This is a genomic window from Companilactobacillus kimchiensis (assembly GCF_001438805.1).
GTDB lineage: Bacteria > Bacillota > Bacilli > Lactobacillales > Lactobacillaceae > Companilactobacillus > Companilactobacillus kimchiensis.
The window spans coordinates 1-57,671 of record NZ_JQCF01000013.1; the positions used below are offsets into that span (position 1 = coordinate 1).

The following is a 57,671-nucleotide window of genomic DNA, read 5'->3' on the forward strand; positions in this document are numbered from 1 at the left end:
AAAGTGGCTAACTTGATTATAAAATTCGCCACTTTTTTATTTTGCCATAAACCTTATAAAACCTGTTATTCATTATCTATTAGTCATTTATGGATAACAGTTAGAACAACCGTATTATAGATACACTTGTAATGCTTTTGCTCAAAATTGCTAAGGTCATACCCACCGTATAGGTGGACTTGAGTTACACTGGCTTAACAAAACTTAATTTTTTGTTGTAAGAACCTATTAGCACCTAACAAAATCTCACATAACCTCAAAATGTATTTATTATTCACTGTTTAAGCCTTTATGCGATGATCTAAAATGATATATGTTAACTTTCACATATTTACGTGATAGCAAGTGTAGTTACAACTACGGTTGTTAATAAGGGATGTCGGTACTTGCTGTTACTCTTTTTTGAGTAATAGCTAAGAATTAAGACGAGTAATGTGACGTTGTCAAAAGTGGCAGAAAGATGATTTTATCAATGAAACAGTTATAGTCGTATAAATGTAGGGTGTGCCTAAAGTACGCCCTGTTTAGGTAATAAGGTGAGGGGTGTCCATTTTGGTGACCCCTTATTAAGAATTACAACTTTACAAATATGTTGTGTACTCAAAGTACACACCACTCAAGTAAGTAAACAGGAAAATATATCATCCCAAAATTGTTGGAAAATGTTGGAATTAATTTATATGATCCAAGGTATTAAAAAACCACCACATATAAAATGTGATGGCAACCGCCCCAGCCAGTAAAATTATTATTCTAATTGACTACCATTTTGACTACCAAAATGACTACCAAAAAGATGTTATAAGATGATTCTTAAAACTATCAATATAAATAAAAAACCAGTAATACCAAGGCTTTTAAGCCTCAATATAACCGGTTGATTTCTCATTATGGAGGTGAGGGGAATTGAACCCCTGTCCAAGCATAATGCTATGCAAGCATCTACACTCATAGTTGTATCATTTAAAGTTTCGCTATTACGTGCGCCATACAACAAGGCGAGTCATAATAGCTATTCCGGTAATCTCTTTTTAACTATTCAGAATGCGTAGTCAAACGTAGCTCAATTAATTTGAGACCCAATTCTAACCCTTGAGCAAAGCTAGGCTGGATCACGCTTAGACTGTTTTTAGGCAGCTAATGCGTATGAATTATTATTTTTTGCAGTTATAATAAACTGTGTGTTTTAAAGGGACACAAGGCCCTAAGTGCAGCTTGCACGCTACTACACATGTCGAATCCAGAACACCCCCATTAGTGTTCACCTACTTATAATATCGAATTAGCTTTGAATTAGCAAATCATAAGTTTATTTATCTAATTAAAATAATAATGCTTTAAAGATGCTACTTTCTGAAAACCTTGTTAAAATACGGTATGTAAACGGAGGTATGAAAATGACAAATGAAAATGAAAGAAAGCCTTTCTACAAAAGAAATTGGTTTTGGATCACGATTCTTTCTATTTTTATTGTAGTATCAGCTACAACTTACGTTGCAAATTATTCATTTTATCAAGGTAAAGCTGATAAAGCCACGGTTAGCCAAACTAAAAATGTTGCTAAAGAAAAAATTGAAAATAATCCATCATTAGTTGCAAAGTATAATTCAATTAAAACAGGTAAAAATGGATTTAGTAAAAAGACGGTTATCAACTTATTAGGGCAACCTCAATCAATGCAACAGGTTACCACGGACAGTCCGATAACCAACTTAACATGGGATGGAACCGATAATAGTAATCAGATTACTATTCAAATTACGTTTGAGAAAAACAAAGCTACGGCAAAATCAATCCAGGGGTTGGACATAGATAGGAAGAAACTATTAACGTCGAAGGATTTCGATAAATTACAAGATGGTGATAATTATAATCGCGTTGTGAATATTTTAGGTGATCCTGATGATTATTCAGATATTAATGGAGTGAAAACTTTGACGTATGAGTCTGATTTGGCGGAAGCTGATCTTTCACAAAATGCGTTGATCAAGATAGAAATTTCAAATAATAAGATAATTAGTAAGGAACAACAAAATTTGAAATAAAAAAAGGTGCATATGTCAAAACACGTTCTGCTTTGATATGTGCGCCTTTTACTGTGTCACGTGGTGTTTTTGGTGGAGAACTCCAAAACCTTTGATAGCTAGACTAGAGATTCCGACTGACATAACTGCTAGTAAGAATGAAATGATGTCAGCAACAACAAAGTTTCCTAAGCAGACGATTGCATCAATAATGAATAAGCTGATGTATTTGTCGATGCCAAAATTTTTATGAATGATCATAGGTGGTACAGTCGTTCCACCACTAGACATATTCAAGGTGTAAAGAATGGCTAAACCAATTCCAAAAATAATACTTCCTACTATTATAGAAATAAAGCGACTATTCGGAATTAAATTGTAAACTGGAGTGATATATAACAAGAGAGGAAGCATAAAACTTCCGAGAGCTAATTTAAAGGTAGTTTGACGGTCTAAATGTATGTAGGCCAGTACTAACATCACAATATTTATGACAAGAACCGAGATGAAGGTTGGAATTTTCCATCCTGCTTGCAACAGTATTGCAATTCCAGTGGCACCACCGGCGGCAATACTGTGCGGCTCGAAGAACATATTTAAACTAAATGCGATAAGTTCCAAAGCAACTAACATAATTAGTAGTTTTGCGGACAATCTTTTTTTATTCTTCATATTTAAAACTATATCATGAATATATCTTCATGACAAATTAAAAGTCTAAAATACCTTAATATGAATATTTCAGTAAGATTACTAAGATTACATAAAACTCTGAAATTGTAACTTTGCAGACGTTGTCACGTAATATTGACCTGTTAGTATAGCAACATAGCAAATGAGGAACAAACAATTTTAAATATTAAGGATGTAATTAATTTATGAAAAAAGTTTTATCAATCGCTTTAGTAAGTGCAATGGCTTTAACAGGAGTTCTTGCTTCAACACAAACAGCGCAGGCTGCCGTAACTAATGGTAGTAATGTAACAGTTGAAAAAGGTGACTCATACATGAGTATTGCCGAAGCAAATGGAATCAGTATTTCCGCTCTAGAACAAGCTAATGGACGTGAAGTCGGCGGATTTGACTTAATCTATCCAGGTGAAACAATCACACTACCTGGTTCAACCACAACTAATACAAATACAACAACTGACACATCAGCTGATACACAAGCAACAACCACTGATGCAGCTGCTACAACCGACACAACACAAACAACTACTACAACAGATGCAACTACTCAATCAGCAAGTACAACAGGTACTTCACAAGGAACTTTCAAGATTTCTTTCTATGACCCAGCCGTTTTAGGATCAAACATGGGTTACTCCGGTGTTGCCGCTAACCTTTCAGTTTTCCCTAAGGGTACACAATTGAAGATTACTCTATCTGACGGAACAGTGCTTTACAGAACTGTTAATGATACAGGTACATTCGCAAACACTAACTCACAACAATTAGATGTTGCTATGCCAAGTTCATCAATTCCATCATATGGTGTAACTACAGCATCAGTTGAAGTTTTATAAAATAAAGTAACAAACAGACAAATTGCAGAAAAAGGTCTTCTATTAAATTAGGAGGCCTTTTTTATTAGTAAATATTTAATTTTTTAATCTTTGAAATTAAATGAAAATAAATTTTTATATTTTTTGTTTTTAAAAATATATCGTTTTAACGTTATAAAACGCATAACATCAAAGCTGAATAATCATTGAAATAAAAGGATTTTGCTAAATATCATGTTATAAATACTACTTGGCATAAAAATCAAAGATTAGAAAATCTCTTAAAAAATCTTATTTTTATTGATTGACAATTTAAAAATTAGATTGTATTATCTAATCAACGATTAACAAAAGATATTTATTAAACAAATTGATCAGGGGAAGTAATTTAACCTCGTTTGTACAGAAAACCTCTAATTGCTGAGATGAGGGCAACGACTTGAATGAAAATGACCTGTGATTGGTGCGCTGAATCCTTTTGGATAAAGATGCAATGGTTGGTACCCTTTACAGTACACGCATATAGAGTTTTTGTATGTTGTTGAGGGGATAAGTGCAAGTTTATTCCGAATTAGAATGGTAACGCGACTAGTCGCTTCTAACATTGAACAGTAAATGTTCAGGTTAGAAGCGGCTTTTTTGTTTCTATAAATATTATTTTTTAGTTGATTAAGTATTAGATAAGGTGGGAGAAAGTTATGAGTAAATTTAAGAATTTTGGTAAGGTGATTCTATTAGCCTTCACAGCAGTATTCATTTTTGTATTAGCAGGTTGTAGCAGTCAAAGTAAGGATCAAACTGTTAAGGTTGGTATCAATCCTTCTGATGCCCCAATTTGGAAAGTAGTTCAAAAGAACGTTAAGAGTGAAGGAATCGATTTGAAGATTGTCCAATTCAACGACTACAATCAACCAAATACAGCTTTGGTACAAGGTGAAGTTGATATCAATGCTTATCAACATACTGATTTCTTAAATGCTTGGAACAAAGCACATAAGGCTGATCTGGTTTCAATCGGTAAGACAGTTATTCAACCAATGGCCTTATATTCACACAAGATCACTAAGTTAAGCGATTTAAAGAACGGTGCGAAGATTGCTATTCCTAATGATGCTTCTAATGAAGCCCGTGCTTTACAACTACTAGAATACAATGGTCTTCTAAAGCTTGATGACAGTAAAACATTACCATCAACAAGAGATATCAAAGAAAACAAATTAAACTTGAAGTTCACTACACTTGATGCTGCACAGACAGCTCGTTCATTAGACAGTGTTGATGCCGCAGTTGTTAATGGAAACGTTGCTAACGATGCGAAATTGAATCCTAAAAAGGCTGTTGTTACAGAAAAAATCAACAAGAACTCAATTCCTTGGATCAATATTATTGTTGCTCAAAAGAAGAATAAAGATAACAAGAATTACAAAAAAGTTGTTAAAGCTTTCCAAACAAAGGCTGTTGCTAAAGAAATCAAGAAAGTTTACGGCGGTAACGAAATTCCTGCCTGGAATGCTAAGCTATAAGATTTAATCGGGATATTTGAAAATGAGGAGGTTTCTATAATATGTCAAAATTATCAGATCCATTAATTCAGGATTCAATTGCAGATTTAAAGAAATATATCGGACTACCATCTGTTTCGGCAAAGAATCAGTCGATTCCTGAAACAGCCGAGTTTCTCAAAAATCTATTAGAAGATTTTGGTGCTGATGCACAAGTTTGGGACGAATTTGAATATCCAGTTGTGTTTGGAGAAATCAAACCAAAGAAGCCAAGTAATACCACGATTCTGATTTATAACCACTACGATGTCCAACCGGCAGAACCGCTTGACCTTTGGAATTCTGATCCATTCGAATTAAAGATCACTGATGATAAATTCATCGGACGTGGGGTGTCTGATTGTAAGGCCGATTTAATCAGTCGAATCGCCGCTTTAAAGATTTATCGTCAGGAACATGGTGATCTTCCTTGTAATATTAAATTCTTAGTTGAAGGGCAAGAAGAAGTTGCAAGTCGTCACTTAGAAGATTATCTCAAAAAATACCACGATCTTTTGTCTGCCGATTTGGTAATTTGGGAATCAGGTTACAAGAATGAACAGGAACAATTTAATTTCACTGGTGGAAATAAAGGTGTTCTCTGTTTCGAACTTGAAGCAACTTCAGCCAATATTGATCTTCATTCATCATTTGCTGCTGTCGTTGATAGCGCCACATGGAGACTTTCTCAGGCATTGAATGCTTTGAGAACTCCTGAAGGCGACATCAAGATACCTGGTTTTTATGACGATGTTGTAGAACCAACTCAAAAAGAAATTGATCTGGTCAACAAGGCTACCACACCAGATTTGCAAGCTAAATGGGACTTACAAGTACCATTATTGAAGAACAAATCAGTTAACTACAATTTGACCTTCAATCCAACTATTAATATAGAAGGAATTAGCAGCGGCTGGGAAGGGAAAGGTGTTAAAACCGTTACCCCTAAAGCTGCAACTGCCAAGTTGGAATTCCGACTAGTACCTGATCAAGATCCACATGATTTATTTGATAAATTAACAAAGTATTTGAACGACCAAGGATTTAAAGATGTTAAAGTTAAGTATCTACTTGGAGAAAAGGGTTACCGCTGGGATCTAGATAGTCCAATTGTTAATAAATTAATTGGTACCGCTAAGGAATTCTTTGGTGGCGAGGATAAAGTTGAGGCTTTACCTTCAAGTCCTGGTACTGGTCCAATGAAATTAGTCAATGAATATACTCAGGCTGCAATTGTTTCAACTGGAGTTAGTTATTCAAAGGCCGGCAACCATGCACCAAACGAAAATATTAGAATTCAGGACTACTTGGACTTCATCGATTTCTTCGATCAATTCTTGGGTAAATTAAGGGAGTAAATTAAATGGCAGAACAAAATGGGATAATTCAGCTTAAAAATATCGACGTAACCTTTGCTAATGAAGGTAAAACAATTGAAGCTGTTAAAGACGTTTCGATCAATGTTAATAAAGGTGACGTTTTCGGAGTAATTGGTTACTCTGGTGCTGGTAAAAGTACGTTGGTCCGGGTAATCAATTTATTACAAAAACCAACTGCGGGAACAGTTATCGTTAATAATCAAAATATGCTCGAATTAAGTCAAAAGGACTTGCGTCAAGCACGTCGTAATATTGGGATGATTTTCCAACATTTTAATTTAATGAATTCTTTAACCGTCTATGGAAATGTTGATTTTCCTTTACGTGATTCTGGTTTGAGTAAATCAGAACGTAAGGAAAAAATCGATAAATTACTTAACATCGTTGGTTTGTCAGACCGTGCTAAAAACTATCCATCACAATTATCTGGTGGTCAAAAACAACGGGTTGCGATTGCTCGTGCTTTAGCCAATGATCCAGAGATTTTAATTTCTGATGAAGCTACCAGTGCTTTGGATCCCAAAACTACCACTGAAATTTTGGATCTATTGGGTCGTTTGAATGATGAATTAGGAATCACAATTGTTATCATCACTCACGAAATGGATGCCATCAAACAAATCTGTAACCGAGTTTCAGTCATGGAAAATGGTCGTTTGATTGAAGAAGGCAGTTTGTTAGATATCTTTGGTAATCCAAAGGAACAATTAACCAAAGACTTTGTTAATACTTCAACTCATATTGGTTCAGTGCTTGATGAAATCCGTGATAGTGGAATTGTTGATAAGTTATCTGGTCGCTTGATCGAACTTAATTATATCGGTGATTCAACTAACGAACCGATAGTTGTTGAATTATACAAACGATTCCAAGTTGAAGCCAATATTTTATTTAGTAATATTGAAAGACTTCAAAGTACCACTGTTGGTATCATGTTATTTGCCTTAACTGGTGATGATGATAAGGTGGAACAAGCTATTCAATATCTTGATAGTTTAAAAGTTAATGTTAAAGAAATTGATTTAAAGAAAGAAGGCAAATAATTCATGGCAAATTTAGTTAATAAGTTTTTACCCAATGTTGTTGCCAACTGGGAAGGCGATAATGGTTTCGTTACCGCTATCTGGCAAACATTGTATATGACCTTTGTCAGTGCATTATTTGCTGGTGTTATCGGTATTATTCTAGGAATTCTCTTAGTCGTAACAGCTGACGATGGTATTACACCACATAAGAAGTTTTATTACTGCTTAGATAAGTTGGTCAACCTATTCAGATCAATTCCCTTTATCATCTTACTAGCGGTTATCGGACCCTTTACTAAGTTGATTGTTGGACAAACAATCGGACCTACTGGTGCTTTGGTGCCATTGGTTATTGGTACAGCTCCATTCTTCGCCAGACAAGTTCAACTAGCTTTAGTTGAAGTTGATCCTGGAGTGGTTGAAGCCGCTGAAGCAATTGGCCTTTCACCAATGAAGATCATCTTCCGAGTTTATCTTCGTGAAGGACTCCCAGAATTGATTCGTTCTGGAACTTTAACAATTATTAGTTTGATTGGTTTAACTGCCATGGCCGGTGCTGTTGGTGGTGGTGGTCTTGGTAACATGGCCATTTCTGTTGGTTATCAACGTTTTGAAAATGATGTCACTATTGTTTCGATGCTATTCATTCTGGTCTTAGTTTTTATTATTCAAGGACTTGGTGATTACGCAGTTCGTAAACTTGAACACTAAAACAAATTGAACGGAAAAGTAGTCTATTTAACATATTTGTACAGAAAGCCCCTGGTAACTGTGAAGAGGACAAATTAATAGATGAAAAATGATCCGTGATTGGTATTCCTGAAATATTTTAGGGGATAATGGCCGGTACCCATTAACGTACACACATATGAAAGTATGTTATTGAGAAAAGTGAATGTGAATTTGCTTTTAAAATAGAATGGTATCGTGCTAAAAGGCGCTTCTATCTTAGGCAATTAATTGTCTAGTTAGAGGCGCCTTTTTTATATGAGGAGGAAATATAATGAAGAATAGTAAAATTAAAGCAATATTTTTATTAGTAGTTACAACATTTAGTTTATTTTTATTAGCCGGTTGTGGAAACAAGGCTAGTGCTAGCAAGGACACTACCGTTAAAATTGGGATCACTGGTTCTGATGATCGAGTTTTGAACCTGGTTGCCAAGAAAGTTAAAAAGGAAGGCATTAATTTAAAAATTGTTGAATTTTCAGATTATAACCAACCTAATACAGCTTTGGCTCAAGGAGAAATTGATTTAAATGCGTTTCAAACTGTAACCTTCCAAAATGATTGGAACAAAAAGCACAAGACTAATATTGTTTCCATCGGTTCAACTGTGATTGCACCAATGGCCTTATATTCAAAGAAAATCACCAGTGTTAACCAGCTCAAAGATGGTGATAAGATTGCCGTTCCCAATGATGCCACTAATGAAGGACGTGCACTTCAATTACTTGAAAGTGCCGGCGTGATCAAATTGAATTCTGCTAAGATTCCTAACTTAAAGGATATTACTGAAAACAAGCTTAACTTAAAAATTTCAGCTTTAGATGCCGCTCAAACAGCTAAATCACTTGATGACGTTTCAGCTTCAGTTGTTAATAGTGGGGTTGCTAGTGACGCTAAGTTAGATCCTAAAAAAGCGGTTTACCGTGAAAAAATCACTGCTAAGTCAAAACCTTATGTCAATATCATCTCAGCTAACGCTAAGGACAAAGATAAGGCTGCTTACAAGAAAATCGTTAAAGCATATCAATCAAAAGATGTTGCCAAAGAAATCAAAAAGGAATTTGGTGGCTACGAAAGTCCAGCTTGGAATTATAAAGTATTAAATTAATAATCAGGTATTACTTAAGCAACGTTAAATATGAGTGTTTGCTTTTAGAATAATACCACGCTGTCAAAGGCGCTCCTATTTAGGCAAACTAATTGTCTAAATAAGGGGCGCCTTTTCAATTTGAGGAGGAAAATCATGTCAAAGAGTCGAATTAAGAGAATATTTCTAATATTCATTACCACACTTAGTTTGTTTATTTTAGTCGGTTGTGGAAACAATCAGGCTAGCAAGGAAACTACGGTTAAGGTCGGAATCACAGGGTCAAATGATCCGGCTTTGCAAAAAGTTACCAAAATGGTTAAAAAGGAAGGTATCAATATCAAAGTTGTTGAATTTTCTGATTATAGTCAACCAAATACAGCTTTGGCTCAAGGGGAAATTGATATGAATGATTTCCAAACTTATACCTTCCAAAGTGATTGGAACAAGAAACATAAGACTGATATTGTTTCCATTGGACAAACGGTGATTGCACCAATGTCACTCTTCTCTAAAAAAATCACTAATATTAAACAACTTAAAAAAGGTGATAAAGTTGCCATTCCTAATGATGTAACCAATGAAGGTCGGGCTTTGCAATTATTAGAAAGTGCCGGTTTGATTAAATTGAACGATGCTAAAATCCCTAGTTTGAGAGATATTACTGAAAATAAAGTCGGTATTAAGATCTCGTCACTTGATGCGGGACAAACTGCTAAGTCACTCGATGATGTTACAGCTGCCTGTGTTAATAGTGGTGTCGCTAGTGATGCTAAGTTAAATCCTCAGAATGCTATTTTTAGAGAAACTATTACTGCTAAGTCAAAGCCCTACGTTAATATCTTGTCAGTTAATGCGAAAGATAAGAACAACCCTACTTATAGGAAAATTGTTAAAGCCTACCACACCAAAGAAGTTGCCGATGTAATCAAGAAAGAATTCCATGGTTATGAAAAAGCTGCCTGGACTTATAAGATTTTGCAATAACTTTTAAAAATAATTAAAGAGAACTGAGTGAATCAGTTCTTTTTTTGTGTAATTATTTGATTTTTAATTTAGAATTGAATTAGTAATTAAAAGTAGAATTCAGGGATGTATATGAAGAATTTGGGGACAGTCTTAAAAGAGTTACGTAAGGAAAAAGATTTCACACAAAAAGAGCTGGCACAGGGAATTTGTGCGCAGTCAATGTTGTCAGCAATTGAGAATGATGTCTATGTACCGAACGCTAATTTATTGATTAATCTGGCCAATAAATTAACTGTCAATTTGAATGAAATCAGTTTGGCTGCTAATTATAAAATTGGGACTGACAATGATTTTAATCAAACAGTGGACAAGCTGTGTAATGAACATAAATATATTGATTTACTACATTTTTTACAGCAATCGCAAATAACTGCTGATTTAAAAACGGCGACACAATTACAAAATTATTATTATTATTTAGGGGTCGCACAATTACAAACGCATGCGATGGATGATGCTTTACAGTCATTAAGAATGTCCCTAGCAGAAATTAATCATTTGCATTTGGACACGATCTCGCGGTTGGCTTATCTGGCCATTGGATACATTAATGCGTTACAAAATAACCGAACCGCTGCGGTTGATAATATTGATTTGGCTTTTCGAAATTGGAATGATTATTCTTATGAAGAGAATCAAAATATTCTCTATTATTTGGCGGCGTTGATTTATTTTAAATTGAATGATTATCAGAATTCAACAGCTTACTTGGTTGACGGAATTGGATTTATTGCTAAACATGATTCACATTATATGTTGGCTAATTGTTACTTTTTGATGGCTCGTTTAGCTCAAGAGGCCCATCAGGACGATGAACGTTTGGAAGCCCATCGTCGCAAAGATTTGTTTACAGAATTATATGACGAACAAATTTTTGAGGATTTTTAAAATATCAGAATACTGATTATTAATTAAGTTGATTTTTTCGTAAGCTAAGCCTATCAAATGAATGGGAGTGTTTTACTTATGGAAAAGATATTCAGTAATCAAATTTTAATCAAGCAGGAACTAAATCAAATAAAAGATATTTTGTTACAACCGGAAAAATTAAGTCAATGGAATCCAGCAATTTTACGGGTAACTAAATTAGCTGAGGATACTGTTTCAATTCAACGAAATATTAAAGCTGTTAATGAAACAGAAGTTATTAAGATCAGACAGACTGCTGAAAAAGTTATTTATCAAAGTTTTGGTGGAAGGTTGATATATCAATTAGAATTTCATTTACAAACCATTAATGAATCGACATTGGTTGAAGAACAATTTTATTTAACAGAAGCGACAAAGTTACCAATGGGGTTGTTAGCTCCAATTGCCAAAAATGCTTTTAATCAGAATCTGACGGCTTTAAAAAGGATTGCAGAAATTTCTAAGTGACAAAATCGTAAGTTGAATGTAAGCAATTTAGATGTACTAATATTACTAATTAAATTATGATGTACTTAAAGATAAAGAGGGGGAAGTAGCTTATGCATATTCCAATTAAACGTTCCAAGAATGATAAGGTTTTAGCCGGTGTGATCGGTGGATTGGCTGAACATTTCCAGTGGAATCCAACCATTGCTAGGGTTTTGTGGATTTTAGTTAGTTTGACACCATTTCCAGGTATCATAGGTTACTTGGTACTCTGGATGCTAATGGAAAGTCCTGAATATTAATAAAAGTTAGGGGGAAATATTATGCACATTCCTATTAAAAGATCCAAAAGCAATCAAATTTTAGGTGGAGTAATCGCTGGACTTTGCGAACATTATGATTGGAATCCCGCTATTGGTAGAGTTTTGTATGTCGTATTGGCATTAACGCCAATGTTTCCCGGGATTATTGTTTATTTAATACTCTGGATGTTGATGGAAAGTCCTGACGAAAATTAAAAATAATGAAATTCGGATTTAGTTCCAACTTTAGTTTTTACTCAAGTTCAGTTAGAGCGTAAGTCAACGAAGTTGTCATTATGCTGCCGTCTTCCGCTCGGCAATATCGGAGGGCTGGAACGCAGTGGACATCGTTTTGAACCAATTTGAAGTACAAAATTGTTTCAAAATCGAGTCTTTCACTAACCTAGCAAAGTACGCTAGGTAAGAGAAATCTCACTGCTGAGCCCCCGAATTGCTCTCGCTCCAGACTAGATAGTTATCTTTTACTTTTAGTAATCTAAACTATTTTAATATTTCAGATTTGTCTTAATAAAAAGCAAAATGACCATATTAACTGATATAGAACTCAGTTAATATGGTCACTTTTTTGTTTTAAGAATATTATTTGCAATAAGAATTTTAGATTAAATCATTTTTAATTAACAAATTAATCAAAGTGTCATTTAGTCTGGAGTAAGAATTGGGAATAGGCTCAGCTGCAAAATTATCCTTAGTCAGCGGTCTGTGCTGGCTTAGGATAAGACCAATCTTCAAAACAACCGGTCTGTGGTTGGTTCGAAGTTGTGTCTGCAGCGTTCCAGCCTATTCCCAATTCTTGCGGAAGACGGGAAGTTAAGCACACTCTCGTTCTAACCAAACTTAAGTGAGCACTATTCTAAAAATTGAAAGCATCTTTGATGGTATTCAAAACGCCATCGTGATTGTTATCGTCAATGGTAATTTGGTCGGCAGCATCTTTGATAGATTGTTTGGCATTTAACATGGAAACTCCCAAGCCGACTTCTTGGATCATTTCGAGGTCGTTAGTGTTATCACCAAAGGCCATCACATTATCCAAACCGATATTTAATTTTTGACATAATTGTTGTAAGCCAAGGCTTTTATTAATATCAGCATTCATAATATCAATACTACCGAAACCACTGGTTGCAGCGTGAACGAAGTTACCATAATTTTGATTGATCAAATTGGCTGCATCATCTAAATCATCATGTTCGAGTTGAATATTGAGTTTGAAAAATTCGTCATCAACAGTAGTCAGATCGTCAACAATAATTAGATTACCAATGTGATATAAAGGTTGATTAGTAGAACTTTCAGAATAACTGGCTTTTTTACCAGATAGTGAGATAGCTTTTAAATCCAATTGGGAAGTTAAAACGGGAATTATCTTTTGAATCAATTCGTTGGAAATAGTTTTTTCAAAGAGTGTTTCCTTGTGAGAGACAACTTGAGAACCATTTTCGGCAATTAAAATATCAATATCAGGGGATGCCTGAAAGATTTTTTGAAGATGGTCCAAATTGTTACCACTGGCAACAGCGAATTCGACATTTTGTTCATGTAACTGTTTGAGATAGCTATTCAAACGGTCAATGTCGTAATTATTATTGGAGTCAAAGAGAGTTCCATCAATGTCAGTCGCAATTAGTTTTATTTCAGTCATATAATCTGCTCCCATTCACAATTGAAATTGGTTTATGATGTTAAAACCAATCATTATTATTTGTTTGTTATTTCAAAACAAATAATACACGTTCGATTTGGATATTGCAATAAAACAATTAAAATGAATTGGTTTCTGGCCTGAAAACCAATATAATTAGAATGAAACTAGTAAGGAGATTCCTAATTGATGACACGAGAAGATAGAGAAAGTCGGATTCTACAAGAAGTTATTGAGAAAAGGACTGTCAGTGTGAATGACTTAGCGAAGATGTTTAATGTTACGATGGAAACAATTCGCAAAGATATCGCTTCACTACAAGAGAAGAATATTGTTGCTAAGAATTATGGTCAAGTCAGTTTAGCTGATCCATACTTAGAAGATGAATTTTTGAAGAAGGAAACTCAGGATTTAGCCGCCAAGACTAAGATTGCCCAAACTGCATTGGGTCTGATTCCTAACAATGCAGTGGTTTATTTGGATACCAGTACGACTGTTTTGCAATTGGCCCGCTTGTTGTCTTTACGTTCAAATCTGACTATTGTCACCAATTCACTACGAATCAATGAAGTATTATCCAATAATCAAAATGATATTTTGATGACCGGTGGTAAATATCGTGATCGAAGTAAATCCTATTATGGAGATTGGACTATACGTGCTATTGATGCCATTAATATTGATATCGCCTTTTTAGGTGGCGATGGATTGTCAGCGGATGGGGTTACTATCGGTTCCTATGGTGAATTGACGGTTAAAAAGGAAGTCATTAAGCGAAGTAAAAAGACGGCTCTGATGGTTTCAACTAGTAAATTTATGAAGATGGGTAAATTCACTTATACTAATTTTTCTGATGTTGACCTGCTGATAACTGAGCGAGAATTATCTAATGATGAAAAATTACGTTTTCCCAAGGATTTCTTATTGATGAATTAGAAGGAAGTGTCAAGTTGGATCTACAGAAACTAAAAGTCTTGGTTGATTTAGCAGAAACGCTTAATTATACTGAAACAGCTGAAAATCTTTTTACTACTCAAGGAAATATTTCTAAACAAATTTTGACTCTGGAAAAAGAATTGGATGTAACTATTTTTGTAAGGGCACATCGGAAAATTGTTTTAACTCCTGAGGGCAAGTTAGTTTTGACTTATGCTCAAAAAATTACACGAGATTATGCGAAATTGACGATCCAGTTGAGTGATTTAAAAACTATTAATGATTCAACCATTGAGTTACACACAATTCCAACGATGCCTAATTATCAAAGCTTTACATTGATTACACAATTTTTACAAAAGTATCCCAAGGTTCAATTGCAGTTACAAGAGGAAGAAAGTTATAATTTATTAACTTCACTCAAAGCTGGAAAATGTGAGATGATTTTTGCACGGACCTTTCAGTTTGATGAACCAAACTTGGAAAGAATTGTTATGGAAGATGATGATTTTGTAGCAGTTTTGCCCAAGAATCATCCCTATGCTCAGTCTAAGAAATTAGATTTAGCTAAATTAAAAGATGAACGATTTTTAATTTTAGGAAATTCGACCAATCTTTATACGCCGGTTTTGGAACTCTGTAAAAATGCCGGATTTAAACCGCAGATTGCTTATGAGGGAACGCGAGTTGATTTGATCATGCGGATGGTTCAAAATCAGATGGGTATTTCTCTGATGATGGGAAAGACGGCCCAAAATTACGATCAGCAAAAATTTTCATTTGTACCCTTAACATCTAATATTACGAATAAACTGTGTTTTATTAGAATCAAGGGTGAACATTCAAAGGCAAATAATCTATTTTGGAAATATGTTCAAGACAATATCAGAAGCATTGGGGGATAAGCATATTCAAGATTTATCTACACAAGAAATAATCGACCTGATGGAATCAGGCCTTAATATGAAGTTTTCCGCTGAACAAGTGGCAATTTTAAAAAATGATTTTATGCGACCACTTTTAGTCAATGCCTGTGCTGGTTCCGGTAAGACGACTATCTTTATTTTGATGGCACTGATTGCGATTGCTAAAGGAAACACTGAACCGAATGAAATTTTAGGAATTACGTTTTCACACAAATCACGAGTTGATATGGGTGAAAGATTTGATAACTTTGTTTCGGAATTGAGTGATACAGGACTAGATTTGTCATATGGTCGTCCAAATTTTACAACTTTTCATGCTTTGTTTTATCAATTGCTTCGTCAAAATCCTGAATATCGAACTGCTCAGATTTTAACGACTTATCGTTTATTTATCAGGGATTTGTCCGATCAAATCAAACATCCCAGTAATGTGATTACTAAGGCCGAGATGCTAGAAGAAATGTTTGACCTCAATGGTTATATGATCAATCAGGGTTTAACACGGGATGGAATATTACCCGATGAATCTGTTGGTAAACCATTGAATGAGGCTATTAAAGTGATGGCTGAATATTCTCGTCAAAATCATACTGATGAATTTTATGAAGATTATGTCGACGTGATCAACAAATATCAGGAATTGAAACGTCAAAATGGTTATATTGATTTTAATGATATGAAATTATTGTTGTTAGAAAGTATGAATGACCCGCAATATCTGCAATATTATCAAAATATTATGTCACGTTATAAAATTGCCGTGATTGATGAATTTCAAGATATTGATAATTTACAATGGCAAATCATTTCTAAGTTGTTGAGTCCAGAAACCATGGCACATTTGATTGTAATTGGGGATGATGACCAGAGTATTTATTCGTTTAGAGGTAGTAATCCGAAGTATATTTTGAATTACAAACGACTTTTGCCTAATGCTCAAAAACATAATTTATCAACCAATTATCGGACCGGTGAGAAAATTCTTAAACGAGTAATTCCACTAATTAAAAAGAATCATGTTCGACTTGATAAGGAATTGTTATCTGGTCGTAAGGATCAAGGTAAGTTTGTCTTATACAGTAGTAAAAAATCTGGTTTCAGTGATGATTCAAAGATGTTACGACGTTTGGTCAAGCAGATCAATGATCCAGAAATCAATAATGATGATATTGCTATTTTAGTTCGTTATAACTCTTCACGGATGTTGTTGGCTGACTGGTTAGCCAACCAAAAAATTTATGCTAATATCAATAATGCCGGAGCAATTCTTCAGAATAACCTAGTCTATCGAATAATCACGGAATTGATGAAATCGTTATGGCAGGATAAGTATAAATATTTTGCTGATCAGGCTAATCGAATTGGTTTTCGAGCTTATAAGGACCATACAACTAAAGTTGAGGCTCGAACTGATGATAAATTTCATAAGTTGAGTAAGTACTTACTTGGTGCGGAAGCTTATAATGCTGAAACGAACACACCTTATAAACGGACTGATGATCGGGTTAAAGTATATTTTAATAGTATTAAACGTTTTAGAACCCGGATGGATGAGGCTGATAACGAAGAAAGTCGAACCAAATTAGCAAAGAGCTTGATTAAGGATTTGTATAAAGCTGCCACCAAACTAACTGATAAGTATTTCGACTACATGGAAGAAAAGAATTTCATGTCCAAAGTTGAAGTTAATGATATCAAGAAGTATTTGGAAGAAGAATTAGATAAGTACGACAATATCGATGATTTCTTTTTTGATGAAGAACATAAAAAGGAAATCCTTTCTGATCGAATGGAGCAGGGTAAACAGGAACATCGAATTCAATTTCTATCATTGCATCAAGCTAAAGGTTTGGAGTTTAAGTATGTTTATTTATATGGACTGACCAATAAAGAAGTTGAGAGTGCGGGAAAAGTTCTAAATGATTGGTTCCCACCAGAAATGCCATTTGATCAATTTACTAAGCAGTGGAAACTAGTTTATAATCAAAGCTTTAAGTTCCTCGAAAATGCTTTGAAGTCAGCCCATATTGATGACTATAAAGATATTACGAATAATAATGCCTTTAATCCTATTAATATTGAAAAAACTTTGGCTAAGAAAAAAGAATTTGCCATGTTCCATGCTTTTTATAAAGAAGTTGAGAATTATTCGGCCTTTATTGAAGAGGAACGACGCTTACTTTACGTTGGGGTTACTCGGGCACAACAAGAGTTATGTTTGCGGATTGCCCCCGATTCTAATCCACTATTGTTTGATTTAAATCTGCCCAAAAAGAAACCTAAAAATACTCCAACGAAAGAGAAATCACAATAAAATTATCGTGGATGAATTCAAACGAATTTTTTTCAATTAAGGTATGATGGATATATACCTAATTGGGAGAAAATAATGAAAATTCGTCGTACGATTGCAGTAATACCAACTTTTATTTTGATAGCCATTTTATTGTATAGTCTTTATTTGAGAAGTGTTGGCGGAGGTTGGATCAATTATTTCGTGATTGGAATAACTGGGTTAAGTGCTTATGTTCCTATCGCAGTTTTTATTGAGGGAATAGCAACTTCTTTTCGAAATATGCGTCCATTTCCGTTACGAGATAAAATATTTTACAGTTATATGATTTTGGTTTGGATAATTGCCTTAGTGATTGCCATTGGTTCAATGAGTCATAATAAATGATTAAAGAAAAAGCATTCCATTATGGAATGCTTTTTGCTTTATCTTGAATTGTTCTAAAGACTACTGCCACCTTATAATAATCCTTGTTAAGAAAGCAGAGGCCAAATAGATGACAGAAAAATATGATTTACGAAAAGTTATTTCTGAATTAAAAGAGTTACTCGGTCAATACCATGAAACTAATGTTGAAGTTGATCTTGATGCTGAACTATCCGGTGTTTATCGCTATATTGGTGCTGGTGGAACGGTTCAACGTCCGACTACAGAAGGACCATCAATGATGTTTAATAATATTAAAGATTTCCCAGGTGCCCGAGTTTATATTGGCTCAATGGCCAGTCGTAAACGGGTGGGAAAGATTCTGCATCATGATTATCAAACACTTGGACGTTTTTTGAAAGATTCAGTGGAACATCCAGTCGCTCCAGTGACTATCGAAGCCGATAAAGCACCAGTCCAAGAAGTTGTCCACAAGGTAACTGATGCTGACTTTGATATTCGTAAAATCATTCCCGCTGCCACCAACACTGAATATGATGCTGGTCCATATATTACCGTCGGTTTGGTGCTAGGTTCCAATCCTGATAAAACTATGTCAGACGTGACAATTCACCGCATGGTTTTGGAAGATAAAGATACAATTGGAATGTACATCATGCCTGGTGGTCGTCACATTGGTCATTTTCAAAAGGAATTTGAAAAATTAAATAAACCAATGCCGATTACAATCAATATTGGACTTGATCCGGCAATAACCATTGGGGCAACTTTTGAGCCACCTACAACACCACTTGGTTATGATGAATTAAATATTGCTGGTGCCATGCGTCAACAGGCGGTTGAATTAGTGGCTGCTAAGACAGTGAACGAAAAGGCAATTGCTCGAGCTGAATATGTTATTGAAGCTGAAATTATGCCTAATCAAACGATGCAGGAAGATATCAATACTCATACTGGCAAGGCAATGCCTGAATTTCCTGGTTACAATGGGGATGCTAATCCAGCGGTTAATGTTGTCAAAGTTAAGGCAATTACAACTCGTAAAAATCCAATTTTTCAAACCATGATCGGTCCCAGTGAAGAACATGTTTCAATGGCTGGTATTCCTACTGAAGCTAGTATTTTGGAATTAGTTGACAAGGCTATCCCTGGAAAGGTAGTTAATGTTTATAATCCACCGGCTGGTGGCGGTAAACTGATGACTATTATGCAGATCCATAAAGATGATGAAGCCGATGAAGGCATCCAACGGCAAGCAGCCATTCTAGCTTTGTCAGCCTTTAAAGAACTCAAAACAGTTATTTTGGTTGATGATGATGTTGATATTTTTGATATGAATGATGTGATGTGGACCTTGAATACTCGATTCCAAGGTGACAAGGATATTATGGTGTTACCTGGTATGAGAAACCATCCACTCGATCCTTCAGAAAGACCTGAGTATGATCCGAAGTCGATTCGAGTTCGAGGGATGAGTTCGAAAACTATTTTAGATGGCACCGTGCCATTTGATATGAAAGGTACGTTTGAACGAGCTCAATTTAAAGAAGTTAAGGATTGGCAAAAATATTTAGATTAAGGAAGTGTTGATATGTTCCGCAAACGAAAAATTGTTATCGGTGTAACGGGGGCTTCAGGTACGATTTATGCGATTGATTTGATGAAAAATTTACAAGCAATCGAAAATGTTGAAACGCATGTCGTTTTTAGTGCTTGGGCTAAAAAAAATCTTCAATTGGAAACTGACTTGTCATTAGTGGACATTAGGCAATTAGCGAATTATTTTTACAGCGATAGTGATCTTGGTGCTACCATTGCTAGTGGCTCATTTTTAACTGACGGAATGGTAATCGTACCAGCTAGTATGAAAACAGTAGCCAGTATTGCCGTTGGTATCGGTGATAATTTGATTTCGCGAGCAGCAGATGTAACACTGAAAGAACAAAGAAAGTTAATCATGGTACCACGAGAAACACCTTTGAATACGATTCATTTGGAAAACATGACTAAATTATCAAAGCTGGGAGTACAAATGATTCCACCAATTCCAGCATTTTATAATCATCCCCAAACGATTCAAGATTTGGTTGATCATCAGACTATGAAAGAATTGGATGCTTTAGGTATTGCCAACGATATCGATGGACGTTGGGAGGGAATTTAATGAAATTTTCAGTTACTGCCGAGGATTATACAATTGAAGCCGCGCTTAAAGTTATCGGTAAAGATTTATTTATTGCTTTAACTGGTGGGGATAATCCGCATATTGGAACGGTCACTACTTTAACTAAGAATACTAAAATGCAAACAGTCAGATTTCCAAGCCATGATGGACGATTACATAAGGATGATGTCTTAGCTACTGAAATCGGACAAATCATTCAACCATTTTTGCCCGGTAGTTGTACGATAACTGCCGGTGTCCATGTAAATCATATTTCTAAAAAACAAATTATGATTTCTGCTCAGATGTCACATGATTTAGGTCAGCAAATTAAAGTATGGTTAGAACAAACTGACTTTAGTGGGATTGAACCGGTTTATTACAGTAATACGGAGACCCCCAAATAATCGCTATAACACTAAAAATCACACTATATTATGAATCCCAATTAATGGGTTCGCCATAATATAATGTGATTTTTTTGATGTAATTAATTGTTGTGGTTGTAAGCCAAAACAGTCAATGGTGCAAATATTACAACAATTGCTAGACCCATTATTAAGACCATTCCTGCGGTACTTGATAATGTACCAGTGGCCAAAATTTGCCGAATAGCTGTAATAACGTAAGTGACTGGATTTAGATTAGCAATAACTTGTAAGAATTTTGGTAAAGTTCTAATGGGAATAAAAGCATTAGATAGAAAAGACAACATTAGCATTGTAATCATAGAAATGCTTTGAACCATCGTGGCACTTTTTGCTAAGAGTCCGACTAATGCATAGATCCAGGAGATAGCCCAACCAATAAAGACTGCCAAGAGGACGACGATAACTAACCAACCAAAACCAACATTTGGACGCCAGCCCATGAAATAACCGGTAGCCAATGATGCGATAGTAGCAATGAAGAGTCTTAAAATGTCAGCGAATAATTGTCCGGCTAAGGGAGCAATGTGTGCCATCGGTAATGATTTAAACCGATCAAAAACACCAGACTCCATATCTTCGCGAATTTGAGATCCCGATCCCGAAGCGGCTGAAAGGATCGTTTGGACTAGGATTCCAGGAACAATGGTTGGTAAGTAACCCTGAACACCACCGGCGATGGCACCACCAAAGAGATAACCAAACAAAATCATAAAGAGAATTGGCTGAATCAAAACATCCATGAAACGATCAGGATTGTGTAAAGTTTTTAATAGGTTGCGGTAGGCCATAGTGAAAGTGTTTTGAATAATATTACCGCGTTGAGTTTTAATTTCCATTTTATTTTTCCTCCAAATTAATTTTTACCGACAGTTAAGGCCATGAAGACATCATCAAGGGATGGTTCTTGGACACTTAAATCAGTAATTTTTATTTTTGCAGCCTTTAATTGTGCCAAAGCATTAGTTACTTGTTCCGACTGTTTAAAACTGGCACTGATATTATTGTTGATGACATTTGGTTGTGATTGCAGTTCAGTGCCAATAATATTCTCAGCTTTAATTAAATTATTATCATCAGGAATATTTAAACGCATAGTTGCTTGACCTGTTTGATGCTTTAAGTCGGCTGGAGTACCAATTTTGATTAATTTTCCATGATCGATTACTGCCACACGATCGGCCAGAGCATCAGCTTCATCAAGGTATTGGGTCGTTAGAACAATGGTTGAGCCGTGTGCAACTAAATTACGAATGGTATCCCACATTTGGGTACGTGTTCTAGGATCAAGTCCCGTAGTTGGCTCATCTAAAAATATTAAAGCAGGTTGAGTTATTAAACTAACAGCTAAATCTAAGCGTCGTCTCATACCTCCTGAAAAACTTGATAAGGACTTATTGGCACTATTTTCCAGAGAAAATTCTTTTAATAATTCCTTAGTTCGTAGTTTGGAATCTTGACGTGAAAGACCATTTAAGCGGGAAAAAATCATTAAATTTTCACGGGCTGAAATATCTTCATCGACAGAGGCATATTGTCCAGTCAGGCCAAACATGGAACGAGCCAAGGTACTTTCAGTTTTAATATCATGACCAAAAATAGTAATGTTGCCATTGGTTGGTTTTAGTAAAGTGGTGATCATGCGTAAGATGGTCGTTTTACCAGCACCATTTGGTCCCAATAAACCAAAGACTTCACCTTTCTTAACAGAGAAAGAAACGTCGTCGACAGCGACTTGTTGAGCAAATTTTTTAGTTAGGTGATCAACTTGAATCGCGTTAGTATTTTGCATAATAATCATGACCTCGAATTTTTAAATATTCATCAGGTGTACCTGACAAAATAGATTATAAGGTCCACCTTACTAAAAAGTCAACAGATTTATTCAGGTACACCTGATTTAATTTAAATGGCAGTGTATAATAATGCTTAGGAGGGCACGACTTATGAGTGATTTAATTAAACAAGAAAAAACTGCAGGTAAATTAGTTAAATTGGGAATGTTGCAACATGTTTCTGAAGAAGTTTCTAAGAAACATCCTGATTATCGAATGCTCTTTCAAGGCCAGGGTAAAATTTTATTGGCATTAACTGAAGAGGATGATCTACCGCAAAAAGAACTGGCTAAACGCTTAGATATGACTGCTCAATCGACAGCTGAATTTGTACGAAAACTGGAGAAAAAGGGTTTAGTATCAAGGGTTAAATCTGTTTCTGATAAACGAATCATCATTGTTAGTTTAACTGAGGCTGGCCGAATGGAAACTAAAAAAAGCATCCAGGTTATTCCTGAATACTTGAAGGATCTAAGTGATGTCGAATTAGATCAGTTAGGTAATATTTTGGATAAAGTAAATGATCGAATATATGAAGAAATTAAATCGGCTGATCCAACCTTACACAATAAGTACCATCAAATGGTCATGGCATATTTATTAACTAAATTTGATCCTGATGATCATAAATTCTAGAAAATAAAAGTTTAATTAATACAGAGGTTTTACGATGTCTTTTAAACAAACAAGCTGCAGTAATCATTTTTAGATTACTGCAGCTTGTTTGTTTAATGTTTAAAGACTGATTGTATTTTTAAAGCTTATTAGCGAGATAAAAATCCCAGAATTTTTTTGCAACGTCGATTTTCGACATTAAAGGCCAAGTATCAGGTGCTTGATTCTTTTGTAAAAGGGTGATTTTATTAGTATCGACTCCAAATCCAGCTCCCGCTGAAGCAACATTGTTAGCTAAAATGACATTAGCATTTTTACTATTGAGTTTCTTTTCGGCATTGGCCAAAAGATTTTGAGTTTCAGCGGCAAAACCAACGACGAATTGATTAGTTTTGGTAGCGGCGATAGTTTTAAGAATATCAGGGTTCTTAGTTAATTTGATGGTAAAGATATCTTCATCATCATTTTTTTTGATTTTTTGATCAGCTACATTGACCGGTTTGAAATCGGCCACAGCCGCAGCCATAACTAAAACGTCCGTTGTGGGAAAATATTCTTTTAGGGTAGTCATCAATTGATCAGCGGTTTGAATTTCAATCAGTTTGATGCCAGTTATATTGGTTTTAATAGTTGTGATCAAGGTAACGTCAGCGCCTAAGTCACGAGCGACTTGAGCCATAGCTAAGCCCATTTTACCTGAAGAACGATTACCAATATAACGAACAGGGTCGATAGCTTCCTTGGTACCACCAGCAGTAACGATAACCTTTTTGCCAGCTAATTTCTGATTGATGAAATTGGATTTAATGGCTGTTAAGATTTCAGGTAATTCAGGTAAGCGTCCTTTACCAGTCATGCCTTCAGCTAAGAAACCAATTGCCGGTTCAACAATTTGGACATGCATTTCCTGAAGTGTTGTTAAATTCTTTTGTACCGCCGGATTTTGGTACATATCGGTATTCATGGCAGGAAAAATTAATTTAGGGGCCTTAGTAGCGAGTAAACTAGTTGAAGCGATATCATCAGCCAACCCATTGGCCATTTTTCCAATAATGTTAGCCGTGGCTGGAAGTACAACGGCCAAATCAGTCCACAGAGCCAATTTAATATGGGGAATAAAGTCGTCAGTAGCGGTTTGTGGTGTAAAATTGTCGGTAATTACTGGTCTCTGACTTAAAGTAGCGAAAGTCAATGGTGTGACAAACTGTTGTGCGGCAGCAGTCATGATAACCTGGACTTTTGCTTCTTGTTTGATCAAAGCACGGACGACATTGAGTGCTTTATAAGCAGCGATGCCACCAGTTACGTAAAGGGCAATATGTTTATCCTTGAGCATTTCTTCACCTCAAAAAATTTTCTTACTACTATTATACCTGTTTTGAGGTATGATATGATTTTTCCATCAGGAGGATACCATGAATATTTATACAGCAGATATAATTTTATTTTTGTTATTAATTTCAGTTTTTAATGATCCACTCCTAAATATTTTCCGATTAGCACTTAATTGGAATTTTTTATTCAGTGAAGTTGTCATTGGTTTAATTTTATTGATAATACTGTGGTTGATTCATAAATATGTTTTACGGAAATATATTTTTAAGAAATAAATAATCATGGTTTACAATTCGTCAAATTAATTTAATTCCTTATATTTGAAAGTCACATTGTCTATTGATTAGACTGGTTTTAATCAATGGACAATGTGACCTTTTTTGTTTAAAAAATTATCGGGAAGTGAAAACTTTGACGAAACTAAAGAGACAGCTTTATTATCTGTTAGCATTTATGATTCCCCTGATTTTGATGATCATAATATTTTGGTGTACTGGACTAACACCTTTTGGAAATCATAATTTGATGTTCGGGGATGTTGGTACTCAATATATTGCTTTTTTGACCTACTTTCGACAACAACTAACCAATTTCAATGGGGCGTTTTATTCATTCAGTTTATCCTTGGGTGATAATTTCTTTGATCTGTTTTCATACTATCTCTTAAGTCCCTTTAACTTAATTTTATTATTATTTCCTGTCAATCAAGTTCCAAAGGCGTTTAATGTGATTATTCTTTTAAAGATAGCCACGATTGGTCTGAGTGGAGCATATTTTTTTCAGAAATTTTATCAGAATAGAAAATTGAGTAATCTTTTATTTTCCACAGTTTATGCACTGTGTGGTTTTGTGGCGTTATATTTTTATAATCTGATGTGGTTGGATGCTCTGATCTTGCTACCTTTAGTAACTTTGGGAATTCAACAAATATTTTATCAGCAGAAGAGTAATTTATACATTTTCAGTTTACTTTTAACGATTATCACCAATTATTATATGGGTTATATGATGTGTTTGTTTTCAGTGATTTATTTCTTGTATTTGGGTCTATTAAATCGTCAATTGAAAGTACAAGTGGTAGGACGATATTTAGTTTCTTCTATTATATCGGGATTGTTGAGTTTAGTAATTGTGTTGCCAACGATTTTAGCAATGCTGCAGAGTAGTAAAGAAAAAATAAATCTACATAATTTTTTACCTATACCCGAATTTGGCAAGTCCAGTTTGATTCAATTCGGAGTGGTTGGTAATACGATAATCAAGCGGACTTCTCCGGGTCCAGAAGTGTTTATGACTAGTTTTATTCTGATATTATTAATAACCTTCTTTTTGAATCAACAAATCAATCAACGGCAAAAGGCGGCTGCTGGGGCGATATTAGTGATTCTTTTTTTAGGAATGTATTTGCTGACATTTAATACTGTTTGGCATATGTTTCAACCACCAGTCGGGTTACATTTTAGAAATGTTTACTTCTTTAGCTTTATAGCAATTACCTTGGCATATGAGAGTTTTCATGCAGGAATTAGGCAACATGATTTGGTGATAGCGATAATTTTGACGATATTGATAGTAAGTGTCGGTTATATCTTTGCTAATAAAAATCGGCAATATGTATCAATCAATTATTTATATTTGAGTTTAGGTTTTATTTTAACTACTGGGTTATTAATGAATTTTTTAGAGGCAAACGTTTTTTTTAAATATTTGTTATCGTTCATAGTTGGTTTAGAATTAGTTATCAATTTTGTTGGCGGATTACAGGGGGGTAGTTTTGGTCAGGAAAAATTTTATCAAAAGTATTATCAAATTGAGTCTAAAACGTATCAAGAAATCAATAAAAACAACCACACATTTTATCGGATAACTAATTTAAATCCCTTAATTGATCAGACCGATAGTATTTTGGACAGTAATAATAATGATCCATTATTTTTTAATAGTCGTGGTGTCAGTCTTTACAGTTCAACCTTTAATGCGAAAACTAGACAGATGTTGTTGGATCTTGGTTATTATGGACGCAATGTTAGAAGTATCAGTCCCAATGGTGCCACCAAATTGACAGATGCTTTGTTTGGTGTGAAATATCATATAATCGGACAGCAAGTCAGACAAACGCAGGCATTAGGAGTGGGGACGTTAGTAAATAAGCAATTGTTAAAGGTACGTTTGAAGCCAGGCAGTCCAATCAATAATCAGGAATATATCTGGCAAGCCATTAATGGAAATGAACAGAAATATTTTGTTCAGCCACAAATAACCTTTATTAAACCTCAGGAGTTAATAATTCACGGTAATCAACCAGGAAATTTGTATTTTATTAATCAAGCTTCAGTTCAGGCAATTGTAATCAATGGTAAGAAAATAATTCCAGATAGTTATTCTGACAAAATGGTAATTGATTTGGGTGATAAAGTCGTCAATCGGATTAAAATTATTGGGTCAGTTCATAATTTGAAAGAACAATTTTTTGTTCTGAATAATCAAAAATTATCTGCCTCAATTAAACATTTAAATCGCCAATCGTTAAAAGTACATAAAAATTTTAATGGTCAGAGGATAAATGGCAATATCAAGGTTACTTCAAGTAAGCAGATTTTGTTATTGAACATTCCTTACGATAAAGGTTGGCAAGTGACAGTTGATGGTCAAAAAATGCCGCTTGGTCAAACTATGGGCAATCTGAGTTATCTTCAATTATGTCAAGGAAAACATCAAATTGAATTAAATTATCAAGTTCCAGGATTAAAATTAGGCTCAGTGATTAGTTTAGGGACTTTTTTAACTTATCTTGGCTTTTGTTATAAACATAAATTAGACAGATGAATTTCGACCTTTGGTTTTGAAAAGTGTAAAATTAAGATAATTACATTTCCACCAAAGGAGAGAATTTTAGATGGAAAAAGTTATTTCACAACGAGAACTTGAAAATAAGGAATTAGCTAAAAAAGCCGCTGAAGAAGCGATTGTTTTGCTACAAAATAAAAATAATACTTTACCCTTAAAAAATAAGACAGTTTCCTTATATGGTAATGGTGCTTTCGCCACAATTAAAGGTGGCAGTGGTTCAGGAGATGTTAACCAACGTGACATGGTTAATATCATTGATGGACTTGAAGACCATGGGTTTACGATCACTTCCAAGTCATGGTTGGCAAGGTTACAACGTTATTATCGTCAAGAACAAAAACTTTATATGGAGAAGTTAAATGATGATCCGATGAGCTTGTTAGCACCAGCATTCAAATTTAAAGACCCTGAAATCAGTGAATTTGATGATGCTGCGACCGGAATTTATGTAATTGCTCGCAGTTCTGGTGAAAATTATGATCGTCGTAATAATAAAGGTGATTTTAAGTTGACTGATAATGAATTAGCCAACATCAAACAAATGAGTGAATATTACAATAATAGTGTCGTCTTTTTGAATGTTGGTGGTGTAATGGATACCAGTTTTGTCGAAGACTGTCCGATGCTTGATAGTATTGTATTGGTTTCACAATTGGGAATGACTAGTGGGGATGCTATTGCAGAGATTCTCGATGGTACGAAGACACCATCTGGTAAACTGACTGATACTTGGGCCTACGACTATGCTGATTATTCCAGCTCAGAAAATTTTGGAATGTCTAATCCAGAATATGCTGAAGGGATTTATGTTGGTTATCGTTATTTCGATAGTTTTGCTATTAAACCACGGTATGAATTTGGTTTTGGTCAAAGTTATGCCAAATTTTTCTTAAAAACTCCTAAGGTTGATATCAATGAGACTAGAATTAAATTAAATTTAGAAGTTGAAAATACTAGTGATAATTTTGCTGGTCAAGAAACAGTTCAAATTTATATTTCACAACCACAAACAGCTATTCCTACGCCATATCAAATGTTGGTTGATTACCATAAAACCAAACTTCTTCGTCCCAAGGCGCAACAGGATTTGGATTTTGAAATCCCCATTAGCGACTTAAGTATTTTTGATGAAGAATTGGGAGCTTATGTTTTGGTGCCAGGAACCTATTTGGTTAGAAGTGGTAATAGCTCTCGTAATACTAAAGTCGTGGCTAGTTTTAAATTAGATGAAAAAGTTATTTTAAAGAAAGTTAATGATGGTTTAAAACCTAGAATTGATCCAACAACTTTGACTAAAAACAAAGTGGAATTAAAGCAAGTCAGCAATGTTCCTTTCTTTATTTTGAAAGCAGCCAATTTTGCTGAGACGGAATTTGTTCAATATCAGGAAGAGTCTGATGTAACAACCTTTGTATCTGAACGTGAAAATTTACCTGGATCTGGTTATGATCAAGCAATTGAAGATGTCCGGAATGCTGCTGGCAAAACGTTAGCTGATGTGTCTGACGGGGAAGTTGAATTAGCTGAATTTATTGCTAGCCTCAGTGATCAACAACTAGTGAATATTGTTGAAGGACAACTTTCACAGACTGACAATGGGCCGGTTGGTATTTCCTCTGATTTAGTTCCTGGCGCAGCGGGACAAACTGGTGCAATTGAAGAGAAACGGATTCCATCAATTGTCATGGCAGATGGACCAGCGGGTATTCGAGTTGATCCAATTTTCGAAAGAAATGGACAAAAAATAACTCATTACGCAACTGCTTGGCCAATTGGCACAGCCTTAGCTCAAACTTGGAATAAGAATTTACTTGAAAAAATCGGGTTTGCTATTGGAACTGAAATGAAGGAATTTGGTGTTGATCTCTGGTTGGCTCCAGGAATGAATATTCATCGAGATCCACTGGGGGGACGTAATTTTGAGTATTTCTCAGAAGATCCTTATTTGTCTGGAACGATGGCGGCTTATGAAACTAAGGGCGTGCAATCTCATCCAAAACTTGGTGTGACGATCAAACATTTCTTGGGTAATAATCAAGAAAGTCATCGTAATTACGGTAACAGTGTTATTGGTGAACAAGCTTTACGTGAAATTTATTTACGCAACTTTGAGATTGCCATTAAATTATCTCAACCAACGGCAATTATGACAGCCTATAATCGAGTCAATGGTATTTTCGCGGGTGCAAATTTTGCTTTATTGACCAATATCTTACGTGATGAATGGCACTTTGATGGTTCAGTTATGACAGACTGGTTCAGTTCAGCTGACCCTAAGCAGAGTATGCATGCGGGTAATGATTTAATTATGCCGGGGAATTCTAAATCGGAGTTGATGAGCGCTGTTAGTGATTTTGGACCTGAGTTTGATAGTCTGGGCAATATTAAGATTAAAAAAGATTACGATATGTTGAAAAAAGAATTTGTTAAAACGGAAATGTGGAATGACTTCATGATTGACCCCGACGGAGCAATCGTTGTCAAAGTTAGAATCGGTCAGGATTCAAATTTAAACGAACAAGTTAAAACTTGGATCTATAATGGCGAGGCCCAAATTGTTGATGATGAGCATATTCTCTTGAATGGTAAATGGAAAGATAATAATGATTTGTATCTAGGTGATCTTCAAAAATCGGCTATTAATGTTTTGAAATTAGTTTTGAAATTGAAATTTTAGTTAATAATAAATATTTAGAGTAAAAAATCCCTGTATTGATTGGTAATAACCAACTAATACAGGGATTTTAGTATATTGTAAATTTTCTTCTAATGAATAATAAACTAGTTGATTTTAGTATCTATCAAGTAAGTCAACATAAGCGTCAACGATACTCTGTAGGAAACCAACAGTGCCTTCAGCAACATTACCATCATCATCAAGAATCTTAGTAACATTTCCGATATAAGCTTCTGGTTGTTGTAATGCAGGCATATTCAAAAATACTAATGATTGACGTAGGACATGGTTAGCACCGAAACCACTAATAGCACCAGGTGATACACTGACGATAGCAGCAGGTTTGTTATTCCAAGCATTTTGACCGTAAGGACGTGAACCAACATCAAGTGCATTCTTTAAGCCACCGGGGATTGAACGATTGTATTCAGGTGTAACGAATAATACACCATCAGCAGCCTTAATTTGGTCTCTGAATTCAGTATATGTGGCAGGGACGTTCTCAGGTGTATCGATATCTTCGTTATAAAGTGGCAAGTTACCAATCTCAACAAATTCGGGTTCATAACCACTTGGGAACAACTTCATTAGATTTCTAGCAATTTGTTTTGAAAATGATCCTTTACGTAAACTACCTACAACAACAGCGATTTTTTTAGACATTTAAAATTCCTCCATCTCATTCGATATTTCTAAATTATCACAAATAATTTTTTCTCACAAATATTTGTTCTCGCAAACAAATATTTTTTTATTTTATATAGTAAACGATTGCAAAAAATTGTATGAAATATCACAATCTTTTGCAAAAATGGCAAAAAGTTAAATATGCCTGAAATATTTATAAATATATGACCTTCATTACGAAAATGTTACAAAAAAATCATCCAACTGATTTTTTTTATTCTGCCTGTAATATGTTTGTCACATTCGTCTTGTATAGTGACATCTGGTAAACATACAACCGGGGAGAGATTAGTTGCTAAAGCAAATTAAATTAGATGCACTACTTATTATCAGTTTGATCGTCACAGGGGGAATGGGTTACTCAGTAGCCTATGCGGCAGATTCATCATCAAGCCAAGTAAGTAATACAACAGATTTTCAAAAAACATTAACTAATTTGGAAACAAAAAAAACAGTTAATGAAGGTGCTGACACACTAAACAAAAAAGTCTCATTATCAGACAACAAGGAATTTATGCCAGGTATCAAACATAGTGAAAAGGATCCAAACATGGGAGATGTCACTTCAACTCAAAATAACCAGGAAGTCGATCATGCACCAGTCCAAGAATCACAACCAGAACAAATTGAAGCTTCACAAAAAGCCATCACTCAATCAGCCTCTGAGGCTCCAGTAGAAATGCAATCAACAAGTCACAATGTTGGTACATTTAAAATTAGTTTTTATGATCCAGCTGTCCTTGGATCAGATATGGGTTATTCAGGAGTTGCTACAAATTTGAGTGTGATTCCTCGTTGGTCACGCTTAAAGATTACATCAGCTCAAGGGGACGTTTGGTATCGAACAGTTAATGATACCGGAACCTTTGCCTATGACAATCCTTATCAAATCGATATGGCCATGCCTAATGATATGATTCCTTCTTACGGAATTACTAGCGCTACGGTTGAGATTTTAAGTTAGAACTAGAAAAATACATTTTAATAGGAAAGTCGATCTTGCCATCTAAGGTAAGATCGATTTTTTGTTTGCGGGGGATAAAAATTCTAATAAATAGTTTTTTATTATAGAATTGAGGTATTAAAAGGAAGGTTAGATAAATGAAAGCATATGGTGTAACTGATAATAAGTTGACTAGTTTTGTTGAATTTGAAAAAAAGCAGGAAACTCCTAATGGACGTGATCTGCTAGTTAAAATCGAGGGTATTTCAATTAATCCAGTTGATATCGCCACTAGAAAGAATATTGCGGATGAACTGACAAACCCTAAAATTTTAGGATATGACGGATACGGTACCGTTGATAGTATTGGTTCAGACGTCAAGAATTTTAAAGTCGGAGATAAAGTTTTTTTTGCTGGTGACTATACTCGTGATGGTTCAAATCAGGAATATGAAATTATTGATGAACGGATTGTTGCCCATGCGCCTAAGGAAACATCAGTTGAAAAAAGCGTTGCTATGCCACTGGTTACCTTAACCGCCAGTGAGTTGTTATTTGAGAAGTTGCAGATTGATCCAGCCGCCGATAATCGATCTAAAACGGTTTTAATTATTAATGGAGCTGGTGGAGTGGGTTCAATTGCTATCCAATTGGCTCATACAGCCGGTTTAAGAGTAATTGCCACTGCCTCGACTGAGGAGAAGGTTAAATGGGTCAAAGACCTAGGAGCCGATCTTGTGGTTAATCATCATGAGGATTTAATCAAACAAGTCCGGGACTTGGGAATTGAGAATGTCGATTATATCATTGGACTTAGTGATAACGACCCTCATTGGAACGAAATTGTAGAATTGATCAAACCATTTGGAACTTTTGCTACCATTACCAATCTACGTGAATCACAGATAGAAGATTTGAAAGAGAAGTCCGTTAATTTTGCTTGGGAATGGATGTTTACCAAAGCTAAGTTCAGATTGGATTCTATGTCAGATCAAGGAGCTTATTTGGAAAAATTGGCTGATGGTTTAGACAGTGGGATGATTCAATCGACCGTTACTAAGGTATTCCATGGATTTAATTTGGAAAATATTAAGAAGGCTACTGAATTGGTTGAAGGTGGTCATATGATGGGTAAGGTTGTTATTAGAAAATAATATATGAGAAATATCGTTAATTGATGATAAGAGAATATTAAAAAAGAAGCTGATGAATAAATATTTCATTAGTTTCTTTTTTTTGTAGTTTTTTATAAAAAATCAGTGATAATCACCATTTGATGAAATTTGATGATTTTATTTGAATATATTTGAATATAAATGAAAAATGATGCTATAATAGAAAACGTTTACAGGAGGAATAATAATGAAATTAGCAACAAGAATTAATTCTTTTTTACCGGTCAATGATAATAATATGGATAAAGTTTTTGATCAATTTCAAAAATTAGGTTTAGGGTATGTGGATCTTAATTATCCTGAGCATACAGATGGATTTAGTCCCAAAGAAATGAAAGCATTATTGGATGGCCATAATTTGAAATTAAATGGTGTTGCATTAAGATTCAAGAATGATTTTGTTAACGGTGACCTGACAAATAATGATGACTCAGTATCTAAAGAAGCAATTGAATTATGCAAATCTGCTGCAGATTATTGTAGAAAGGCTGGAGGAAACGTAGTAACAATTTGGATGGCGCATGATGCCTTTGATTACAGTTTCCAAATTAATTATTTAAAAGTGTGGAATCAATTAAGATGTGCCTTTCAAGAGATTGCCGACTATGCACCAGATTTAAAAATCAGCATTGAATATAAGCCATTTCAACCCAGGGCGTATGCTTTTATTGATTCAATGGGTGTTACTGGAATGATGGTTAAAGAAATTGATAGAAGAAATGTTGGAATAACATTAGATTATTGTCATATGTTAATGAAACACGAAAATCCAGCTTTTGCAGCTGATATTTTTGGTTCACGAAAGAAATTGTTTGGGATTCATATAAATGATGGTTATGGATTAAACGATGATGGACTAATGATCGGAACTGCTAGTCCATTTAAGACACTTGAATTTTTGTATTATGTTAAAAAACATAATTATAATGGAATGTTTTATTTTGATACTTTTCCCGTGATAGAAAACGCAACCGATGAATGCCAAGCAAATATTGACATGATTAAAAAATTGGATTCGCTTATTGATTCTGTGGGAATGGAAAAGATTAGTGAGATTATAGAAAAAAATGATGCGATTGCTGCTCATAAATTAATGATTGGTTTCTTAAAATAAACTTAGAAAAACTCTGGGGGAGTTGAAAGTATGGATTATAAAAAGACGGCCATTGAAATACTTAAAGCAGTAGGTGGAAAAACAAATATTGCTAACATGACACATTGCGCAACAAGATTGCGTTTGAACTTAAAGGATGAATCAATTGTCGATGATACCAAAGTAACTGATATTGATGGTGTTATAAATATTGCTCGAGCGGCCGGTCAGTATCAAATATTAATCGGTATCGAGGTTCCCAAGGTATATGCCGAATTTGAAAAAGCAGTTGGCGGTAATGAAACATTGGAAGAAGCCAACGATGGTTCCCAAAAGTCGGGTAGTATAATTAGTAATATTTTCTCTGCAATTTCTAGTATTTTTGCTCCATTACTACCAGCCTTAGCTGGATCAGGTATTTTAAGAGGGATATTAATACTATGTGTTCAATTAGGTTTAATAAATGAAAAAAGTGGTACATATACTATTTTTTATGCCGCATCAATGAGTGTATTTTATTTTTTACCAGTACTTTTAGCTTTTACGTCTGCAAAAAGATTTGGAGCGAGTCCTTATCTTTCCGCAATTATAGGTGGGGCATTATTATATCCAGATTTTATTAAATTAATGGGTACCCATGGTAATGGTGCCATGACCACATTTATGAAAATTCCAGTTGTTTTAATGAGTTATAATTCAACAGTTGTTCCAATTATTTTATCAATTTGGGTATTTTCATATCTATATAAGTGGTTGGATAAGTATGTTACTGAGAATTTAAAATTAGTAATTGTTCCATTAATTTCACTAGCAGTCATGATACCTTTAACTGTCATCGTAATTGGACCACTTGGTGTGTACGGTGGCGAAATGATAGCCAGGGTTGTTAACTGGGCTATTTTACATAGTCGTATTCTTGCTGGAATTCTAGTCGGTGGTGGTTGGAGTATCCTTGTTAGCTTCGGAATACATTGGGCTATCAATCCAATCATGATCAATAATATTGCCACAGTTGGATATGATTATATTTGTCCATTAACTTTCGCATGTAACTTTGCAGTTATCGGAGTAACTATTGGAGTTTGGTTAAAGGCTAAAGATTCTAAATTACGTAGCTTTTCTTTAACTGGTTTGGTTACTATTGTACTGTCTGCTATTATTGAACCAACTTTATTTGGACTTTTAGTAAAGAATCGAAAAATTTGGTTAGCACAAATAATTGGTGGTGCAGTCGGAGGTGCATATCTTGCACTTATGCATGTTGCAACAAATGCCTTTGTTTTTGGTAGCGTAACGACATTTCCAGCATTCATTATGAAGAATCAAAATAATTTTATTCAAGCAATGATAGGGTTATTAATTTCATTGATTGTTGGAGCTGTGTTGGCCTATTTCTTTACAAGTCGTGATGAGAAATTGGCTTAAAAGTAATTGTACGGAATGATTATCTAAATTAATTTGATATAATTATCCTTAATAAAGGTTATAAATGATGATGTAAAAAGGAATGACGATGATGATTCCATATGAACGACAAGAAAAATTATTAAAATTATTAAGAGAAAAAAGGCTTATAAAGATTGATTCTATCAGTAAGGAATTTCCTGATGTGTCAGCATCAACTTTAAGAAGAGATATAAAAGAACTGGAAAAATTAGGTAAAGTGGAATCAATGTATGGTGGAGCTGTAAAGTATCTATCAAATACTGATGAATTACCTATTTCAAAAAAATCATTAATTAATAAAAATGAAAAAGATGTCATTTCATCCTTAGCTGTTGACTTAGTTAATGATGGGGATAATATTTATGTTGATTCTGGATCTAATGGTTCTATTCTATTGGGAAAATTAATTCATAAAAATATTACAATTTATACTACAAATACGAGTGTTTTTAGACAGTCTATGAAAGATCTCAATGCAGATATAATTGTTGTCGGAGGATTATATAATCCAGTAACATCTTCTCTCAGTGGTTCATTTACTGAAGAAGGTTTAAAAAATATATTTTTTGATGAATCTTTTATTGGGGTCAATGGTATTGATCCTCAAAATGGTATAACAACCCCTAATATTTCAGAAGCCGTTAAAAAAAGAATTGTTAAAGAACATTCACGTAAAACCTATGTTCTTTGCGATAGCAGTAAGTTTTATCAAACAGCTAATGTTAAAGCATTTGATATTTCAGAAGCTGTTATTATATCAGACAAAATTGATGATGAACTTGCTGAATATACTCGATTTTTAGTGCCAGAAGGATAAGTGTTTAACAATGGGATTATTTTCAAAAAAAACAGAACTGTATGCGCCGGTTAGCGGTGTTATTAAATCAGTATTTGAAACAAGTGACGAACTTTTTTCCTCTAGATCAATGGGTGATGGTTTTATGATAGAACCTAATTCTAAGAATATTTACAGTCCCATAAAAGGGAAAATTGTCTCTGTATTTCCAACTAAGCATGCAATTGCTATTAAAACTAATAACCTCGAATTTTTGCTCCATATTGGAATAGATACTGTGGAGTTAAATGGAGAGGGATTTGAAATAAATATCTCTGAAAATGATAAAGTGGATCAAAATACTTTATTAGGAACTGTAGATTTTGATTTTATTAAAAAAATGGGTAAAAAGACTGATGTTATTTTTATTTGTACAAATTTGAATGAAACTCAAAAAATAACTTTGTTTGATGGTGATAAGATTAATCATTCGGATAATGTTGGCTTTATTAAATAACTAAATCTTTTGTCCAAATGTATTTGAATATAAAGAACTCCCATATTAGGATTAGTAATCCTGACATGGGAGTTCTTTATTTGTGAAGTATGTTAAAGGGTTGAATCTCGAGGCATTAATTCTACTGGAATTATAATTGATTCACTAGTAATTCCGGTAGAGTTAATTAAACCAATTAAATTTTCCACGGCTACCTGTGCAATACGATCAGTATCTTGTTTAACAGATGATAATGTAGGGTAAGTATGCTTATCTTGTGGTTCGTCATCAAAGCCAATGAGTTTAATGTCATTGGGGACAGACTTACCTAATTTCAATAAAGCTGATAATACTTCAATAGCAACAGTGTCATTAATAGCAAAAATACCGTCAATTTCAGGTTGACTTTTTAGAACTTTTTCCATCTTGATGGTTGTATTTTCAGTTGTCAAAGTGATTTGATTCCTAGAAGTGTCAAAGGGGAGACCATGCTTTTCTAAAGAATCTTTGAATCCCCGAAGTCTATCAGCACCAGATGAAGAATAATGTTTATGTGTTGCAATGATAGGATGCTTAGATCCTGAGTTAAATAGAGAATCAGTTGCATCTAATGCTCCTTGATAATGATCAGAGGCAATAAAAATTGTGTTTTTCTTATCTTTTGGTTTTCTATCAATACATATGAAAGGAATTTTTGAAGATGAACTCACTTTATTAATATCAAATGCTTTAGCACCAGAGATAACTATTAAACCGTCAATCCCCTTACTTTCCAACATCTTTAAATATGCTAATTCTTTATCTTCATCTCTAGCCGTATTACAAATAATTGTCGAATAACCGCATTTAAACAGAATCTTTTCAATTTTTTGAACTACAGTAGCAAAGAAATAATTACTAATATCAGGTACCAATATTCCAACTGAAAAGGATTTATTCATTCTTAAATTTTTGGCACTAAAATTGGTTTGATAACCTGTTTCTTTAATGACTTTTAAGACTTTTTTTCGGGTTTCTTCTGAGAAACGACCGTTATCGTTAATAACTCTTGATACTGTTGCGACAGAAACCCCACTTAACTGTGCAATATCTTTAATTGAATATTTTTTATCCATTGCAAATTCCTTAATCTCTCAAATTGTTTACTGAAATAGTTTTACATAGTTTACACCTTTGTTCAAATAGGGACATTGTTTTAGAAACCGTTGACATTTTATTTTTACGATGATACACTGTGTTTGTTGAGAAAACGATTACCCAATAAATAACGACTTGAAAGAAGGTTTAGCATGATTCATTTGAGTAATGATTTTCCAAAGGAGTTTAAGTGGGGAAGTTCAACCAATGCACAACAATTTGAAGGTGGATTTCAAGAGGGCAATAAAGGGCTTTCAATTGCTGATGTTCGTAAAAATGATGGCAATCAAAATGAATCGGATTTTGATGACTTTAAGACTGCTTCAGATCATTATCACCGTTATAAAGAAGATATTAAATATTACGGTGAAATGGGATTTCAAATCTATCGATTTACAATGAGTTGGTCAAGAGTTTTTCCTAATGGTGATGACATTGAACCAAATGAAGAGGGGTTAAAATTTTACGATAATGTATTAACAGAATTAGAGAAGTATCATATTGAACCTGTGGTCACTTTGTACGCATATGATTTACCACTGCATTTGTTGAAAAAATATAATGGTTGGATGAGTAGAAATATAATTTTAGATTATTCTCATTATGTACGTACAGTAGTTAAATACTTCAAAGGTAGAGTTAAATATTGGATACCATTTAATGAGCAAAATTATCTGTTACTTGATTCAAAATATATGTCTGGATATCAGACTAAGAATCAAACTGAACTTTTCCAAATGCAACATAATTTTAATTTAAGTTATGCTAATGCTGTTAAGATTGTTCATGATATTGATTCGAAAGCTAAGGTTGGCGGTAATATTGGTAATAGTTGTGTTTACCCCAAGACTTGTAATCCGTTAGATGTTGAAAAAGCAGACAATGTTATGAAGAGAATAGGATATGGTCCAGCAGATGTTGATTTTAAAGGTCAATATTCAGCATATTATCTTAATAGCTTTAAGGATGTTAATTTTAATGAAATTATTCAAGATAATGATTTGAAATTATTAAATTCAGTTAAACCTGATTTTATGTCGTTAACGTATTATATGTCTTCGGCAATAGGATCTAATGATAATGTTGATTCTATGAATGCAATAAAGTCACCGAACCCATATTGTAAAACGACTGACTGGGGATGGACGATTGATCCGTACGGCTTTAAGCATTATTTGGAGGATTTTTATCAACGATATCAGTTACCAATTTTAATTTTAGAAAATGGTTTAGGCGCACATGATATATTGGAAAATAATAATCAGGTGCACGATGATTATCGAATAAAGTATTTGGCAAATCATATTGAAAGAATGAAAGAGGCTGTGGTAGATGGAGTTAAGGTTATTGGCTATCTAACTTGGTCGGCTACAGATCTTTATTCAACAAGAGAAGGATTTGATAAAAGGTATGGCTTTATTTACGTTGATAAAAATAATGATTTAAAACGTATTAAGAAAGATAGTTTTGAGTGGTATCAACACGTCATTAAAACAAATGGGCGTGATTTATCTTTGAGAATTGAGTAATCGATTTCTCAAAAAGGAAAAGAGTAAACTATGAAAAAATTAATTTGTCCATCATTAATGTGTGCAGACTTTACTGATATAAAAAATGAAATTAAACAATTGGATGATGCCGGAGTGGATGTCTTTCACATGGATGTCATGGATGGTGCATTTGTTCCTAATATGGCATTAGGAGTAGAAGATTACAAAGCTGTTCGGAGTTTAACAAAAACACCAATGGATGTACATCTAATGGTTAATAATCCCCAAAATTTTGTACCGGTATTTGCTAGCTTGGGGGCCAATATCATTTATATTCATCCAGATACTGATCCAATGCCATCTAGGACTTTGGCAAGTATTAGAGAAAAAGGAATTCATCCTGGAATTGCTATTAATCCGGGAGTATCGGTTGCCACAATCAAGGAATTACTTCCATTAGTTGATTATGTGTTGGTTATGACTGTTAATCCTGGTTTTGCAGGACAAGCATATTTGGAATATGTGAATGATAAAATTAAGGATTTATCTGAACTAAAAGATAAATATCAATTTCAATTGATGGTAGATGGGGCTATTTCCCCAGAGAAGATTAAACAATTATCAGAATTCGGAGTTAATGGTTTTATCGTTGGAACATCGTCATTATTTGGAAAAAATAAAAGTTATAAAAAAATTGTCAAAGAATTAAAGGAGCTATAAATTATGAAAAAAATTGCTATCGGATCAGATCATGTTGGTTATGAATTAAAACCAACAATTATTGAATATTTAAAAGAATTAGGTTATGAAGTTAAGGATTTCGGAACTGATTCAACTAAAAGAACTGACTACCCAATTTATGGGAAAAAAGTGGGGGAAGTAGTTGCTAGTGGTGAATATGATTTAGGAATTGTCATTTGTGGTACTGGTGTAGGAATTTCACTGGCAGCTAATAAGGTACCAGGTATTAGAGCTGTTGTTTGCAGTGAACCATATTCAGCACAACTGTCAAGAATGCATAATAACACAAATATTTTAGCTTTTGGATCACGAGTTGTAGGTCCTGAATTAGCCAAGATGATTGTAAAGACTTGGTTGGATGCAAGCTTTATTGGTGGTCGTCATGAACGTCGAGTAGATGAATTAGGGGCTATAGAAGATCGTGATGATAAGGAATTCAAAGATATTGAATTTTCAAAAAGTGACAAATACAAAGATAAAAATTAATACATAGTTTAAATATTGATGTATAGGAGCGACAATTATGTCAAACGAAAAATCTTTAGGGAAAAAGATTCTTGACTTGGTCGGTGGAGAAAAAAATATTTCTGGAATTACCCACTGTGCAACGAGATTGAGAATGCTTTTACGCGATGATTCAATTGCTAATAATCATAAAGAAGAAATAAAGGATCTTGATGGTGTTATTGACGTTGCAGAAACAGGTGGACAATATCAGGTAATCATTGGTCCAGCTGTTGCAAACGTCTATGATGACTTAGTTGATGGAACTAGTTTAAATAAAGAAACCAATGATACAGATTCAGAACCACAGAGTGGAAATGTTTTTTCAAGATTTTTGGATATTGTGGCAGCAATTTTTACGCCTTTACTACCGCTATTAGCTGGATCCGGTGTTCTTCGTGGTGTTGTTTTATTACTAGTCCAATTACACTGGCTTAGTGACACATCAGGAACTTATCATATTTTAACTGCTGCTTCGACGGCAGTGTTCTATTTCTTACCGATTCTTTTGGCAATAACATCAGCTGAAAAGTTTAAAGTTAATAAATATGTTGCTGCAGCTATTATGGGATCACTCATAATGCCGGAAATTACCAATATTATGGGTTCACATGGTAATGGTGTTGTTACACACTTCTTTGGTATTCCAATTGTTCTAATGCAATATACTTCAACTGTTATTCCTGCTATTTTAGCCATTTGGTGCTTGTCATACTTGGAACATTGGTTAAAGAAATTTATTCCAGAAAGTCTACAATTATTATTTGTTCCATTAATTTCATTATTCATTATGGTTCCATTAACAGCCGGATTATTTGGACCGTTTGGGGTTTACGTTGGTGAAGGAATTTCAACGGCTATCAACTTCTTAATGAATGCTAATGGTTGGGTTGCAGGTGCCATCGTCGGTGGTGCTTGGAATGTCTTCGTTATTTTCGGATTACAATGGGCTGTAAACCCAGTTATGATTCAAAATATTAGTAGATTAGGTCATGATCAAATTGTTCCATTAACAGCAGCTGCTAATTTTGGTATGGCTGGTGCTACTTTGGGAACATTTTTCAAGACAAATGATAAAAAGGTAAAAGCATACTCTATGTCTGCTTTACTATCAATCTTCTTTGCTGGTATTACAGAACCCTCTATTTATGGTATTGGTGTTAAATATAAGAAGCCATTGATTGCAGCTATTGCTGGTGGTGCCGTCGGCGGTGCCTTCATGGGTGGTATGCATGTTAAAGCATTTGCTTTCGCGTTTGGTGGATTAACAACTTTGCCTGCTTTTGTTGGTTCAACATTTGTAGCTTATGTTATTGGTTTAGCAATTTGTTTCGCAGTTTCCTTTGCGATTACTATGGTAATTGGTATTAATGAAGATGCCGCTACACAAACAAAGGCTGATTCTATTGGTAATGCGAAAGAATTATCTAATGAACTAATTCAACAACCATTGAGTGGACGAGTAGCTGATTTAGCTGAAGCCAATGATCCTGCATTTGCTTCAGGAGCTATGGGTCAAGGAATGGTTATTATACCTGATGATAGTACAGTTTATGCACCATTTGATGGTTCAGTTACAATGCTATTCAATACTCATCATGCTATTGGAATTACTTCTAATAAGGGTGCGGAAGTTATGATTCATATTGGTATTGACACAGTTAAATTGAATGGAAAATTCTTTACAGCTCTTGTTAAACAGGGAGATATTGTTAAAGTTGGTCAACCATTGATTAAATTTGATAAAGATAAAATTGAGGCTGCAGGATATGATCTTTCGACATTTGTAATTGTTACAAATACAAATGCATATAAAGATGTACGCTTAATTGCTGCAGACAATGGAACCCATGGTAGAGATACCTTGCAAGTTGCTTTATAAATTAAAATAAAAACATCTGTAATTCAAAGTCATAAAATGACTTAAAGAATTACAGATGTTTTTTTGCTCTAAATTAAATTAAAATGTTTCAAACCATTAACAATTCCACCGTTAACGTTTTCAGTGGTAACATAAGTAGCAGCGTCCTTAACGGTTTGGATACCGTTACCCATGGCAATGCCATAGTCTGCAAAGTTGATCATGGGAACATCGTTGGTACCGTCACCGAAAGCGTAGACTGGTTTATCTTCCAATTGCAATTCTTTTAGCAAGTGTTTGATACCACTCATTTTGGAAATATGTTTTTCGACGGTATCAATTGAGTGTTGACCAGTTTTATAAAAATGTAGTTCATCAAATAAATTTTGATATTTTTCTGATGGATCATCTGAAATTATAAAAATCATGGGAATATCATGATTTTTATAATAGCCAGGATTAACTTCAGGTAAGCTGAGGCTAACATTTTCAAAGAAATGTTTAACTGAAGGATTCATGGCTGTTAGATATGATTCGTGAGGTGCTAGAACGTTCACAGCATCTCCAAATTCAGTGGCTTGAGTGATTACTCGATCTAGTAGTTCAGGATCAATATTATTTTGATAAATAACTTTATCTTGTGATTGGACAAAAGCACCATTTAAAGTAATATAGGTATCAATACCAGTAGTACGTGTAGCGGCGTCGATTTCAATCGGTGAACGACCGGTGCTGATAACTGGTAAGTAGTTATTTTCTTTGAGTTTATGAACGGCCTGTGCTACGGAGTCGTCAACTTGAGAATGGGCATTTAGAAGAGTACCGTCGAGGTCAAAAAAGACGGTTCCACGATAATTATTTTGCAAGATAACACCAACTTATTTTTATTTTGTATACTAATATTATGGTAACAATTTTTATTCTAATGAGATAGCTTAACCTTTAAATATGGAGTGATAATTTATGAAGATTTTAATGATAGAAGATAATAAATCCGTTTCTGAAATGATGGGAATGTTTTTCCAAAAAGAAAAATGGGAAGCAAGCTTTGCTTATGATGGTAACGAAGCGGTCGATATGTTCAATGAGAGTCCTGATAAGTGGGATATGATCACCTTGGATCTTAATCTTCCAGGTAAGGATGGGATGGAAGTTGCTAAGGAAATCCGTAAGGTTTCTAAGACAGTTCCTATCATCATGTTAACAGCACGTGACACTGAAAGTGATCAAGTACTTGGTTTGGAATTTGGTGCGGATGATTACGTTACAAAACCATTCAGTCCGATAACTTTGATTGCAAGAATGAAGGCTATTCACCGTCGTGATGAAAACTTAGCTGAAAAATTGGCAGAGAACACTCCAGTTAACGCTGAAGTTGAGGAAGCTGATGATGGATTTGACATTAATACAGGATTCTTTAAGTTGAATTCTAATACTCGTGAGGCTTACTTGGGTGATAATGAAATTCCCGATTTAACACCGAAGGAATTTGATTTGTTAAAGACTTTGGCAAGCAAGCCCAAACAAGTCTTCTCACGTGAACAATTACTAGAACAAGTATGGGATTACGATTATTTTGGTGAAGAAAGAACCGTTGATGCTCATATCAAAAAACTTCGTCAGAAAATCGAAAAAGTTGGTCCACAAGTTATTGAAACAGTTTGGGGCGTTGGATATAAATTCGATGATTCAGGAGTAAAATCTAAGAAATAATGAAATTAATTTATCAAAATATGTTGAGCTTTTTAATTGTTATTTTAACAACTCTGGGAATTATTCTGTATTCCGTAACTAGTGCCTCAACTAATTGGGAATATAATCGTACTTATAAAAGTTTGGAAAGCTATGCTGGAAATTTAGAAAAAATAGCTTTGAAAACTGATCCTAAAACTGGTCAGATGCATAATATAACCGGCGATAATATTCGGACGGTTGAGCAGGTATTGTCAGAACGTAACGTACAATTTGCTATTTTTGACTATAATAATAATCAAGTTTATCCAACTGCACCAGCTAATGTTAAATTACATTTAAAAAAGTCCTATTGGACTAAATTGAAACAGGGTAAAACAGTTCGCAATATTCAGAAACCCCAAAATACCGCAGGTAATCCACGTTTACGAAAGGATGATAATCGGAGTTATGTTTATGTCCTGACGCCATGGTTTCAAAATGGTAAGTTGATTGCAGCAGTTTGGGCCGGTTCAGATGTTTCTGAATTGCAGACTAATATCGGTGAGATTAATAGTCGGCTTTACTTTGCACTGTTGATTTCATTATTAGCAGCAATTATTTTAAGTTTCTTATTGTCGAGGTATCAAGTCAATCGAATTAATCGTTTACGTAGTGCTACTAAGAAGGTTGCCAATAATGATTTCTCAGTTCATATTGAAAGTAAGGGCCGAGATGAATTGGATGATTTGTCGGATGACTTTAATCAAATGGTTAAGTCATTAGAAGCTTCTGATACCGAAATTAAGCGTCAAGAGCAACGTCGTAAGGAATTTATGGCTGATGCATCACATGAAATGAGAACACCGTTGACGACTATTAATGGACTTTTGGAGGGGCTAGCATATGATGCCATTCCAGAAGAGTCTAAAGGTCAAAGTATTCAATTGATGCGTAATGAAACCAAACGTTTGATCCGTTTAGTCAATGAAAATCTCGATTATGAAAAAATCAGAACCAATCAAATCACGATGGCTAAACGTGTCTTTGATGCAAATAAACCAATGCAGGATATTACTTCACAATTAGAGAAAAAGGCTAAGACATCAGGCGATGAATTGATTCTCAAGCCGTTTGATAGTGAACTCAAGACTTATGCCGATTACGATCGTTTTGTTCAAGTGATTTTTAATATCATGCAAAATGCTATTCAGTTTACTAATGATGGGAAGATCTTTATTAGTGGGACACGTGATGAAACACGTCATGCCTCAGTTTTCACTGTTTCTGATACTGGAATTGGAATGTCAGAAGATCAAGTTAAAAATATCTGGGATCGTTACTACAAAGCTGATCCTTCAAGAAAGAATCGTAAGTATGGCGAGTCTGGTTTAGGACTTTCAATCGTTCACCAATTGGTCGAAAATCATGGTGGTGAAATCGAAGTTAAGAGTAAAGTCAATGAAGGAACAACCTTTATTGTGACACTCTTTGATGAAGGTTTTGAACATAAAACTACTGGAAATGAATAACGAAGGTACACTCTGAAAAGAGTGTATTTTTTTGAGCAAAGTATAAAATTGAAATAAAGATATTTTTATGAAAAGGGGTAAACAATCATGAAATACGAATGGCGTAAACAAGAAAAAGAACTTTATACAACTAAGAAAAATCCAGTTATTTTATTAGTGCCTGGGCAAAAATTTATCTCATTACATGGAATTGGTGATCCTAATGGTTCAAATTTTCAAGATCGCATTCAGACGCTTTATCCGGCCGCCTATGGTATCAAAGCTGCTTATAAGAAATATTGTCTGGACAAAAAGGTCGAATTTAATGACTATACTGTTTTTCCATTAGAAGGCATCTGGTCACTAACCAATAAAGGTCAACAATTAGATTATCTTGACAAGAATGAATTTAGCTATGACATCATGATTCGTGTGCCTAACTTTGTACCTCAGAATTTATTGGAACCAACACTGCAAGAAATTAAGTCTCAAAAAAAGCTATCATTAATTGATAAGATAGAAATTAAAAAATTTGAACCAATGCAAGTTGCACAAGTTTTACATGTTGGTAGTTACGACGATGAGCCGGCAAGCTTTCAAAAAATTGATCAATTAGTAAAATCTGAAGGTAAAAAACGCATTTCTAAAATTCATCGAGAGATTTATTTGTCCGATGCTAGACGAGCTGTGCCTGATAAATTAAAGACTATTTTGCGTTATCGGATTAAATAATACTAGCTGAATTAAAAAATTCTTACTCATGATTGGTTAAAGTGGAAGTGTACTTAACTTCCCGTCTTCCACAACAAAGCCGATTTGGCTGGAACGCAGTAGGCCGACTTGAAGCCGATGAAGTTCACATCGTCTCCAAGCTCGACCTCATTCTAAGCAATAAATTGCTAAGAATGATTTTACTGCTGAGCCAATCGGCTTTGTTGTTCCAGACTAGAGAACTCTTTGATTGTTATTAATTATAAACAAAATCACACTAGATTATTGTGAATCCCTTAATTGAGGATTCATATGCAATAATCTAGTGTGATTTCTTTTTTTGAAGAAATAATCTATCTAATTAGCCAAACATCATAAGGGGCTTGTAATATAAGGTCCTTATGATGTTTTAATAATTATCAAAATATATTTAATATTTTTCAATTACACAATATATAAAACAAAACCTAGCTCGGAGTAAGGAAGAAAAAATGGCTCAATAGCACTGCTATGTTCCAGCCAATTTTTTCTTCCTTACAGAGAGCGGCATCAGTATAACCTCTTCGTTAACTTCCGTTTTAATCAATCATAAGTAAGAACCAAAAAATTTTATTTAGCTTTTTTATTCAAATAAGACCAACTGTCGATCGGTGTACGGTCATCTTGTAACTGTACAGCATCGGTATTATATAAATCGGTAGTGCTCTTGTTACCATTTCGAGAATAAAGACTAGTAGATTTATCACCTAGACTATCACGAAGTTGCTCCATTTGTTGAACTTGATTCTGATAAGAATAATTAGCGGGATTGACAGGTGTAAAGCCTGCCGGAGTATAGAATCTCAAGAGATTCTTGTTGTTGATATTATCAGAAGTCTTCAAACGCAAGTCAACTTCCTTTTCCCACTTAGCAACTTTGGTTAATAGTTGTGGATTATCGCGCATATCGATTTGTTCACCGGTTTCATTAGAGTAAACTCGCTCGGAGTTACCGGTTCGATAGACTGTGTAGTGTGGAGTGATAAAGTTTCTATTGCGGAAAGGTACGATTGAATTGTGTTGTTTGGAGAAGAGATCGGTTCCCATTTGAACATATTGTCCGGTGTTGATACCAGCCAAATGTAAGATAGTTGGCAAGACATCAATTTCACCACCAAAAGTATGATTGATGCCACCTTTTAGACCATCCATATGAATCATGAATGGAACCTTTTGCATTGTCTGAGTAGTATTAAACTCAGTCCAAGTATCTGGAGATTTGCCTAGTAAAGTTGATAGGGCAGTGTGTTGTTCTTCATTTAAACCATAGTGATCTCCGTAGAGAACAACCATAGAATTTTTATCTAAACCAGTGGCTTTGAGATAATTGAAGAATTCTTCAACTGATTTATCCAAATAATGGGCTGTTTTGAAATAACGATTGACCGTTGAATTGGAATTGTCAGAAGTTTGAAAATCACCGTTATCCTCATCTGATAATGGATAACCAACGTGGTTGGTAACGGTTAAAAATTTGACATAAAATGGTTGCTGCATTTGTTCAAGGTATTTGGCACCTTCAGAGAATAATAACTTATCTTTCATACCATAGTTATTTTCTGATAAGGAACCAGGTGTGACATTATAGTAGCTTTCATCAAAGAAATAGTTGTAGCCCATGTTCTTGTAAGTCACATTTCGACCCCAGAAACTACCGGTATTACCATGGAAAACAGCGCTGGTATAACCTTTTTTCTGTCCTAGAATGGCTGGAGCAGCTTGGAAGGTGTTGTCACCACCAAGTTTTTGGAAGAATGATCCTTCGGGCAAGCCATAAAGGCCAGATTCCAACATAGTTTCCGCATCACTAGTCCGACCAGCACCTACTTCATGGTAAAAATTATCAAAAGAAACAGTGTTTTGGTCATTGTAGAGACTATTCAGGAAGGGGGTAACTTCTTGACCATTGATCTTCATACCAATCAGAAATTGTTCAAAACTTTCCAAATGGATGATGATGATGTTTTTACCATTAGCTTTACCAAAATATTCAGGGTCAGGTGCAGCATAATTTTGTTTGGTGTAATCCAAGACATCATCAACTTCAGTTTCAGTGGCGCTGGAACGAACTTGGTCATTTTGAACTGAACGTACAGAGTCGTAAGCCAAAAAAGCATTGATTCCTAAATATTTAACGATATAAGAGTGGTCAAAGGTCCGACTTAGCAATTGGGGACGATTGGCTTCTGAGCCAGCTAAATCGGCGGAGAAGAGCGCAACACCTAAACAAGTGGTTGCTAGAGCGTTTAATTTTCTAAAGGGACGATTATCGATTTTGACAAACCGAGTGATGAATAATAAAAAAATAATAACAAAATCTATTATGTAGATTAGATCACGTAGTTGCATTGAACCGGCAGTACTGCTGCCCAGACCTTTGGCGACCTTGCTAACTCCGGTGATGGTACTGACGGAAATAAAGTCGGCCAATTCACGATAATAAAGGATATTTGCGTAAATAAAGACGGAATCGACAATATAAATGATTCCCATGACAATATAAGATAGTTTAGCTTTATTGATATAGAGCGCTAAACTCATTAAAAAAACAATTGTTGCCAGTGGATTTACGATCAAAAAGAAATGCTGAAGTAAATTCTCAACACTTAATGAGAAATCCAAGTAGTACGCAACAACTGTTTTTAACCATAAACAAACGATTAGGAATGTCATAAAACCTAATCGTGAATTTAATATGGATTGAATTTTTTTCATTTTTTCCCTCATAACTAATTTAGTTCACCGACTAATAATACGTTATTTCGGAAAATAAAAAAAGCCAGCTTTTGCCGACTTATTTAGTTGTATCATTATTACCCTTGAGAACACTGGACCAACTGTCAATATCAGTACGATCGCCATTAAGTTCGGGAGCGTCAGTATTATAAAGGTCAGTTGTTGATTTATTACCATTTTTAGAATAAACACTGGTTGATTTCAAACCCAGGTCATTGCGAGTTTGAATCAAACGTTGAATTTCATTTTGATAGCTATAATTCTTAGGATCAACTGGCGTAAAGTCAGTCGGTGTGTAGAAGCGTAAGAGGTTCTTGTTGTTGATCGTATCAGAGAGCTTGAGCTTTTTAGCAACGTATTTTTGCCACTTAGTAACCTTGGCTTTTAGAATAGGATCCTGATTTAAATCAACTTGTTCACCAGTTTTATTTCGATAAACTTCAGGATTGCCGTCACTGTCCTTGAGAACTGTGTAATGTGGTGTGACAAAGTTTTTATTTCTAAAAATGGTGATGGGGTCATGTTGTTTAGATAGTAGATCAGTTCCTAATTGAACGTATTGTTTAGTATTGATGCCGGCCAAATGTAGAATGGTTGGCAAGACGTCAATTTCACCTCCATAAGAATGATTGACACCACCCTTGAGACCTTTCATATGAATCATAAATGGAACCTTTTGCATCTGAGAATCATTGAAGTCGGACCAATCATCATCACTAACCCCAAGTAATGGAGCTAAAGCAGGGTTTTGACTGTTGGATAATCCATAGTGATCACCATAAAGCACAATCATTGAGTTATCATAGATGCCGCTTGATTTTAGATAATCAAATAATTCCTTTAGAGAATTATCTAAATAATGGGCAGTCAAGAAGTAATTGTTAACGGCACTATTATCAGTATCAGGTGCTGTGAAACCATCATTATCTTCTTCTGGCAATTGGAAAGGATAGTGATTGGTGACAGTAATAAATTTGGCATAGAAAGGTTGTTGGAGTTGTTCCAAATATTTGACACTTTCTGAAAGCATTAATTTATCTTTCATGCCATATTCCAAACTGGAATCGTCAGTTTTATTGAAATAGCTAGAATCAAAGAAATAATTGTAACCCATATTCTTATAAACATTATCACGATTCCAGAAACTACCGATATTACCGTGGAACACAGCGCTGGTATAACCCTCCTTTTGTCCTAAGATAGCTGGGGCCGCTTGGAAAGTGTTGTCACTACCAAGTTTGGAGAATAACGAACCTTCAGGCAATCCGAATAAACCAGTTTCAAGCATGTTTTCCGCGTCACTAGTTTTACCTTGTCCGACTTCATGATAGAAATTATCAAAGGACATAGTATTCTTGTCGCCATAAAGACTATTAAGGAATGGTGTAACTTCTTGTCCATTGACCTTATCGTTGATCAAAAACTGTTGAAAACTTTCCAAATGAATAATAATGATATTTTTACCCTTAGCAGCACCATAATATTTAGGATTAGGTTTAGCATAATTTTGATTAACATAAGATAAAACATCATCCATATCGGTACCAACGGCTTCAGAACGAACCTGATTATTCTGAACAGTTTTGATTGAATCATAAGCCAAGAAAGTATTGAGTCCTAAATATTTAACAATATAGGCCCGATCAAAAGTTCGTCCTAATAGTTGAGGACGATTGCATTCGGCAATTGTTAGGTTGAATGAGAATAGAAAAACACCCAATAAAGTTGTCGCCACGGCAGTTAATTTCCTCATTGGTCGGTCGTCAATTTTGATATAATGAATAAGGAATAAAATTGCTATTATAATGAAATCTAGTCCATAAATAAAATCATGGGTTTGAATGAGGTTAGCAGCACTGCCACCGAGACCCTTAGAAACTTTTGAGGCTCCGGCGATAGTATTGAATGAAAGAAAATCACTAAATTCCCGAAAGTAGAGAATGTTTCCATAGAGTAAAGCTGATTCCAAAAGATAAATAACTCCCATAACGATGTACGATATTTTGGGATTATTTATATACAACGCTATGCTTAGAAGGATTAATGTGGTAGCAATGGGATTGATAATTAGAATTAGATGTTGTAACGGATCCGAAACGCCTAATGAGAAGTCTAAATAGTAGGCAATAACGGTTTTGATCCACAAAGCAAAAATCAGTAACGCCATGAATCCAAGGCGTTTGTTCAAAATATTTTTAAATTTATTCATTGAAAATTCCTTATTTGTAAAAATTCTTTAATAAATCTATTTAAAGGCTAAATAAATTACTTAATTGTTAGTATAATACGTTATAGGTGAAAAGTGGGAAAGAATGAGCAAAATGATATTTTTAGGACCTTTATACGATTACATATACAAAACATATGCAATGAAAATTAATCATTTTCCATTGATTAGGCTTTCTTTTTATGCTGTAGATAAAGCAATCTTGTATACCTTATTTTTTATTGTTTTAAGATATATTTGGATAAGGGTTAAGAAAAAAGAATTTCATTTCGGTCATGAATTTTGGCTGACCGTATTTGTTTTCTATGTTTTCCTACTTTTTGCTTTAACAGTTTTTCGGGATGGCTATTTCATATGGCAATTCAAATTTTATTTCCATCGCCCGTTGTCACAAATTAATATAATTCCACTGGTAGAAACATTTAAATTAACAAAAGGTCAGTCTTTAGTCGACTTTATTTATAATTTATATGGTAATATTGTGTGGTTCGTACCAATGGGAGTATTTATTCCGGCATTGACCAAACGACACTTAGGTTTCCTTAGAGTCGTCCTGATTGGAGCCTTGATCTCAACTTCGATTGAAACAATGCAATTTGTTTTAAATACCGGTGTAACCGATATAGATGATGTGATTTTTAATACTCTTGGCGCTGCGGTAGGATATTTGTTATATTTTGTTGGAAAATGGATAAAAATGCGAATAAAAATTTGAAATTTTCTTCGAAAATGATTAATCTAGTTTTGACGATATATATGGAGGAGAGAAAATGACACAAATTAAATTTGATGATTCAAAATTAGGCAAGTTCATTCAAGATAATGAACTTGGCGAAATGCAAGCACTTGTTACAGCTGCTGATGACGAATTACGTAAGGGTACCGGTGCCGGTGCTGACTTCCGTGGTTTCATCGACTTGCCTGTTGATTATGACAAGGATGAATTCGCTCGCATTAAGAAAGCTGCTAAAAAGATCCAATCTGATTCAGAAGTATTTATCGGAATTGGTATTGGTGGATCATACTTAGGTGCACGTGCAGCTATCGACTTTTTGAGCTCATCATTCTACAACGTTAAAAATGACAAGGATGTTCCAGAAGTTTACTTCTGTGGTAACTCAATTTCTCCAAATTACATTGCTGATTTACTAGAAGTTATCGGTGACCGTGACTTCAGTATCAACATTATTTCAAAATCTGGTACAACAACAGAACCTTCAATTGCTTTCAGAATTCTAAAGGCTAAATTGATCGAAAAATATGGTGCCGAAGCTGCCAAGGGTCGTATCTACGCTACTACTGACCGTGCTAAGGGTGCTCTTAAAGTAGAATCTGATGCTGAAGGCTACGAAGAATTCGTTGTTCCTGATGACATTGGTGGTCGTTTCTCAGTTCTTACAGCCGTTGGTTTGTTGCCAATCGCCGTTGCTGGTGCTGACATTGACAAGTTGATGGAAGGTGCTGCTGCTGCACGTACCGACTATTCATCAGCTGACCTTACAAAGAACGATGCTTACAAGTATGCTGCTTTGAGAAACATCTTGTATCGTAAGGGTTATACAACAGAATTGCTTGAAAACTACGAACCAAACGTTCAATACTTTGGTGAATGGTGGAAGCAATTGATGGGTGAATCTGAAGGTAAAGACCAAAAGGGTATCTACCCATCATCAGCTAACTTCTCAACTGACTTGCACTCATTAGGTCAATATATCCAAGAAGGCCGTCGTAACCTTATGGAAACTGTTGTCTTAATCGACAAGCCTAGACATGATGTTAAGATCCCTGCTGAAAAGGGTAACCTTGACGGTTTGGAATATCTTGAAAACAAGTCAATGGACTTTGTTAACAAGAAAGCTTATGAAGGTGTTGTCTTAGCTCATACCGATGGTGGCGTTCCTGTTATGTCAGTTCATATTGAAGAACAAAATGCCTTTAACTTGGGTTACTTGATGTACTTCTTCGAAATTGCTGTTGGTATTTCAGGTTACTTGAATGGTATCAACCCATTCAACCAACCTGGTGTTGAAGCTTACAAGAAGAACATGTTCGGTTTGCTAGGTCGTCCTGGTTATGAAGAACTTGGTAAAGAATTAAACAAGAGACTATAATTATTAATAAATAAAGTAAAACTCCTTACATTTAATTATGTAGGGAGTTTTTTTTATCCTAAGTCAGATGTAATATAATAAAAATCATTTTAGATAATAAAAACACTTAATTTATGGATCTAATGAAAACGCTTTATATTATATAATTACGTTGAAAATAGTAATTATATTTTAGAAAAGTGAGGCACAATCATGAGTAAAAATCGTGTTAAAAAAATAATCAAAATATTAAGTATTTCATTATTTTCAGCGACTATGTTCTTAGGAGTAAGTCAATCAATGATTACGGTTGACGCTGCCCCACGTGTTGAAAATAAACAATCTGGACAATTATCGTTAGAAGACTTTGAAAAACCAAGTAATTTACCTATTGAACTTGAGCCAGGAATGAAGATACCAACAAAAAAGACTGTTAAAACTGGGCCAATTGGTAAACCATCGAATGAAGATCCGGAGGATATTCCAGATGCAACTGTAGTTGATTTTCCTGATGCTACATTGGATAGTGCCGTAAAAACTGCCCTGGGTGTTAAAGATGAAGTTACTGTTGGTGATATCAGAAATAGAAAGACCACCTTAAATATTTCTGCGGGTACTTCTGATAATCCAGTTAATAATTATGCTGGGATGGAGTATTTTAAGTATTTACCAAGAACGACGGATTTTATCTTTGGTTCAGATTTTGGTAACAAGGTGACTGAGTTCTCCGATTTTGAGGGAATTCATTTTTCGGAGTTTAAGATGTATGGTGATTTTATCGATACAGATGTAGCGGCTTTGACTAAGATTCCAACCGATAAAATGTATAGTGTTAGTTTATTTGGTAGAGGAACTTATCAGAGAACCTTTACTGGATTGCAAAATGAACAGTTGGCTGCTTTGGGTCCCTGGTTGACTGATATGTATAACAATAATGTGGATAAATTTAAATATATTGGACTTGCCTTTGATAATATAACGGATTTCAGACCATTGAAAGGACTTAATACTGAAATCAATGGTTGGTTAATTGGTACAGGAAATTCTTATATTGATCGCGATACAGTTAACATTGTCGATCACGATGTTAATACTATTAAGGCAAAACCAGTTTACGATATTGAGGGGACTAATTTAAATGATAAGTATGATACAACGATTAGATCAGATAATAAACGTAGTCGGACTTTAGTAAATCTTGGTGATAGTGAATATAAATATGATCCAGTTTCATTGCAAACAGGGGCTAATTATGTCACCTATGGATACTATGGAATGATTTATGTTAGCGGAAATGATCCGATTTCTTATGTTGAAACCAGTTATACCGGCGATAAAAATGAAGGTTTATTATTCAGATACGATCTTCTGAATTATCGGATTGCTGATTTTCAAGATAATCCAACTGTTAAAATTAATTATGTTGATGAAAGTGGGAATGAATTAAGAGATTCTCAAACAATACCTGGAGATAAAATTGGTGATGAGTATGATCTGACTGATCATTCTAAAATCGAAGGTTATAGTTTGATTTCGCCAAAGGACCTAACTGGTAAATATACGCAGGATCCGCAGGAAAAAGATTTCGTCTATAAAGATGATGAAGACGAAGACGACAATGGTGGTGATACCGGCGGCGGAGATGGTTCTGGTGGTGGCAACGGTGGTGGTTCAACTGTTGATAGAACTGTTGAGAATTCAATTCAAAATGTTAGTACTTACGCTAATAGATCAGCAGTCGATTTGTTTGATTATCATGGTCATAGACTGACTGATCGTCAATTGGCAGCTGATTCTGGGTGGTACAGTGATAAAATCATGACACTTAGAGGTGTTAAGTATTATCGTGTATCTAGTTCTGAATGGATCAAGGTAAATGACGCTTATGAATATACAATCAAAGACGGTGTAGTACGGACGAAAAGGGATACACCGTATAAAAAATTAATTAATGCTCATAGTGAACCTTCTAATCGTGGTTTAGCTCCTGGAACTGATTGGAAATTTGATCGGACAGTTGAGTTTGATGGTAAAACTTATTATCGTGTATCCACAAATGAATTTGTAGCTGCCGATGATGTGAGTGAGGTGTAGTAAAAGAGCTAACAGTCAGAAAGTGATTGTTAGCTCTTTTTATTATTTCTTAATATAAACAACTTCATGTAAAATTCCGTAACTTGTTTGATCAGCGAGTAAATCGGTTGTGGCAGTGAAACCAAATAGTTCATAAAATGCCTGAGCAGCCAGATTGGCCTTCAAAACGATTAAATAAATATCAGTAAAGTGTTGTTGGAGAATATCTAAAGCTGCTTGGAAAAGTTTTTGACCAATTCCTTGATGGTGCCACTTAGGTAATACATAGAGTGAATAAATCTCGCCAAAACCGGCATATTTTTTCCGGCGGGCTGGTCCATATGTGCAAACTCCAATAGTTTGTCCATCCGATGTGACAGCAATTAAAGTATTGTCCCATCTAGTTTCGGGGTGCCAAGTGGTTTTGGGGTCGATATTATCAAGGAAAACCTGAGGAACTAAGCCACGATATGAATAGTTCCAGGTTTGATAATAAACTGTTCTGACAGCATCAAAGTTATAATTCTGATCAGTTTTAGTTATTTGATAATTCATAATTAATCTCGACTTTCAACTTCAGCGGATTCATTTGCAAAGATACCGAGTTTACTTAGTAATAATCCTAAGAAGAAACCGACCAAAGTAGGTACGATCCAACCGAGGCCTAGACTGGCAAATGGTACATATTGGTGATAAGCGGCTAAAGTAGTTTTGACAAATGTTAGGTTGGTTACGGCGGCAGGTGAAGCATTTAACATGTCAAAAATAGCAGGTAAAACAGTAAAAGCAATAGTCATTTTGTAAACGACTCCAGCATAAGGTTTTGAATGAACCGTTAGAGAAGTTAAGATCAAAGCTAATGAAAGTGGATAAAGTAGCATTAAGACTGGCAATGACCAAGCGATGATGTTATCAAGCCCGGCATTAGCGACAACAAATGATAAAACGGTCGTAGTTCTCAACCAAGCTAGGTAACTGACTTTAGGGAATAATTTGTGGAAATCTTGTGAGAATGAAGCAACCAATCCCATTGCGGTCGTGAAGACACCTAAGGTAACTAAAACACCTAAGAAAGCAGCTCCAAAATTACCAAAGTAATAATTAACGATTGATGATAAGGCATCGCCACCGTTAGCGGAGGGATTCATTTTGTTCAAACTGAAAGCACCTAAGAGTACTAAGCCAAAGTATACGAGAACTTCCAAACCGATACTTAGGGAACCAGCTTTGGCGGTCAAACCTGACAATTCCCGGTCTTTGTAACCAAGATCCTTGGCCGCATGAACAAAGGTAACGCTTAAAGCTAATAATGCTACAGCATCGATAGTGTTGTAACCTTCAAGCAAACCACTGACTGTTGAATTAGTTTGATAGGCTTGAGTTGGCATATGGTTCAATCCACCCATGGGATGCAGGAAAGCAACTACAAAAATGATTGCCAGTAAAACTAAGAAGATAGTGTTGAGATATTTACCAACATATTTTAGTAATTTATTTTGATGCACTGTTAGTGTGTAGGCCAAAGTAAAGAATAAAGCCGTGAAAAGAAACATTCCAATAGTATCAAATTTGGCAGGTAAGAATGGTTTAGCTGCCATTTCGTAAGCCATAGCAGCAGTACGAGGAGTACCGAAGAATGGTCCGATAGTTAAGTGGACCAATACTAGAAAAAGTGCGGCATGAAATTTACCAACTGGACGAGCAAGATCGTATAAGCCATCACTCTTAGTAACCACAACGGCCAAGATGGCAAGCAGTGGAAAGAGGGAACCAGAAATTGCAAATCCGAAAGCGGCTGATACCCAATTATTACCAGCAAGTTGTCCCAAATGAACTGGAAAAATTAAGTTACCTGAACCAAAGAACATTCCAAAAATTAAAGAACTGACAATCAATAAATGTGAAAATTTACTTTTATTTGTTTTTTCTCCTGATAAATCGTAATCGTTTCTCATAAATAATCCTCCTAAAAATGTTGTTTCTAATCTGAGTTATATCGTTAGTGCCACTAATATTACTAATGTCAGAATCCATTTTTAACCATCTCCTTTATTTTTGAAAAACGTTTGTTGAAAATTAAAATCTGCCGTTTTATTCGAGAAAACCTGTTGATCCTCGTTATCATTTTTTTGTTGTCAGCTTTATCGTTCAAATGAGCTGACCGCCACTATTT

At 34.8% G+C, this 57,671-nt stretch carries 50 protein-coding genes and 1 other RNA gene; 38 read left to right on the plus strand and 13 right to left on the minus strand.

Annotated elements, in window-relative coordinates; translation table 11 throughout:
• Positions 1-888: 888 nt before the first annotated feature.
• Positions 889-1,253, minus strand: a transfer-messenger RNA (tmRNA) gene (gene ssrA / locus IV57_RS12985).
• 144 nt (positions 1,254-1,397) lie between these two features.
• Between ssrA and IV57_RS07580 the strand changes: the two genes are divergently transcribed.
• Complete coding sequence (locus IV57_RS07580; RefSeq protein WP_057880915.1) at positions 1,398-2,045, plus strand: DUF3862 domain-containing protein; 648 nt, start codon at positions 1,398-1,400, stop codon at positions 2,043-2,045.
• 48 nt (positions 2,046-2,093) lie between these two features.
• Here the strand turns inward: IV57_RS07580 and IV57_RS07585 are convergent, their stop codons facing one another.
• Positions 2,094-2,696 (minus strand): YitT family protein, encoded by a 603-nt coding sequence (locus IV57_RS07585; RefSeq protein ID WP_083488926.1) that lies wholly within the window; start codon positions 2,694-2,696, stop codon positions 2,094-2,096.
• Between the two features lie 206 nt (positions 2,697-2,902).
• Between IV57_RS07585 and IV57_RS07590 the strand changes: the two genes are divergently transcribed.
• The 11 genes from IV57_RS07590 (at position 2,903) to IV57_RS07640 (ending at position 12,196) form a co-directional block, all read left to right on the plus strand.
• Positions 2,903-3,553 carry a DPBB and LysM peptidoglycan-binding domain-containing protein gene (locus IV57_RS07590; RefSeq protein ID WP_057880917.1) on the plus strand — a complete coding sequence of 217 codons (651 nt, stop codon included), beginning with the start codon at positions 2,903-2,905 and terminating at the stop codon, positions 3,551-3,553.
• A gap of 677 nt (positions 3,554-4,230) precedes the next feature.
• A complete protein-coding gene (locus tag IV57_RS07595) occupies positions 4,231-5,055 on the plus strand; it encodes a MetQ/NlpA family ABC transporter substrate-binding protein (RefSeq protein WP_057880918.1) in 825 nt (274 codons plus the stop codon).
• Positions 5,056-5,096: 41 nt separating this feature from the next.
• A complete protein-coding gene (locus tag IV57_RS07600; RefSeq protein WP_057880919.1) occupies positions 5,097-6,431 on the plus strand; it encodes a M20/M25/M40 family metallo-hydrolase in 1,335 nt (444 codons plus the stop codon).
• Positions 6,432-6,436: 5 nt separating this feature from the next.
• Positions 6,437-7,495 (plus strand): methionine ABC transporter ATP-binding protein, encoded by a 1,059-nt coding sequence (locus IV57_RS07605; RefSeq protein WP_057880920.1) that lies wholly within the window; start codon positions 6,437-6,439, stop codon positions 7,493-7,495.
• 3 nt (positions 7,496-7,498) lie between these two features.
• Positions 7,499-8,188 (plus strand): methionine ABC transporter permease, encoded by a 690-nt coding sequence (locus IV57_RS07610; protein WP_057880921.1) that lies wholly within the window; start codon positions 7,499-7,501, stop codon positions 8,186-8,188.
• 292 nt (positions 8,189-8,480) lie between these two features.
• Positions 8,481-9,314: a MetQ/NlpA family ABC transporter substrate-binding protein gene (locus IV57_RS07615; protein ID WP_157051934.1), complete on the plus strand. Its 834-nt coding sequence runs from the start codon at positions 8,481-8,483 to the stop codon at positions 9,312-9,314.
• A gap of 150 nt (positions 9,315-9,464) precedes the next feature.
• Positions 9,465-10,280 carry a MetQ/NlpA family ABC transporter substrate-binding protein gene (locus IV57_RS07620; protein WP_057880974.1) on the plus strand — a complete coding sequence of 272 codons (816 nt, stop codon included), beginning with the start codon at positions 9,465-9,467 and terminating at the stop codon, positions 10,278-10,280.
• Positions 10,281-10,385: 105 nt separating this feature from the next.
• Positions 10,386-11,210 (plus strand): helix-turn-helix domain-containing protein, encoded by an 825-nt coding sequence (locus tag IV57_RS07625; RefSeq protein WP_083488927.1) that lies wholly within the window; start codon positions 10,386-10,388, stop codon positions 11,208-11,210.
• A 78-nt stretch (positions 11,211-11,288) separates the two neighbouring features.
• Complete coding sequence (locus IV57_RS07630; protein ID WP_057880923.1) at positions 11,289-11,699, plus strand: SRPBCC family protein; 411 nt, start codon at positions 11,289-11,291, stop codon at positions 11,697-11,699.
• 92 nt (positions 11,700-11,791) lie between these two features.
• On the plus strand, positions 11,792-11,980 hold the full coding sequence (locus IV57_RS07635) for a PspC domain-containing protein (protein WP_057880924.1): 189 nt from the start codon (positions 11,792-11,794) through the stop codon (positions 11,978-11,980).
• Positions 11,981-12,001: 21 nt separating this feature from the next.
• Complete coding sequence (locus tag IV57_RS07640) at positions 12,002-12,196, plus strand: PspC domain-containing protein (protein WP_057880925.1); 195 nt, start codon at positions 12,002-12,004, stop codon at positions 12,194-12,196.
• A gap of 658 nt (positions 12,197-12,854) precedes the next feature.
• Here IV57_RS07640 and IV57_RS07645 read toward each other — a convergent pair.
• Positions 12,855-13,646: an HAD family hydrolase gene (locus tag IV57_RS07645; RefSeq protein WP_057880926.1), complete on the minus strand. Its 792-nt coding sequence runs from the start codon at positions 13,644-13,646 to the stop codon at positions 12,855-12,857.
• Between the two features lie 189 nt (positions 13,647-13,835).
• Here IV57_RS07645 and IV57_RS07650 point away from each other — a divergent pair, with 189 nt between their 5' ends.
• From IV57_RS07650 to lpdD, 7 genes are all read left to right on the plus strand, one after another.
• Positions 13,836-14,582 carry a DeoR/GlpR family DNA-binding transcription regulator gene (locus IV57_RS07650; RefSeq protein WP_057880927.1) on the plus strand — a complete coding sequence of 249 codons (747 nt, stop codon included), beginning with the start codon at positions 13,836-13,838 and terminating at the stop codon, positions 14,580-14,582.
• A 14-nt stretch (positions 14,583-14,596) separates the two neighbouring features.
• Positions 14,597-15,487: a LysR family transcriptional regulator gene (locus tag IV57_RS07655; protein ID WP_057880928.1), complete on the plus strand. Its 891-nt coding sequence runs from the start codon at positions 14,597-14,599 to the stop codon at positions 15,485-15,487.
• Positions 15,453-17,822 carry a UvrD-helicase domain-containing protein gene (locus IV57_RS07660; RefSeq protein ID WP_057880929.1) on the plus strand — a complete coding sequence of 790 codons (2,370 nt, stop codon included), beginning with the start codon at positions 15,453-15,455 and terminating at the stop codon, positions 17,820-17,822. The genes IV57_RS07655 and IV57_RS07660 overlap by 35 nt, the downstream gene beginning before the upstream one ends.
• A gap of 75 nt (positions 17,823-17,897) precedes the next feature.
• Positions 17,898-18,188: a LasU family protein gene (locus IV57_RS07665; RefSeq protein ID WP_057880930.1), complete on the plus strand. Its 291-nt coding sequence runs from the start codon at positions 17,898-17,900 to the stop codon at positions 18,186-18,188.
• Between the two features lie 109 nt (positions 18,189-18,297).
• Positions 18,298-19,767, plus strand: coding sequence for a UbiD family decarboxylase (locus IV57_RS07670; RefSeq protein WP_057880931.1), 1,470 nt, complete (start codon positions 18,298-18,300; stop codon positions 19,765-19,767).
• A 12-nt stretch (positions 19,768-19,779) separates the two neighbouring features.
• Positions 19,780-20,352, plus strand: a complete 573-nt coding sequence (locus tag IV57_RS07675; RefSeq protein WP_057880932.1) for a UbiX family flavin prenyltransferase — start codon at positions 19,780-19,782, stop codon at positions 20,350-20,352.
• Entirely contained in the window at positions 20,352-20,759 is a 408-nt protein-coding gene (gene lpdD, locus IV57_RS07680; RefSeq protein WP_057880933.1) for a prenylated flavin chaperone LpdD, read from the plus strand. The genes IV57_RS07675 and lpdD overlap by 1 nt, the downstream gene beginning before the upstream one ends.
• 83 nt (positions 20,760-20,842) lie before the next feature.
• On the opposite strand, the gene IV57_RS07685 is transcribed toward lpdD, so the two are convergent.
• Complete coding sequence (locus tag IV57_RS07685) at positions 20,843-21,619, minus strand: ABC transporter permease (RefSeq protein ID WP_057880934.1); 777 nt, start codon at positions 21,617-21,619, stop codon at positions 20,843-20,845.
• Between the two features lie 17 nt (positions 21,620-21,636).
• Entirely contained in the window at positions 21,637-22,572 is a 936-nt protein-coding gene (locus IV57_RS07690) for an ATP-binding cassette domain-containing protein (protein WP_057880935.1), read from the minus strand.
• Positions 22,573-22,726: 154 nt separating this feature from the next.
• On the opposite strand from IV57_RS07690, the gene IV57_RS07695 reads away from it, so the two are divergent.
• On the plus strand, positions 22,727-23,251 hold the full coding sequence (locus IV57_RS07695) for a MarR family winged helix-turn-helix transcriptional regulator (protein WP_057880936.1): 525 nt from the start codon (positions 22,727-22,729) through the stop codon (positions 23,249-23,251).
• Positions 23,252-23,369: 118 nt separating this feature from the next.
• On the opposite strand, the gene coaBC is transcribed toward IV57_RS07695, so the two are convergent.
• Entirely contained in the window at positions 23,370-24,566 is a 1,197-nt protein-coding gene (coaBC, locus tag IV57_RS07700; protein WP_057880937.1) for a bifunctional phosphopantothenoylcysteine decarboxylase/phosphopantothenate--cysteine ligase CoaBC, read from the minus strand.
• Between the two features lie 410 nt (positions 24,567-24,976).
• On the opposite strand from coaBC, the gene IV57_RS07710 reads away from it, so the two are divergent.
• Positions 24,977-27,391, plus strand: a complete 2,415-nt coding sequence (locus tag IV57_RS07710) for a YfhO family protein (RefSeq protein ID WP_157051936.1) — start codon at positions 24,977-24,979, stop codon at positions 27,389-27,391.
• 70 nt (positions 27,392-27,461) lie between these two features.
• Positions 27,462-30,092: a glycoside hydrolase family 3 protein gene (locus IV57_RS07715; RefSeq protein ID WP_057880940.1), complete on the plus strand. Its 2,631-nt coding sequence runs from the start codon at positions 27,462-27,464 to the stop codon at positions 30,090-30,092.
• A gap of 114 nt (positions 30,093-30,206) precedes the next feature.
• Here IV57_RS07715 and IV57_RS07720 read toward each other — a convergent pair whose 3' ends face one another.
• Positions 30,207-30,755: an NADPH-dependent FMN reductase gene (locus IV57_RS07720; protein ID WP_057880941.1), complete on the minus strand. Its 549-nt coding sequence runs from the start codon at positions 30,753-30,755 to the stop codon at positions 30,207-30,209.
• Between the two features lie 316 nt (positions 30,756-31,071).
• Here IV57_RS07720 and IV57_RS07725 point away from each other — a divergent pair, with 316 nt between their 5' ends.
• The 6 genes from IV57_RS07725 to IV57_RS07750 all read left to right on the plus strand — a co-directional run bounded on the left by IV57_RS07725 (position 31,072) and on the right by IV57_RS07750 (position 36,728).
• Positions 31,072-31,743 carry an RlpA-like double-psi beta-barrel domain-containing protein gene (locus IV57_RS07725; RefSeq protein WP_057880942.1) on the plus strand — a complete coding sequence of 224 codons (672 nt, stop codon included), beginning with the start codon at positions 31,072-31,074 and terminating at the stop codon, positions 31,741-31,743.
• A 137-nt stretch (positions 31,744-31,880) separates the two neighbouring features.
• Positions 31,881-32,876 (plus strand): zinc-binding alcohol dehydrogenase family protein, encoded by a 996-nt coding sequence (locus tag IV57_RS07730; protein ID WP_057880943.1) that lies wholly within the window; start codon positions 31,881-31,883, stop codon positions 32,874-32,876.
• 208 nt (positions 32,877-33,084) lie between these two features.
• Positions 33,085-34,011 carry a sugar phosphate isomerase/epimerase family protein gene (locus tag IV57_RS07735; RefSeq protein WP_057880944.1) on the plus strand — a complete coding sequence of 309 codons (927 nt, stop codon included), beginning with the start codon at positions 33,085-33,087 and terminating at the stop codon, positions 34,009-34,011.
• Positions 34,012-34,041: 30 nt separating this feature from the next.
• The gene (locus tag IV57_RS07740) at positions 34,042-35,415 is read left to right on the plus strand and encodes a PTS transporter subunit EIIC (RefSeq protein ID WP_057880945.1); all 1,374 of its coding nucleotides are present in this window, start codon (positions 34,042-34,044) and stop codon (positions 35,413-35,415) included.
• A gap of 88 nt (positions 35,416-35,503) precedes the next feature.
• Positions 35,504-36,253: a DeoR/GlpR family DNA-binding transcription regulator gene (locus IV57_RS07745; protein WP_338025659.1), complete on the plus strand. Its 750-nt coding sequence runs from the start codon at positions 35,504-35,506 to the stop codon at positions 36,251-36,253.
• A gap of 10 nt (positions 36,254-36,263) precedes the next feature.
• Complete coding sequence (locus IV57_RS07750; protein ID WP_057880946.1) at positions 36,264-36,728, plus strand: PTS sugar transporter subunit IIA; 465 nt, start codon at positions 36,264-36,266, stop codon at positions 36,726-36,728.
• Positions 36,729-36,820: 92 nt separating this feature from the next.
• Here the strand turns inward: IV57_RS07750 and IV57_RS07755 are convergent, their stop codons facing one another.
• Positions 36,821-37,822 (minus strand): LacI family DNA-binding transcriptional regulator, encoded by a 1,002-nt coding sequence (locus IV57_RS07755; protein WP_057880947.1) that lies wholly within the window; start codon positions 37,820-37,822, stop codon positions 36,821-36,823.
• A gap of 174 nt (positions 37,823-37,996) precedes the next feature.
• On the opposite strand from IV57_RS07755, the gene IV57_RS07760 reads away from it, so the two are divergent.
• From IV57_RS07760 to IV57_RS07775, 4 genes are read left to right on the plus strand one after another with little or no spacing between them, the layout of a single operon-like run.
• Entirely contained in the window at positions 37,997-39,373 is a 1,377-nt protein-coding gene (locus IV57_RS07760; RefSeq protein WP_057880948.1) for a glycoside hydrolase family 1 protein, read from the plus strand.
• Between the two features lie 30 nt (positions 39,374-39,403).
• Positions 39,404-40,054, plus strand: coding sequence for a ribulose-phosphate 3-epimerase (gene rpe / locus IV57_RS07765; protein WP_057880949.1), 651 nt, complete (start codon positions 39,404-39,406; stop codon positions 40,052-40,054).
• Between the two features lie 3 nt (positions 40,055-40,057).
• On the plus strand, positions 40,058-40,561 hold the full coding sequence (rpiB, locus tag IV57_RS07770; RefSeq protein WP_057880950.1) for a ribose 5-phosphate isomerase B: 504 nt from the start codon (positions 40,058-40,060) through the stop codon (positions 40,559-40,561).
• Positions 40,562-40,598: 37 nt separating this feature from the next.
• Positions 40,599-42,461 carry a beta-glucoside-specific PTS transporter subunit IIABC gene (locus IV57_RS07775; RefSeq protein WP_057880951.1) on the plus strand — a complete coding sequence of 621 codons (1,863 nt, stop codon included), beginning with the start codon at positions 40,599-40,601 and terminating at the stop codon, positions 42,459-42,461.
• A 68-nt stretch (positions 42,462-42,529) separates the two neighbouring features.
• On the opposite strand, the gene IV57_RS07780 is transcribed toward IV57_RS07775, so the two are convergent.
• The gene (locus IV57_RS07780) at positions 42,530-43,306 is read right to left on the minus strand and encodes a Cof-type HAD-IIB family hydrolase (RefSeq protein ID WP_057880952.1); all 777 of its coding nucleotides are present in this window, start codon (positions 43,304-43,306) and stop codon (positions 42,530-42,532) included.
• Between the two features lie 97 nt (positions 43,307-43,403).
• Here IV57_RS07780 and IV57_RS07785 point away from each other — a divergent pair, with 97 nt between their 5' ends.
• The 3 genes from IV57_RS07785 (at position 43,404) to IV57_RS07795 (ending at position 46,354) form a co-directional block, all read left to right on the plus strand.
• Positions 43,404-44,153, plus strand: coding sequence for a response regulator transcription factor (locus IV57_RS07785; protein WP_057880953.1), 750 nt, complete (start codon positions 43,404-43,406; stop codon positions 44,151-44,153).
• Positions 44,153-45,643, plus strand: coding sequence for a sensor histidine kinase (locus tag IV57_RS07790; protein WP_057880954.1), 1,491 nt, complete (start codon positions 44,153-44,155; stop codon positions 45,641-45,643). Before IV57_RS07785 ends, IV57_RS07790 begins: the two co-directional genes overlap by 1 nt.
• Positions 45,644-45,730: 87 nt before the next feature.
• Complete coding sequence (locus tag IV57_RS07795) at positions 45,731-46,354, plus strand: GyrI-like domain-containing protein (protein ID WP_057880955.1); 624 nt, start codon at positions 45,731-45,733, stop codon at positions 46,352-46,354.
• A 588-nt stretch (positions 46,355-46,942) separates the two neighbouring features.
• Here the strand turns inward: IV57_RS07795 and IV57_RS07800 are convergent.
• Together IV57_RS07800 and IV57_RS07805 are read right to left on the minus strand one after the other, a co-directional pair.
• Positions 46,943-49,087 carry an LTA synthase family protein gene (locus IV57_RS07800; RefSeq protein ID WP_057880956.1) on the minus strand — a complete coding sequence of 715 codons (2,145 nt, stop codon included), beginning with the start codon at positions 49,085-49,087 and terminating at the stop codon, positions 46,943-46,945.
• Positions 49,088-49,166: 79 nt separating this feature from the next.
• The gene (locus tag IV57_RS07805; protein ID WP_057880957.1) at positions 49,167-51,317 is read right to left on the minus strand and encodes an LTA synthase family protein; all 2,151 of its coding nucleotides are present in this window, start codon (positions 51,315-51,317) and stop codon (positions 49,167-49,169) included.
• 112 nt (positions 51,318-51,429) lie between these two features.
• Between IV57_RS07805 and IV57_RS07810 the strand changes: the two genes are divergently transcribed.
• The 3 genes from IV57_RS07810 (at position 51,430) to IV57_RS07820 (ending at position 55,519) form a co-directional block, all read left to right on the plus strand.
• Positions 51,430-52,050 carry a VanZ family protein gene (locus IV57_RS07810; RefSeq protein WP_057880976.1) on the plus strand — a complete coding sequence of 207 codons (621 nt, stop codon included), beginning with the start codon at positions 51,430-51,432 and terminating at the stop codon, positions 52,048-52,050.
• A gap of 55 nt (positions 52,051-52,105) precedes the next feature.
• Entirely contained in the window at positions 52,106-53,446 is a 1,341-nt protein-coding gene (locus tag IV57_RS07815) for a glucose-6-phosphate isomerase (protein ID WP_057880958.1), read from the plus strand.
• A 192-nt stretch (positions 53,447-53,638) separates the two neighbouring features.
• Positions 53,639-55,519 carry a MucBP domain-containing protein gene (locus tag IV57_RS07820; RefSeq protein WP_057880959.1) on the plus strand — a complete coding sequence of 627 codons (1,881 nt, stop codon included), beginning with the start codon at positions 53,639-53,641 and terminating at the stop codon, positions 55,517-55,519.
• Between the two features lie 42 nt (positions 55,520-55,561).
• Here the strand turns inward: IV57_RS07820 and IV57_RS07825 are convergent, their stop codons facing one another.
• Entirely contained in the window at positions 55,562-56,053 is a 492-nt protein-coding gene (locus tag IV57_RS07825; protein ID WP_057880960.1) for a GNAT family N-acetyltransferase, read from the minus strand.
• Between the two features lie 2 nt (positions 56,054-56,055).
• Positions 56,056-57,453 (minus strand): branched-chain amino acid transport system II carrier protein, encoded by a 1,398-nt coding sequence (gene brnQ / locus IV57_RS07830; protein WP_057880961.1) that lies wholly within the window; start codon positions 57,451-57,453, stop codon positions 56,056-56,058.
• Positions 57,454-57,671 lie beyond the last annotated feature (218 nt).

What these genes read in the sequence shown, in the direction of transcription:
- IV57_RS07580 (WP_057880915.1), top strand. Translation starts at nt 1,398, where the DNA reads ATGACAAATGAAAATGAAAGAAAGCCTTTCTACAAAAGAAATTGGTTT.
- IV57_RS07585 (WP_083488926.1), bottom strand. Translation starts at nt 2,696, where the DNA reads ATGAAGAATAAAAAAAGATTGTCCGCAAAACTACTAATTATGTTAGTT.
- IV57_RS07590 (WP_057880917.1), top strand. Translation starts at nt 2,903, where the DNA reads ATGAAAAAAGTTTTATCAATCGCTTTAGTAAGTGCAATGGCTTTAACA.
- IV57_RS07595 (WP_057880918.1), top strand. Translation starts at nt 4,231, where the DNA reads ATGAGTAAATTTAAGAATTTTGGTAAGGTGATTCTATTAGCCTTCACA.
- IV57_RS07600 (WP_057880919.1), top strand. Translation starts at nt 5,097, where the DNA reads ATGTCAAAATTATCAGATCCATTAATTCAGGATTCAATTGCAGATTTA.
- IV57_RS07605 (WP_057880920.1), top strand. Translation starts at nt 6,437, where the DNA reads ATGGCAGAACAAAATGGGATAATTCAGCTTAAAAATATCGACGTAACC.
- IV57_RS07610 (WP_057880921.1), top strand. Translation starts at nt 7,499, where the DNA reads ATGGCAAATTTAGTTAATAAGTTTTTACCCAATGTTGTTGCCAACTGG.
- IV57_RS07615 (WP_157051934.1), top strand. Translation starts at nt 8,481, where the DNA reads ATGAAGAATAGTAAAATTAAAGCAATATTTTTATTAGTAGTTACAACA.
- IV57_RS07625 (WP_083488927.1), top strand. Translation starts at nt 10,386, where the DNA reads ATGTATATGAAGAATTTGGGGACAGTCTTAAAAGAGTTACGTAAGGAA.
- IV57_RS07630 (WP_057880923.1), top strand. Translation starts at nt 11,289, where the DNA reads ATGGAAAAGATATTCAGTAATCAAATTTTAATCAAGCAGGAACTAAAT.
- IV57_RS07635 (WP_057880924.1), top strand. Translation starts at nt 11,792, where the DNA reads ATGCATATTCCAATTAAACGTTCCAAGAATGATAAGGTTTTAGCCGGT.
- IV57_RS07640 (WP_057880925.1), top strand. Translation starts at nt 12,002, where the DNA reads ATGCACATTCCTATTAAAAGATCCAAAAGCAATCAAATTTTAGGTGGA.
- IV57_RS07645 (WP_057880926.1), bottom strand. Translation starts at nt 13,646, where the DNA reads ATGACTGAAATAAAACTAATTGCGACTGACATTGATGGAACTCTCTTT.
- IV57_RS07650 (WP_057880927.1), top strand. Translation starts at nt 13,836, where the DNA reads ATGACACGAGAAGATAGAGAAAGTCGGATTCTACAAGAAGTTATTGAG.
- IV57_RS07660 (WP_057880929.1), top strand. Translation starts at nt 15,453, where the DNA reads ATGTTCAAGACAATATCAGAAGCATTGGGGGATAAGCATATTCAAGAT.
- IV57_RS07665 (WP_057880930.1), top strand. Translation starts at nt 17,898, where the DNA reads ATGAAAATTCGTCGTACGATTGCAGTAATACCAACTTTTATTTTGATA.
- IV57_RS07670 (WP_057880931.1), top strand. Translation starts at nt 18,298, where the DNA reads ATGACAGAAAAATATGATTTACGAAAAGTTATTTCTGAATTAAAAGAG.
- IV57_RS07675 (WP_057880932.1), top strand. Translation starts at nt 19,780, where the DNA reads ATGTTCCGCAAACGAAAAATTGTTATCGGTGTAACGGGGGCTTCAGGT.
- lpdD (WP_057880933.1), top strand. Translation starts at nt 20,352, where the DNA reads ATGAAATTTTCAGTTACTGCCGAGGATTATACAATTGAAGCCGCGCTT.
- IV57_RS07685 (WP_057880934.1), bottom strand. Translation starts at nt 21,619, where the DNA reads ATGGAAATTAAAACTCAACGCGGTAATATTATTCAAAACACTTTCACT.
- IV57_RS07690 (WP_057880935.1), bottom strand. Translation starts at nt 22,572, where the DNA reads ATGCAAAATACTAACGCGATTCAAGTTGATCACCTAACTAAAAAATTT.
- IV57_RS07695 (WP_057880936.1), top strand. Translation starts at nt 22,727, where the DNA reads ATGAGTGATTTAATTAAACAAGAAAAAACTGCAGGTAAATTAGTTAAA.
- coaBC (WP_057880937.1), bottom strand. Translation starts at nt 24,566, where the DNA reads ATGCTCAAGGATAAACATATTGCCCTTTACGTAACTGGTGGCATCGCT.
- IV57_RS07715 (WP_057880940.1), top strand. Translation starts at nt 27,462, where the DNA reads ATGGAAAAAGTTATTTCACAACGAGAACTTGAAAATAAGGAATTAGCT.
- IV57_RS07720 (WP_057880941.1), bottom strand. Translation starts at nt 30,755, where the DNA reads ATGTCTAAAAAAATCGCTGTTGTTGTAGGTAGTTTACGTAAAGGATCA.
- IV57_RS07730 (WP_057880943.1), top strand. Translation starts at nt 31,881, where the DNA reads ATGAAAGCATATGGTGTAACTGATAATAAGTTGACTAGTTTTGTTGAA.
- IV57_RS07735 (WP_057880944.1), top strand. Translation starts at nt 33,085, where the DNA reads ATGAAATTAGCAACAAGAATTAATTCTTTTTTACCGGTCAATGATAAT.
- IV57_RS07740 (WP_057880945.1), top strand. Translation starts at nt 34,042, where the DNA reads ATGGATTATAAAAAGACGGCCATTGAAATACTTAAAGCAGTAGGTGGA.
- IV57_RS07745 (WP_338025659.1), top strand. Translation starts at nt 35,504, where the DNA reads ATGATGATTCCATATGAACGACAAGAAAAATTATTAAAATTATTAAGA.
- IV57_RS07750 (WP_057880946.1), top strand. Translation starts at nt 36,264, where the DNA reads ATGGGATTATTTTCAAAAAAAACAGAACTGTATGCGCCGGTTAGCGGT.
- IV57_RS07755 (WP_057880947.1), bottom strand. Translation starts at nt 37,822, where the DNA reads ATGGATAAAAAATATTCAATTAAAGATATTGCACAGTTAAGTGGGGTT.
- IV57_RS07760 (WP_057880948.1), top strand. Translation starts at nt 37,997, where the DNA reads ATGATTCATTTGAGTAATGATTTTCCAAAGGAGTTTAAGTGGGGAAGT.
- rpe (WP_057880949.1), top strand. Translation starts at nt 39,404, where the DNA reads ATGAAAAAATTAATTTGTCCATCATTAATGTGTGCAGACTTTACTGAT.
- rpiB (WP_057880950.1), top strand. Translation starts at nt 40,058, where the DNA reads ATGAAAAAAATTGCTATCGGATCAGATCATGTTGGTTATGAATTAAAA.
- IV57_RS07775 (WP_057880951.1), top strand. Translation starts at nt 40,599, where the DNA reads ATGTCAAACGAAAAATCTTTAGGGAAAAAGATTCTTGACTTGGTCGGT.
- IV57_RS07785 (WP_057880953.1), top strand. Translation starts at nt 43,404, where the DNA reads ATGAAGATTTTAATGATAGAAGATAATAAATCCGTTTCTGAAATGATG.
- IV57_RS07790 (WP_057880954.1), top strand. Translation starts at nt 44,153, where the DNA reads ATGAAATTAATTTATCAAAATATGTTGAGCTTTTTAATTGTTATTTTA.
- IV57_RS07795 (WP_057880955.1), top strand. Translation starts at nt 45,731, where the DNA reads ATGAAATACGAATGGCGTAAACAAGAAAAAGAACTTTATACAACTAAG.
- IV57_RS07800 (WP_057880956.1), bottom strand. Translation starts at nt 49,087, where the DNA reads ATGAAAAAAATTCAATCCATATTAAATTCACGATTAGGTTTTATGACA.
- IV57_RS07805 (WP_057880957.1), bottom strand. Translation starts at nt 51,317, where the DNA reads ATGAATAAATTTAAAAATATTTTGAACAAACGCCTTGGATTCATGGCG.
- IV57_RS07810 (WP_057880976.1), top strand. Translation starts at nt 51,430, where the DNA reads ATGATATTTTTAGGACCTTTATACGATTACATATACAAAACATATGCA.
- IV57_RS07815 (WP_057880958.1), top strand. Translation starts at nt 52,106, where the DNA reads ATGACACAAATTAAATTTGATGATTCAAAATTAGGCAAGTTCATTCAA.
- IV57_RS07820 (WP_057880959.1), top strand. Translation starts at nt 53,639, where the DNA reads ATGAGTAAAAATCGTGTTAAAAAAATAATCAAAATATTAAGTATTTCA.
- IV57_RS07825 (WP_057880960.1), bottom strand. Translation starts at nt 56,053, where the DNA reads ATGAATTATCAAATAACTAAAACTGATCAGAATTATAACTTTGATGCT.
- brnQ (WP_057880961.1), bottom strand. Translation starts at nt 57,453, where the DNA reads ATGAGAAACGATTACGATTTATCAGGAGAAAAAACAAATAAAAGTAAA.